Raw genomic sequence first — 57,671 nt, 5'->3', positions numbered from 1 at the left:
TGCCGAACACGACCGTGTGCTTGTCGATGGCGTCGACGTAGCGCTTCTGGTTGGCCGTCTTGGGGCGGATGGTCCGCCCCCTGGAGGACAGGATGTCGAGCGACAGCACCTCTGCGGGCCGCTCGGAGGTCATCTTCATCATCGCGATGCTCCGCTCGACGGCGTCGGGCGAGAGCTCGCCGCCGTTGCGCAGCACCTCGACCAGCTCCTCGAACAGGCGCACGACGGCGCCGCTCTCGTCGGGGGTCCCGGTGATGGTGATCTCGTTGCCCCGGACGTGGATGTCGGCCCGGAAGGCGCCCTCGATGACGCGCAGCAACTCGTCACGGGAGCCCAGGAGGCTGACCATCGGGTATTCGTCCGGGATCAGCACCTTGGCCTGAGTGCGCGAGGGAGGTGCCGTGCGTCGGGATTCGTGTAGTTCGGACATGGGTCAGGCCCTCGGGCCTGATGCCTCCCGGTCTTAATTCGGGTGTACTTCTCTGGCCCCATCGTAGCCGGGAGTGGCCCGCGCGCTCGCGTCAATATCAGCCGGGAGGCCAGGTCAGGTTGCGCCCCCCGAGAACATGCGCGTGCACGTGGAAGACGGTCTGCCCCGCACCGGCCCCGGTATTGAACACCACGCGGTACCCGGTTTCGGCCACCCCTTCCTGTACGGCGACCGCGTGGGCGGCCTTCAGCACGTCGTCGGCCAGCCCGTCGTCGGCCACGGCCAGCGCCGCGGCGTCGGAGTGGTGCTCCTTGGGAATCACGAGCACGTGCGTGGGCGCCTGCGGGTTGATGTCACGGAAGGCGAGCGTACGGTCACTCTCGTGGACGACGTCGGCCGGGATCTCCTTGGCCACGATCTTGCAGAAGAGGCAGTCGGTCACGGGAGTAGCCTAGCGAGGCGACCCGTTGCCAATCGGTAATCCTGCGTACCGTGCGCCGGAAGATCCACGCGGTTAGGGTGTGTGTGCGACACTTCAGCACAAAAGACGATTCAGGCTCGGGCGAGGCCACCTGGCGAGGACACGACTGGGTAATGCACCCCAAGGAACCGGGAAAACCTCAAGAACCGGAAGAGCGTAAACCCGCAGGGAAGGCCGAGCGTCCCATTGATGTGACCACCGAAACCCTTCTGGCCGACAGGTCGCTGGGGGCGGTGCCGGTCGGATGGGACGCCGACGTGGCCGTTACCGCGCTGTACAGTGCGCACTTCCGGTCATTGGTTCGTCTCGCCGTGTTGCTCGTGCGCGACATAGCAACAGCGGAGGAAGTCGTGCAGGATGCGTTCGTCGCCATCCATGGCGCCTGGCGCAGACTGCGTGACCCCGACAAGGCACTCGCCTACCTGCGGCAGTCTGTCGTCAACCGGTCCCGTTCCGTTCTGCGTCACCGAGCCGTCGTGGAGAAGTACGCACCCAAGGGCCTGCCAGACGCCCCGAGCGCCGAGAACGGCGCCATCGGCGAGCTGGAGCGCTCCGCGGTCATCGAGGCATTACGCGCGCTGCCGACCCGGCAGAGAGAGGCCCTTGTCCTTCGTTACTACGGGGATCTGTCCGAGGCTGAGATCGCCCATGCCATGGGCATCAGCAAGGGCGCGGTCAAGAGCCACACCGCCCGTGGCATGGCCGCCTTGCGATCCGTCCTGGAGAAGATGTCATGACCCAGCCGCCCGACGAGTACGGCGACATTCTGCGCCGCGTGCTCCGCGCGGAGGCGGACGCGGTCGTGCCGTCTCCGGAAGGTCTGGAGATCATCCGCGGCCGCATCGAGCGGCGGGGCGTGCGCAGCGTGTTGTGGTGGCGCATCGGCGCCGCCACGGTCAGTGCCGTACTGGTCGCGGGCACCGTCGTCATGGTGGTCCCCTCACTGCGGGACAGGGTCATCACGCCCACGGAGGTCGAGCACGTCCGCGAGACCGACGCCCCGCCGGACAACTCCTCCACCAACCGCCCTCAGGACAAGCCCAGCCCGAGCAGGTCGGAGCCGGCTATCCTGCCCGCCGATCCCACGCCCACGCCGACGTCGCCGGGGCAGGCCACCGAGTCGGCCAAGTCGACGGCGAAGCCGTCCCCGAGCGGCAGCGTCACCCCGACGCCGACGCCCTGCCCGTCCACTCCGGAGGAGGAGACCGCCGCGCGCGAGGACTGCCCCACGGCGTCCGCCAGTCCCACGCCCTCCGGCCCCACCGACACGCCCATCCCGTCCGGCAGCTGCCCGCCGGAGGAGTGCCCGCCGGACGACCAGCCGCCCGCGCCGCCCACCGACCTGACGACGCCGCTGACCTCCAACCAGGTGAGCTGAGGTCTCACCAGCGCCCGGTGCGCGCCATCAGCACCGCCGCCGCGGCCACTCCCGCGGTCGAGGTCCGCAGCACCGTAGACCCCATCAGCGCCGGTACGGCTCCCGCCGCGACGAACCCGGCCAGCTCGCCTTCCGAGATCCCGCCCTCGGGCCCGACCACGAGCACGATCTCCCCGTCGGCGGGCAGGCTCACCCGCGACAACGGCCGCGCCGCCTCCTCGTGCAGCACGAGCGCCAGCGCCGCCCGCCCGAGCAACGCCTCCACCTGAGCGGTGGAGGCCAGATCGGCCACCTCGGCCCCGTGGAAGCGCCGCGCCTGCTTGCCCGCCTCCCGCGCGGTGGCGCGCCACTTGCCGAGCGCCTTGGCGACCTTGTCGCCCTTCCACTGGGTGATGCTGCGCGCGGCCGCCCAGGGCACGATGCGGTCGACACCGGCCTCGGTCATCATCTCGACGGCCAGCTCGCCCCTGTCGCCCTTGGGCAGCCCCTGGACGACGACCACGCGCGGCGCCGGAGCCGGGACCTCGTAACGCTTGAGCACGTCGAGCAGCAGCCGGTCCTTGAGCGCCTCGCGCACGACGCACTCGGCCACCGCGCCGGCGCCGTCGGTGAGGTCGACCCGCTCACCCGCCCGCAGCCGCCTGACGGCCGCCGCGTGGCGGCCCTCCGGCCCGTCGAGCACCGCCTCATCGCCGCCGAACGTCTCGCGCCCGGCCAGGAACACCGGCACGCTCATGGCCGCCCCCGCTCGCCGTACAAGGAGGTCAGCGGCCGTTGAAGGCGTCTCGCAGGCGGGAGAAGAAGCCCTGCTGGCCCGGCGCGAACTTGCCGGGCGGGCGCTCCTCCCCGCGCAGCTTCGACAGCTCGCGCAGCAGTTCCTCCTGGGCCGGGTCGAGGCGGCCCGGCGTCTCCACGTTGACGTGGATGAGCAGGTCGCCGCGGCCGGAGTCGTTGAGGCGCTGCACGCCGCGGCCGTACATGGAGATCACCTGGCCGGACTGCGTGCCGGGGCGGACGTCGACCTCCTCGGCGCCGTCGAGCGTCTCCACCGTCAGCACGGTGCCGAGGGCGGCGGCGGTCATCGGGATCTGAACGGTGCAGTGGAGGTCGTCGCCGCGCCGCTCGAAGATCTCGTGCGGCCGCTCGACGATCTCCAGGAAGAGGTCTCCGGGCGGGCCGCCGCCGGGGCCGACCTCGCCCTCACCGGCCAGCTGGATGTGGGTGCCGTCCTCGACGCCCGCGGGGATGCGGACCTTGATGGTACGGCGGGTGCGCACCCGGCCGTCGCCCGCGCACTCCTGGCAGGGGTTGCGGATGATGGAGCCGAATCCCTGGCACTGGGGGCACGGCCGCGAGGTCATGACCTGGCCCAGGAAGGACCGGGTGACCTGGGAGACCTCGCCCCGGCCGCCGCACATGTCACAGGTGTCGGGGTGGGTGCCCGGCGCGGCGCCCGCGCCCTGGCAGACCTCACAGACGACGGCGGTGTCGACGACCAGTTCGCGCGTGGTGCCGAACGCCGTCTCGCGCAGGTCCAGCTCGACGCGGATGGTGGCGTTGCGGCCCCTCCTGGCCCGCGAGCGGGGGCCGCGCCCGCCGCCCGCCGTACCGAAGAAGGCGTCCATGATGTCGCTGAAGGGGAAACCCGCGCCGAAACCGGCCGCTCCGGCCCCTGCGCCGGCGGCGGCGAAGGGGTCGGCGCCAAGGTCGTACATCTGGCGCTTCTGCGGGTCCGACAGCACCTCGTACGCCTGCGTGATCTCCTTGAAACGCTCCTGCGTCGCGGGATCGGGGTTCACGTCCGGGTGCAGCTCACGGGCCAGCCGGCGATAGGCCTTCTTGACCTCGTCCTGACTGGCGTCACGGCGCACCCCGAGGGTGCTGTAGTAGTCGCTGTTTGCCACTTATCGACCTCTTAAGAAGCAGCCAGGATCTGGCTGACGTAGCGTGCCACTGCGCGCACGGCGCCCATGGTCACCGGGTAGTCCATCCTCGTGGGGCCGAGGACGCCCAGCCGGGCCAGTTGGTTGTCGCCAGAACCGTATCCGGTGGCGACGATGGACGTACCGTGGAGATAGGGGTTTTCCGCTCCGATGCGCACGGTGAGCGCGGTCGGGGTGTCCGTTGTCGTCTCGCCGAGCAGGCGCATGAGCACGACCTGCTCTTCCAGCGCTTCGAGGACGTCGCGCAGGCCGATGGTGAAGTCGGCGCCGGCCAGGTTGGCCGCACCGGCGAAAACGATCTTCTCGTCGTGCCGTTCGACGAGCGTCTCCAGCAGGACCGACAGAATCGTCGCGACAACCGGCCGGTCCTCCACCGGAAGCCGTTCCGGCAGGTCGGCCACCAGGTCGGGCACCTCGGCCAGCCCGCACCCGTCGAGACAGGCGTTGAGCACGGCGCGCAGGTGGGCGATCCGGGGGTCCTCGATGACCTCGGGCAGCTCGACGACGCGCTGCTCGACCCGGCCCGTGTTGGTGATCAGCACGAGCATGATCCGCCGCTCGCTCAGCGGCACGAGCTCGACGTGGCGCACGCTGGAGCGCGTCAGCGTCGGATACTGCACCACCGCGACCTGCCTGGTCAGCTGCGCCAGCAGCCGTACCGTGCGGGTCACCACGTCGTCGAGGTCGACCGCGCCGGCCAGGAAGGTCTCGATGGCCCTGCGCTCGGCCGTGGACAGCGGCTTGATCTGCGAGAGCCGGTCGACGAAGAGCCGGTAGCCCTTGTCCGTCGGCACCCGGCCCGCGCTGGTGTGCGGCTGGGTGATGTACCCCTCCTCCTCCAGCGCGGCCATGTCGTTGCGTACCGTGGCCGGGGAGACCTTGAGGTTGTGGCGCTCGGCCAGCGCCTTGGAGCCCACCGGTTCGTTGGTGGACACGTAGTCCTCGACAATCGCGCGGAGGACCGCGAGTTTCCTGTCGTCGAGCACGTGTGCACCTCCTACCTCTTCCCTTGGGAAACGCCAGGTCTGGCACTCGGTGTTCCCGAGTGCCAAGTGTACGGCTCTCACCCACAAGGTGCGATAACCCACGTGCTAGCGGACGGCAACCCGATACGTCCACACTTGCAGCTATGAGTGAAGATTTCCGGCAGGGTGGAGGATGGCAGCCTCCTCAGCAGCCTCCGTACGAGCCTCCGCCGCAGGGCGGACCCCCGTACGGCCCCCCGCCGCAGAGCGGCCCCCAGTACGGGCCTGCGGGCGGCCCGCCGTACGGCCAGCCGCCGTCGGGCCCCCCGCAGGGCCAGCCGCCCTCAGGCCCGCAGTACGGCCAGCCGCCCTCAGGTCCCCAGTACGGCCAGCCGCCGTCGGGCCCCCAGTACGGCCAGCAACCCCAGTACGGCCAGCCGCCCCTCGGCCAGCAACCCTTCGGTCAGCAGCCCCAGTTCGGCCAGCAGCAGTTCGGCCAGCCCCCGTACGGCGCCCCCCAGTTCCCCCCTCCGGTGGACGGCAAGCGGCTGCGCCCGCCCCTGTGGCAGATCGCCGTGGCCTGGGGCGTGGCCGTCGTGTTCGTGATCGCCGGCATCGCGCTGTTCGCGGGCGGCGTGACCAGTGGCGTGAGCGGCGCCGCCCCGGGCAAGACGTTCCAGCCCGGCCAGCCCGCCACGGTCACCATCGACCCGGCCGACCGGCCCGCGCTCTACCTGTCGCGCGGCACCCAGGTCAGCTGGGAGTGCCAGATCAACGGCAACGCCAAGCTCGTCACCACGCCCGTGAACCAGACCGTCGAGCTCAACGGCACGAGCTGGGAGCTGATCGCGCTGGTCAACGCCCCGGCCGCGGGTGACTACCAGATCAGCTGCACGATCGAACCCGACGCGCAGACCCGTTTCGGCGTCGGCAAGGACCTGACCGCCGCGGCCGGCGGCATCATGGGCGGCGTGGCCGCGCTGTTCATCCTGCCCGCGGTCGGCGTGCTCATCGCGGTGGTGTGGACGGTCGTCGTGCTGGTGCGCCGCAGCGGCCACCGCAAGCGCCTCGCGATGGGCGGGTGATTTGCTACGGTCCCCGTGTGTACGACGGTGATGTGCTCGCGGGGAACTGGCGGCGTCCGGGCAAGGGCAAGATCCCTCAGGTCCCGGCGGATCTCGACCTGGTCGTGGAGGACGCCGATAGCGGCTTCTGCGGCGCCGTGGTGGCCTGCGACAAGGAGGCCGTCACGCTGGAGGACCGATTCGGCAAGCGCCGCCTGTTCCCGCTCGCGCCGGCGGCGTTCCTGCTGGAGGGCAGGCCGGTGACGCTGGTGCGGCCGGTCGCCCCGGCGGCGGGCGGGACCCCGGCGGGCGGGACGGCGGCGGGCGGGAAGAGGCGCAGCGCGTCGGGCTCGATCGCCGTCGAGGGCCTGCGCGCCCGGGTGGCCCGCGAGAGCCGCATCTACGTCGAGGGCGTGCACGACGCCGCCCTCGTGGAGAAGATCTGGGGCCACGACCTGCGGGTCGAAGGCGTGGTCGTGGAGTACCTGGAGGGCGTGGACGACCTGCCCGCCATCGTCGCGGAGTTCGGCCCGTCCACCGGCAGGCGGCTCGGGGTCCTGGTGGACCACCTGGTGCCCGGTTCCAAGGAGAGCCGGATCGCCGCCCAGGTCAGCTCGCCCGACGTGCTGATCGTCGGGCACCCGTACATCGACATCTGGCAGGCGGTGAAGCCGTCCGTCCTGCGGATCCCCGGCTGGCCGGACGTGCCGCGCGGGGTGCCGTGGAAGGAGGGCGTGATCGCCGCCCTGGGCTGGCGCATGGAGCCCGCCGCGGCGTGGCGGCGCATCCTGGGCTCCGTCTCGACCTTTTCCGACCTCGAGCCCGAGCTTCTCGGCCGGGTCGAGGAGCTGATCGACTTCGTCACGGAGGCATCATGAGCCAGGACCACCCCCAGCCTGACGACGACTCCACCCGCCGCGTGGAGCGCTCCGACATTCCCGGCCACGGCCAGCCGCCCTCGGGAGGCTACGGTCAACAGCCCCCGAGCGGGTACGGCCAGCAGCCCCCAAGCGGATACGGTCAACAGCCGCCGAGCGGGTACGGCCAGCCGGGCGCGTACCCGGGAGGCTACGGCCAGCAGCCGTCAGGCGGGTACACCCAGCAGCCGCCCTCCGCCGACTACCCCTACGGGCAGCAGCCGTCGGGCCCCCAGGGCTACGGCCACCCGCAGCAGCCCCCGCCCGGCTACGGCTACGGCTACCCCGCGGCCCCCCAGCCCCACACCCCCGGCATGTACGGCCCGCGCCCCGGCACCGACGACACCACGATGGCCATGCTGTCCCACCTGCTGGGCCTGCTGGTCTCCTGGATCGGCCCGCTCATCATCTACCTGATGAAGAAGGACGAGTCCCCCTACGTCCGCGACCAGGCGGCCGAGGCGCTGAACTTCCAGATCACCATGTTCATCGGCTACATCGTCTCCTTCATCCTGACGATCGTCATCATCGGCTTCCTGCTGCTGCCGGTGGTCTGGATCGTCTCGCTGATCTTCCACATCCAGGCGGCCATCGCCACCAACAAGGGCGAGAACTACCGCTACCCGATCAGCATCCGCATGATCAAGTAATACGGAGAATCACGGTTCGATCACTCTCCGGAATGATCCCAGCTCCCCGGGTGACGATGGACGGGTCACTCACGGGGAGGTCATGGTGCACGAGCGCCTGCGCAACACCACCAGATACCTGGCAGCGGCCGCCTACCTGGATCCCGGCTTCCGCGACCGGGCGCTGTACGCGCTGATCGCGCGCCGCCACCACGCGGTGGCGCCGTCGGTCGGCGGGTTCGACCTGGGCCCGGTGCTGCGGCACTGCCTCTACTCGCGGTCGCTGCTGACCGTCAGGGAGGCCGCGGTCACGGTGATGCTGCTGCTCGCCCTGCTGTTCAACTTTCAGGCCACGATGCCGTGGCTCACGGTCCTGGGCGCGCTGGCGGCCTTCGCCTCCGGCGGGTTCGGCAGCCTGGGGCAGCGCAGGCGGCTGAGTCCCGTCCTCGTGGCCGGTCTGGTGATCGGCTTCTTCGCCCTGGTGGTCGTGCCCGCGCTGCTGCTGACCAGGTATCTCGGCGCGAGCGGCTCGGAGTTCGAGGAGGACAGCGGCTCCGGCTGGATGGCGCCCCTGATGCTCGTGGCCGCCATCGCCACCGTGCTGGCCTACCGGGTGCGCGTCTACCGGATCCTGTCGGAGCGGCTGCGGCCGGGCGCGGGCCGTACCGGAGCGGAGGCGGGCCCGCGGATGACGGAGGTCAAGCTCGCGCAGCACGGCAACCTGACGCTCTACTCCGGCGAGAACCCTTTCGTCGGCGCGGGCGAGCTCGTGCGGGCCTGGACGATCGCGGCCGAGCTCGACCGGCGCACCGGCGACGCGGGCCGGGCGCCGGCCATGGTGGACGCGGTGGACCTGCACGAGTTCGTGGGCGAGCGGCTCAGCCAGATGCGCACGGCCGCCGAGCCCGCCATGCCCGTCCACCTGGACATCCTCGACCACGTGATCGCGCAGGGCCGCCTCAACCAGCTCCACGGCGAGCATCCGCTGCTGCACGGCACCCGGCCCCGCTACCAGCTCAGCGACCGGGAGCTCCAGGCGGTGATCCGCAACCCGCAGTCGGGCGCCCGCCACTACCGGTGGATCGTGGTCGGCACCAGCGGCGAGGCCGTCACCGACGTCGACGGCGACGAGGTGCTGCCCGCCGAGGACCGCGACACCACCGTGTCGATCTTCATCCATCTGGCCGTCGAGGGCCGGATGCTCTACACCGAGTTCATCGTGACCGCGCTGCCGCCCGTGCGCGCCGCCTACCGGGTGGTGGACGAGCTGCCCAGGGAGGCCGGCGCGGCGCTCGTGCTGGCGGCGCTCAGCCGCGCCCCGCTCGCGCTGGCCCGCGACGTCGTCGGCGCGCCCGCCCGGCTGCTGCGGCGGATCTTCATGGCGATGCGGCTGCCCGAGGACCCGGACAAGTACGTGGTCTACGACTACGGAGCCAGGATCAGCCTGCGTGAGGCGGGGGCCGAGCCGCGCATCAACACCTTCCTCGAAGGGCTGGACGCGTTCAAGTACGCCAAGCTCGTGGAGGAGCGGCTGAACAACGCGGTGCTGGACTTCCTGGAGCAGCGCGGCGTGGACACCGCGGCGTACCGGCAGCAGATCGCCGCCGTCATCAACAACGGCACGGTGGTCAACGGCGGCACGTTCAACGGGACCAACATCGGCGGCCAGGGCGCCCAGTTCGCCGCGCCCGCCGGCAAGGGGGCCGCATGAGCACGCCCGACCCGTCGGCGCCCAACTACGGGACCGTCGTCAGCGGCGGCACGTTCACCGGCAGCAACATCGGCGGCCAGGGCTCGGTCTTCCAGCCCGGCCAGGAACGCTCCGTCCCGCGGGAGGAGCTGGAGCGGCTGCGGAGTCAGGTGGTGGCGCTCCTGGCCCTCGTGGAGGCGCACGCGGCCGAGCTGCCCCAGGCCCGGCAGGCCCGCCGTGACCTGGAGGAGGTGCTGGCCGAGGCCGAGGCCGAACCCGGCGAGCGCGACCCGGCCCGGGTCACCGCCGCCCTCGACCGCCTCGGCACCCGCCTGGCGCCCGTCACGGCCCTCGCCGCCGCACTGGGCCCGATCGCCGACCTGATCGCCACCTTCCTGTGACGGCGCCTTGTGTAACGTCGGTCAGAGTGTGAGGTCGCGGATGAGGGCGTCGGCGAGCAGGCGGCCGCGCAGGGTCAGCACCATGCGGCCCGCCTTGAACGCCTCCTGCTCCAGCAGCCCGTCCCCCACGGCCCTGGCCACGGCGAGCTTCGCGCCGGGCGCCACGTCGGCCAGCGGGTAGCCGGTGATCAGCCGCAGCTCCAGCATCAGCCGCTCCACCTCACGGTCGGCGTCCTCGAGCACCTCCCTGGCGTGCGCAGGGGAGACACCCTGGGCCAGCCGCTGCGCGTACGCGGCGGGGTGCTTGACGTTCCACCAGCGGGTGCCGCCCACGTGGCTGTGCGCCCCCGGCCCGACGGCCCACCAGTCGCCGCCGGTCCAGTAGAGCAGGTTGTGCCGGCACCGGCCGGCCTCGGAACTGGCCCAGTTCGACACCTCGTACCAGGAGTACCCGGCCTTCGCCAGCAGTTCGTCGGCGATCAGGTAGCGGTCGGCGGCCACGTCGTCGTCGGGCATCGGCAGCTCGCCGCGCCTGATGCGGGCCGCCAGCCGCGTGCCCTCCTCGACGATGAGCGAGTACGCGGAGACGTGGTCGGGCCCGGCGGCGATGGCCGCCTCCAGCGACGCCCGCCAGTCGTCGTCGCTCTCTCCGGGGGTGCTGTAGATGAGGTCGAGGTTGACGTGGGCGAACCCGGCCTGCCGAGCCTCCCGTACGGCTTGCGCCGCCCGCCCCGGCGTGTGGTGCCGGTCGAGCACCTTCAGCACGTGCTCCTTGGCCGACTGCATGCCGAAGCTGATCCGGTTGAAGCCGCCCGCGCGCAACTCGGCCAGATAGCCGGGGTCGACGGACTCGGGGTTGGCCTCGGTCGTGACCTCCGCGCCGGGGCGCAGGCCGAACTCCTCGTCGATCGCGGCCAGGATGCGGGCCAGGTCGCCGGCGGGCAGCAGGGTGGGCGTGCCGCCGCCGAAGAACACCGTCTCGACGGGCAGGTCGGCCGTGCCGAGCACGCGGCGCGCGAGCCGTACCTCGTCGATGGCGGTGTCGGCGTAGTCCCGGTGCGAAGCGCCGGGGCCCAGCTCGGCGGCGGTGTAGGTGTTGAAGTCGCAGTAGCCGCAGCGCGTCACGCAGAACGGGACGTGCACGTAGAAGCCGAACGGGCGCTCGCCGAGGCCGCGCAGGGCACTCTCGGGCAGCTCTCCGGACGGGGGCGCGGGATCGCCGTCGGGCAGGGTGGATGGCACCCCTCCAGTCTGCCTTCTGCCATTGACTGCCCGATCACACCGTCCTACTGTCAGGGCATCTTAAAGGAAAGTTTCCTATCAATTCAGGAGACGCCGCGTGAAGAAAGTCCTGCTCGCTCTCACCCTCTTACTCGGTATGACGGTGGTGTCGGCCCCGGCAGAGGCCAACCACGGATCCGGCTACAAGAGAGTCGCCTACTTCGTCCAGTGGGGCGTCTACGGTCGCAACTACCACGTCAAGGACATGGAGACCAGCGGGGCCGCCCGCAAACTCACCCACATCAACTACGCCTTCGGGTTCGTGAACCAGCAGGCCGAGTGCTACTCCGCCGACGCCTGGGCCGACTGGCAGCGTCCCGTGCCCGCCGAGCAGAGCGTGGACGGCGTGGCCGACGCGCCCGGCCAGGCACTCAACGGCAACCTCAACCAGCTCAAGAAGCTCAAGGCCAAGCACCCCAAGCTCAAGGTCCTGATCTCGCTGGGCGGCTGGACCGGCTCCAAGTACTTCTCCGACGCCGTCCTCACCGCCGAATCGCGGAGCAAGCTCGCCAAGTCCTGCATCGACCTGTGGCTGCGCGGCAACCTGCCCGGCCTGGCCGACGGCACGGGCGCCGGCGTCTTCGACGGCATCGACCTCGACTGGGAGTGGCCCGGCTACCCCGGAGCCCCCGGCAACGTCGTGCGTCCCGAGGACAAGCAGAACTTCACCGCCTTCGTCGCCGAGCTCAGGTCGCAGATGAACGCTTACAAGCGTTCCGCCCTGATCACGGCGTTCCTGCCCGCGGCCACCCGCGTCATCGACGCCGGCCTCGAGGTGCGCAAGGTCTTCCGCAACCTGGACTACGCCACCATCCAGGGCTACGACCTGCACGGCCCGTGGGACAAGATCACCGGTCACCACTCCAACCTCTTCAACGACCGACGCGACCCCAACGAGATCCGCGAGAGCCTCGACCAGACGATCAACTACTACCTGGAGCGCGGCGCGCCGATCCGCAAGCTCGTCGCCGGCGTGCCCGCCTATGGCAAGGGCTGGACCGGCGTGCCGGCGGGCCCGGCCGGAGACGGCGTCTACCAGCCCGCCACCGGCGCCGCCCCCGGCAAGTGGGAGGCGGGCTCCGAGGACTACAAGGACATCCTCGCCAAGCCCGGCAAGCGCTACCGCGACGTCAGGACCGGCGCCGTGTGGCTGTACGACGGCACCGAGTTCTGGACCTACGACGACCCGATCGTGATGCTGCAGAAGGCCGCCTACATCCGGCACAAGGGCCTGGGCGGCTACATGATGTGGTCCATCGACGGTGACGACGCCAAGGCCTCGCTCACCTCCGCCCTGTACAGGGTTCTGCGCTAGAAGTCGGACGGCGCACGGGCCGCACCAGCGGGGGGCTGCCCGTGCGCCGCTCCCCGCTCGCGGACCTTCAGCGCAGGAGGCGTTCGGCGCGGCGGTCCCAGTAGGAGCCGTGGCCGGGGAAGGCCAGGATGCGGGCCATGACGTCCTTGTCGCCGTGGTAGGCGAGCACGGACTCGGCGATCGTGACGCTCTCCTCCGGGCGGGCCACGATCTCGACCGGGTCGCCGACGCCCAGCTCGCCCGTCTCCACCACGCTCAGGTACGCGCCCACCCGGCCGGCGTCGGTGAAGCGCTTGAGCCAGCCCGGCTCGTCCATCCAGTTACGGAACACCACGCACGGAATGCGCGGCCCGCTCACCTCCAGCAACGCCGTGCCGACCCGCCAGCGCTCGCCCAGCACCGCCCCCGACACGTCCACCCCGGACGTGGTGAGGTTCTCGCCGAACTGGCCGTCGCGCAGCTCCCGCCCCAGCTCCCCCTCCCACCAGTCATAGTCCTCGCGGGCATAGGAGTAGACGGCCTGCGTGGGCGCGCCGTGGTTGGGCTGGTCGGCCCGCTCGTCGCCCTCCAGCCCGTTCTGCCGCACGCCGACGCGGCGCGTGACCGCCTTCTTGTCGATGGCGGTGCGCCCCAGCTTGCCCGCCCACTCCGCGTCGACCGCCCGCCCCACGTTCACTGAGATCAGCCGCATGGCTCCGACGGTAACCGACCCCGCGCGGCGGGGGCACACGCGGTCACCGGCTGAGCCTCAGGTCGGCCAGCTGTAACAACGTCGACAGCGCCGCCTCCCGCGCCTCCTCACCGTCGCCCTCCTCACCGAAGCACTCCGCGGCCACGTCGAGCACCGCCCGGACCACCGCCGCGTCCGGATAGGGCACCTCCACCCCCACCGTGCCGTCGGCGGCCACCTCGGCCGGGCGCAGATGCAGGCGGAGCAGCCGCCGCGTCTCCTCCGCGATCGCGACACCCAGCAGGGCCGCCCTCTCATACCGCTCAGCAGCGATCACAACACCCCTCCTATCGCACTCATGTTCGAGATTCGAAAGGCTAGAGTGCGGCACCGACAAAAATGCCGCGCCGGGTAGGGTCGAACGGTGTGCGATCCCCTCGTGACCACTGTCCGCCTGACCGTCGAACTCGGCGGCAATCCCATCCTCACCGGCCACGACCTGGTCGTACGACCAGGTGAGCTGGTCGCGGTCGTGGGCGAGAACGGGTCCGGCAAGTCCACGCTGCTGCGCTGCCTGGCCGGTCTCCAGCCGCCGACGAGCGGGGAGGTCACGGTCTTCGGTGCGCCTCCGGCCGACGTGGCGGCGTTCTGGCGGCGGGTGGCGGTGACGGGGGACGAACCGGCCTGGTATCCGGGTCTCACCGCGCGGGAGCACCTTGAGCTGGTGCTGGCCGTACACGATGGGCCGCGCATGAGCGTGGAGCGGGCGCTGGAGCTGTTCGACCTCGGTCCGCGCGCTGACGCCGTTCCGCTCAAGCTCTCCACGGGCCAGCGCCAGCGTCTCGCCCTGGCCGCGGCCCTGGTACGGCCCAGCAGCCTCCTTCTCCTCGACGAGCCGGAACGCGGCCTCGACACCGCCTTCCGCGAGCGCCTGGGCACCCTGCTGCTGGAGTACACGGCCGGCGGCGGCACCGTCATCATGGCCACCCACGACCCCGCCCTCGCCGCCCGCGCCCGCCACGTGTCCCTCGCGACCCCGGTGAGCGGACGATGACCGCGGTGCGCGAGATCAGGGCGCTCGTCCGGACCCGGTCCGGGCGGCAGCGGAGCCTGAGCGACCGGTACGCGACGCTGTTCGGGCTGGCGATGGGCGGCGCGATGCTGGCCCAGCCCGTCTCGGCCGCGTTCGAGTCCATGGCAGCGCCGCCTCCGCCGGAGCAGGTGGGCGCCGGGCTGGCGCTGGTGACGCTCGTGCTCGCGGGCTTCCTGTGGGCGGCGCGCGCGATCGGTCCCGTCGTGGTGTCGGCGGCGGACGCGGCCTGGCTGCTGCTGTCCCCGCTGGACCGGCGCGACGTGCTGGCACGCTCCGCGCGGACGCTGCTGCTGGTCAGCCTCGTGGTCGGCGCCGGTCTCGGGCTGGCGGCCCTGGCGGTGACCGGCGCGCCCGACCACCTCGTCTGGCGGCTGGTCGGCGCGCTCCTGGCGGGCGTCTCGGTGAGCGCGGGCGGGGTGGCGATGGCCGTGCTGGCCCAGACGTCCGATCCGTGGGACCTCGCGCTGCGCGCGGTGATCGCCGCGCTGGTGCTGGCCGCGGTCGTCCTGATGCTGGTGGGAGGCCGCCACGTGCCCGCGCCCGTCTGGTCGGCCGTTCCGGCTCTGGTCTCCGCCTTCCTGGTACGGCATGCCTGGTCGGCCTTTGCCCGCATCCCGTCCCGCCGCCTGCTGTCGTCGTCGGCCAGGGCCGGGCACCTGGCCAACGCCACCGTGAGCCTGGATCCGAGCCTGCTGAGCTGGCTCGCCGAGGACAACCACTGGCGTGGCGCCCGCCTGCGCAGCCGGTCGTGGCCCGGCCTGCCCGCGGTGTTCGCGCCCGCGTGGCAGGAGGTGCTGCGGCTGGTGCGGCGGCCGGGGCGGCTGGCCGTACTGGCGGGCTCGACGGCGGCGCCCGCCCTGCTGGCCCAGGCGACTGCCGACACGGGAGCGCTGGTGGCGGTGCTCGTCCTGGGCGGTGGGCTGGCCGCGGCGGCGTCCGCGGTGTCGGGGGCGCGGTGGGACGCCGACAACCCGGCGCTGGCCCGCCTGCTGGCGCTGCCGGGGCGTGGGCTGATGGCGGCACGGGCCGTGCTGCCCGCGCTGCTGGCGGCCGCGTGGATGGGAGCGGCGCTGGTGCTGTTGCCCGGGGCTGCGGGGTCGCTGTTGTGGTTCGTGCCGCTCGCGGCGCCCGCACTGGCCGCCGCCGCGTTGCGGATGGCGAGGCGGGCTCCGGTGAACCACGCGATGCCGATCCTCGACATGGGGGCGGGCGCGATTCCGACCGGGCCGCTGTTCTGGGGTCTGACCGGGCTCGATCTGGCGGTCATCGGCTGCTTTCCGATGGCGATCGCCCTGGTGACGGGGTTTTCCGGCGGGTTGCTTGTCCTGCAGGCCGTCCTGGGCGCGGCGGTGCTCGCGGGGTATCTGAGCCGACAGCATCGCTAGGCAATCGCTAGCGATCGCAGTACGATTGCGAGCATGGACGTCCCACGGGCGCAGGCCGCGCTCCGGCAGATCGCCAAAGGGTTCGAGGAGCTCGCCACCGCCCTGGGCGGTCCAGAGGAGCCCGACGAGCCGGAGCGAACCGCGCGTGTCATCGCCGAGTGGGGGCGCAGGGGGCTGACGAAGCAGGAGGCGTCGGCGCTGTTCAGAAAGCACGGCTTCGCCCCGCAGACCACCGGCGGCTGGGCCCGCGGCGACTGGATCGCGATCGGCGAGGACGGCCTGCGCTACCTCACCGGGCGATCGCACGACTGGCTGGAGGAACGGTCATGAGCTTCGCGGTACGCATCGCCGTACGCGGATATGAACTCGACACGCAGGGCCACGTGAACGGCGCGGTCTACCACCAGTACGGCGACCACGCCCGATGGGAGTGCCTGCGCGCGGCCGGGATCACCGTCGAGGACCTGCTCGCGTCGGGCGTGGGCCCGATCACGCTCGAGAACACCATCCGCTACCACCGCGAACTGCGCGGCGGCGACGAGGTCGAGGTGAGCTGCGGGTTCGAGTGGGGCGCGGGCAAGACGTTCAGGATCGTACAGGAGTACCGGCACCGGGACGGCGGTCTGGCGGCCGAGCTGACCAGCGTCGGCGGGCTCCTCGACCTGCGGGAGCGCCGCCTCGTGCCGGACCCGGCCGCGCACTGGCGGGCGCTGGCGTCAGAGCCCGCGCTGCTAGGGCTCTGAGCGCCGCTACTTCTTCGCCTTGTCCGCGGCGCTGGAGTCGGTCGACAGCGCGGCCACGAACGCCTCCTGCGGCACCTCGACCCGGCCGACCATCTTCATCCGCTTCTTGCCTTCCTTCTGCTTCTCCAGCAGCTTGCGCTTACGGCTGATGTCACCGCCGTAGCACTTGGCGAGGACGTCCTTGCGGATCGCGCGGATGTTCTCGCGGGCGATCACCCGGGCGCCGATGGCCGCCTGGATCGGCACCTCGAACTGCTGCCTCGGGATGAGCTCGCGCAGCTTCTTGGCCATGTCGACGCCGTAGGCGTAGGCCTTGTCCTTGTGCACGATAGCGCTGAAGGCGTCGACCGGCTCACCCTGCAGCAGGATGTCGACCTTGACCAGCTCCGCCTCCTGCTCGCCCGCGGGCTCGTAGTCGAGCGAGGCGTAGCCGCGGGTGCGGGACTTCAGCTGGTCGAAGAAGTCGAAGATGATCTCGCCGAGCGGCAGCGTGTAGCGGATCTCGACGCGGTCCTCCGACAGATAGTCCATGCCCAGCAGGTTGCCGCGCCGTCCCTGGCAGATCTCCATGATCGCGCCGATGAACTCGGCCGGGGCCAGGATCGTCGACTTCGTCACCGGCTCGAAGACCTTGTCGATCTTGCCGCCGGTCGGGAACTCCGACGGGTTGGTGACGGTCAGCTCCTTGCCGTCCTCCATCTCCACCCGGTAGACGACGTTGGGCGCCGTGGAGATCAGCGACAGGCCGAACTCGCGCTCCAGCCGCTCGCGGATGATCTCCATGTGGAGCAGGCCGAGGAAGCCGACACGGAAGCCGAAGCCCAGCGCGGCCGAGGTCTCCGGCTCGTAGATCAGGGAGGCGTCGTTGAGCTGCAGCTTGTCGAGCGCCTCGCGCAGTTCCGGGTACTCGTCGCCGTCGATCGGGTAGAGGCCGGAGAACACCATGGGCCGCGGGTGGTCGTAGCCGGCCAGCATCTCCTTCGCGCCGTGCACGGCCGAGGTGACGGTGTCGCCGACCCGTGACTGGCGCACGTCCTTCACGCCGGTGATCAGGTAGCCGACCTCGCCGACGCCGAGGCCCTTGTCGGCGACCTTCGGCTCGGGGGAGATGACGCCGATCTCCAGCGTCTCGTGGGTGGCCTGCGTGGACATCATGGTGATGCGCTCGCGCTTGCCGAGGTGGCCGTCGAAGACGCGTACGTAGGTGACGACGCCCCGGTAGGTGTCGTACACCGAGTCGAAGATCAGCGCGCGGGCGGGCGCGTCGGCGGCGCCCACGGGCGGCGGGACCGTCGCGACGACGTGGTCGAGCAGTTCGCGCACGCCCTCGCCGGTCTTGCCGGAGACCCGCAGCACGTCCGACGGGTCGCAGCCGATCAGGCCCGCGATCTCCTCGGCGAACTTCTCCGGCTGGGCGGCCGGAAGGTCGATCTTGTTGAGGACCGGGATGATGTCGAGGTCGTTGTTCATCGCGAGGTAGAGGTTCGCGAGCGTCTGCGCCTCGATGCCCTGAGCGGCGTCGACCAGCAGGATCGCGCCCTCGCACGCCTGCAGCGACCGGGACACCTCATACGTGAAGTCGACGTGGCCGGGCGTGTCGATCATGTTGAGCACGTGCCCGTCCCACGGCAGCCGCACCGCCTGGGACTTGATCGTGATGCCGCGCTCGCGCTCGATGTCCATCCTGTCGAGGTACTGAGCACGCATCGAACGGTCGTCGACCACACCGGTGATCTGCAGCATGCGATCGGCAAGCGTGGACTTGCCGTGGTCGATATGCGCGATGATGCAGAAGTTGCGGATCAACGCGGGGTCGGTCTGGCCAGGCTGATTGCGCACCGAAGTCCGTTTCGACAGGGTTGAGGTCAAGCGTCTTTCATGGTGACATGCCCGGGTGATTGCCCGAACCGTCATCCGCCGCGGCCTGCGCGTGCTCGCGCTTGCCTTGGCCATCGTGGTCGTGCTGGTCGGCGTGGTCGCCGCAGCGTTCCGAGTCCAGTTTACCGGCGAGCCCGCGGACTGGGCCAAGAGCACCGGTAACGACGCTCTGTGGATGGGCCACATGTGGGTGGACGGCCGCCGCACGGAGCAAGACGTCAAGAATCTGGCGGTACGGCTGCGCAGTACCGGCATCAAGGACCTTTACGTCCACAGCGGCCCCTTCAAACGCGACGGAACCCTCGACATGAGCGCCATCTCCACCGCTGAGAGCTTCGTGGCCTGGGCGCACGAACATCTGCCCGACGTCCGGGTCTCGGCCTGGCTCGGCCAGAAGGTGGACGGTTTCCTCGACCTCGACTCCCCCGCCACCAGGCAGAACATCCTCACCAGCGTCACCGCCATCATGGCCCTCGGCTACGACGGCATCCACTACAACTTCGAGCCCATCGGCTCCGACGACGGCGACTTCCTCGACCTGCTCGACCGGACCCGGCCGCTGACCGAACTCCTGTCGACGTCCACGCCGCAGATCGAGCCCTACCCCCTCATGCGGCCGGTGACCAGGGTCTTCCTGGACCACGACAAGTATTGGTCACAGGGTTACTTCGGCGAGGTGGCCCGGCGGGTCGACCAGGTGGCCGTCATGGCCTACGACTCGGGCATGCCCCTCACCTCCCTGTACGGCGGGCATGCCGTACGGCAGGCCAAGCTCGCACTCGACCTCGTACCCGAGACCAGGACCGTGCTGCTCGGCGCGCCCGCCTACCACGACCACGGCATACCCTGGGGCGACTCCGCCGAGAGCGTGGCCGACGCGGCGCTGGCCGCCCGCCTGGCCATCACCGACCGGGGACCGCGCGAACGATACGGGCTGGCCGTGTATGTAGACTTCGCGGCGACGGAGGAGGACTGGCGCGAGTACACCACGGAGTGGCTACGCTCGGAGTCGTTGATTTGAGCGGCGACCTGAGTTATTGGTAGCCTGTTCAACTGCGTGTGGCGCGCCCTCTCTCGAGCCCGCGCGCCCCATCCATCACCAGATTCTCACCGAGGCTTCTTCGTGGCGAACATCAAGTCCCAGATCAAGCGCAACAAGCAGAACGAGAAGGCTCGTCTGCGCAACAAGGCCGTCAAGTCGTCCCTGAAGACCGCGGTTCGCAAGTTCCGCGAGGCCGCCGAGCAGGGCAACGTCGAGGAGGCCGCGGCAGCTCAGCGTGTGGCTTCCCGTCAGCTCGACAAGGCAGTGAGCAAGGGCGTCATCCACAAGAACCAGGCCGCGAACCGCAAGTCGGCGATCGCCAAGCAGGCCGCCGCGCTGGCCGCCAAGTAGCCTGACGCTTTCCTGGACGCCGTGCCCCCGGGTAGGGGTGCGGCGTTTCCGTATACCCAAAAGCATCGTCTTTCACTGTCGCGCGCTTCGCGCGTCCGGGTTCCAGGCGTTCTTCCAGTCGAGCCACGGGCTCGACCCCTGGTCGGCCTCGCTTCGCTCGGGCTGCCTTTCTGAAGACCCACCCCTTACCCAGCCAAGTGGTCAGCCAGCTGGATCCCACCCTCGCTTCGCCCCCGGAAAGCAGCTGGGCCAGGCTGTTGGTTCGGCAGGGGCCATCCAACCCAGGTCCTCAACGCGAGCTAAGTGCCCTGTGCGCCACGACAGATGATCGACAGCCGGGTCAGCCGATGTGCGGAGATCCGCCGGCAAGCCCGCAGTCGATCCGCAGGCGGATCGCGGGATGGATGCTGTACCCGGCGAGCCTCTCCGGCGTCACCCATTGCACCTCCTGCGCCTCCGCCGGCTCCGGCCGGATCTCCCCTCCGACGACATGGGCCCGCAGGCACACATTGATCGGCTGACGCACCTCGTCAACCTTGCCGCCCTTCATGTAGACGATCACATGATCCGGCGTGGAGAACACGCCGACCAGACCGACGATCTCGATCTCGAGGCCCGTCTCTTCCCTGCACTCGCGAACGCCCGCCTCCGCGACCGTCTCCCCCTTCTTCACCCCGCCGGTGGGGATCGTCCACAGGCCGTTGTCCGTGCGACGGAGCATGAGCACCCGCCCCTGATCGCCCTTGACGAACACGCTCGCGGACGCCTTGCGACTGGTCGGCTTCGGCGCTTCGGGATCCTGCCAGTAGTCGATGCGTCTGATCTCTTTCACAGCACAGTTCCCCTGTCCCAGGGCCGGGCTGACGCCCACACCCGCTCATAGGACTCCAGATAGGTGTTGAACCATGCCCCGTCCACCCGGCGCAGACGCAGGGTTGGCGTGAAAGCAGCCAGCAAGCCGTACACGTGGACGTTGACCAGCATTTCATCATCAAAGCGATAGATGGAGTTGTAGAGCGGGGTGTCGTGCAACCGGATCTGCACGGTAGGCGGCATCCGCTGCCCGTAGTGGGCCAGCACCGCGGCGACCCGGCCGGCGACCCCGCCTCCTATCTGATGCTCGGCATCCCGTGCGGCGAGCTGCCAGCCGTCGGGATCGCCAAAGAGCAGGCGTACGCGCACGCCTGCCTCCACCTTGGCCGCCAGCGTGGGGATCCAGTCAGGATGTTCCTCGGCCAGGAACAGACCGGCGGACGCGATGAGGTCGACGTTCCGCTTGGCCCCTCGCAGGATCTCCGTCCAGAGGTGCCGGGGGACATCGTTGCGGCGAGGGTAACCGGCGACGAGTTCGGCTCCGGCGAGCCCGGTTCTGTCGGTGGCATCCGGCCAGAGGTATGACTCATCCTCCTGGAGGATGGCGGCGACCCGGTAGCGGGTCTTGGGATACGGCACGGACGTGCCGTGCAACCAGCGTTCCACGGTTTTGACACATACCTCGGCGCGCGCTGCCAACCCCTCCGGGTCGATACCGGCGTGGAGCATCGTCCGGCGGAGCCGTTCGTTCACCATGACGGCAATCCTGTCGAAGGACATCGTTCATGATCTGGCTGACTCAGAGATGTCCTCAGATGTCTGGCGGTGTCGGAGCGCTGTCTTGTCTCCGCATCGCATGATGCCGTCATGACCCCAGGCCCAGGCGGACAAGCCGGCCGGCCTACGGACCGCGTTCCCTGCGTGGACGTTCTCACGCGGGTTGGAGGAGCAGCGGCGGTACGCAGTTGGAACACATGGTTTCCCATGGGCTGGGTCTCACCCGGCCCACACAGCCCCGTCTTGTCAGGAGGACCCGTGAGCACGGCACCACCCGCCCTGGACTTCTTCTGGGCAGAGATCACCGGCAAATGTCAGCTTGCCTGCACCCACTGCTACGCCGGCTCCGGACCGGACGGCACCCACGGCGCCATGACCGCGACCGAATGGGCCGCCGCCATCACGCAGGCCCGCGCGCTCGGCGCCCGCATGGTGCAGTTCATCGGAGGCGAACCCACCCTGCACCCCGACCTGCCCACGCTCATCGCGCACGCGCTGGGTGACGGCCTACAGGTCGAGGTGTACACGAACCTCGTCCACGTCACCCCATCGTTGTGGGACGTCTTTGCACAGCCCAAGGTCATGCTCGCGACCTCCTACTACACCGACGACCCCGACCAGCACCAGCAGATCACCCAACGCAGGACCCACCACCGCACCCACGCCAACATCGGCCGCGCCATCGCCCTGGGCATCCCCATCCGCGCCGGCATCATCGACATCCACGACGGCCAGCACGTCGAACAGGCCAAGCAGCAGCTCGCGCGACTCGGCGTCACCGACATCAGCGTCGATCGGATGCGGCTCCTCGGCCGGCCCGCGCGGCAACCGTGCGACGTCTCCCAGCTATGCGGCCGATGTGGCGACGGCATCGCCGCGATCCTGCCCGACGGCACCGTCACCCCGTGCCCGCTCTCGCGCTGGCTTTCCGCTGGCAACATCCGCGAGACCGGTCTAACGTCCCTCGTAGAAGCCGCGTACCAGCTCTCACACGAGCAGATCCTGCCCGCGGTCACCGCCGCCGGAGCGTGGCCGTGCGAACCGAACTGCAACCCGGGCTGCGCTCCCGGCATGCAGAAGCCGGACAACTGCCACCCGAAGGGCAGCTGCAACCCCACCAAGCCACCCGACCCCCAGTGCACCCCCACGTTCAAATGCGCGCCTACGAAGAAGAAATAGGAGCGGCCCGTGCCCAGAAACATCATGCACGCCACCCACGCGCAGGCGCTCTCCCGCTACCTCCTGGACGCCGGTGTCCTCAGCCTGGCCGACCATGGCGACAAAGCGTGGCTCCACGCGGTAGAGCAGCTGCCTCGCTGTGCGTTCGTGCCCGACCGGGCCTGGGCCACACCTCAAGATGACCGCCCCGAGCACCTCATCGACCAGCAGGCGGACCCAGACGCCTGGTGGGAGGCCGTCTACACCAACACCGCCATCATCACCCAGCGCGGCGACGGAGACGCGGAGATCAGCGACACCAGCGCCCCGCCCACATCCTCGCTGTCGAGCCCGCACGTGGCGGTCGAGTTTCTCCGGCTGCTCGACCTCGCCTCCCATCATCGGGTACTGGAGATCGGTACCGGCACCGGCTGGACGGCCGCGATGCTCGCCGCCCGGGTCGGCGACCATCACGTCACCACCGTCGAGGTCGACCAGACGGTGGCCGCCGTCGCCAGTGCCAACCTCGACGAGGCCGGCCACGCGCCCTTCGTCCTCGTCGGCGACGGTGCGCTCGGCTGCGCCGACCGAGCCCCCTATGACCGCGTCCACGTCACCTGCGGCGTCCGCGAGGTCCCCTACGCCTGGGTGGAGCAGACCCGGCCGGGCGGCGGCATCGTCCTCCCCTGGATGCCACCGTCCGGGATCTGGGGTCACCAGCTGTATCTCGACGTTGTCGATGACGGCACCGCCCTCGGCACGCTGGGTGTCGAGGCGTCGTACATGCTCATGCGAGATCAGGTACGTCATGGCGCACCCGCCGTACGCCCGATCGATGTGACAGTGACGTCGAGCCGCCTTGACCCCGCGGCCGTCGTCGACGCCCTGTCCAGGGGGTTCCAGATCTACCTGGCCGGCGCGGCACCTGAGCTGACCGTGCACGGTCAAGGGTGGGATCATCCCGGCGGCGATGGTGCCTCCACGTTCACCGCCCATGCCGAAACCCTGGAGGGCGAGAGCTGGGCCACGGCCGTGGCGACCTACAGTGAGGCGGACGTCGAGGTCAGGCAGGCAGGCGCGCGGCGCGTCTGGGACGAGGTGGAGCGTGCCTACATGGGATGGCTTCGGGCCGGGCGCCCGGCGCCGAACAGGTTCGGCATCACCGTGACCCCGGCTGGTCAGCACATGTGGATCGACGACCCTTGGCAGATGGTCGAACCGGTCGGCCTTTGAGAGGCAGCGGTCACTTCCGCCGGGAAACGCTCCGCCGGCTCGTGCGACGGTACCCGGAAACCGCGAGACGGGCGCTCGACCAGCAGGGGCTCTAGGCGGCCCGCCCCCCGCAGGTCTGCGGGGGGGCGGGTGCGGGGCGCTCAGTGTGGGGCGGATCCGATCAGGTCGTGGAGGTGCTGAGCTTCGGGGTCGTGTGGGCGGGCGGCGAAGGCTATGCGCAGCCAGCCGTCGGCGTCGATCTGGAGGAGGTCGTCGCGGATGGACGGGTCGGCGCCGCGTTCCAGGAGCAGGCGGATCACGGGGAGCCGGGCGCCTGGGATGGCCCAGTGGAGGCCGGTGCGTCCGAGGTAGGGTGCCACGTCCGGATGGACGCCGTGGTCGAGGAACCAGCGTACGACCTCGATCCGGCCGTGCTGGCAGGCGTGGACGAACGCCTCTCCCACGATCTCCTCCGGATCATCGGTCGGCGGCAGGCGGGAGGGGAAGCCGGCGCCGGTGTCGGCGAGGTCAGGGCGTGCCGGCGCGGCGTGCGGGCGGAGCATGCCGTCCGGGTCGAAGCAGGTCCGTACCAGGTCCAGCCTGCCGCAGGCGGCGTACATCCAGAGCGCCTGCGGGGCGATCGTGTGTACGGCGAGCAGGTCGGCTACATCCGTGTTGCCGTGGTAGACGGCGTTCTCCAGTGGGGTGACGCCCAGGGTCCGGGTGCCTGGGTTGGCGCCGGCTTCGAGTAGCAGGCGTACGTAGCCGACGCGGTTGAAGCGGGCGGCCCAGGTGAGCGGGAGGTCCAGGTCGGTGGCCTTGCCGAGCAGGACGGTGACCGCGGCGCGGGGTACACCGAGCTCTTTGCCTGGCCGGACACCGGGGATCGGCTCGGGGCCCGCGAGCATGTGCAACAGGGTGTCGGCCTGCTCGGCGGTCAGGTGGGCCAGCCGGGTGGTGTCGCCGGCCAGCAGGGCTTCGGCCTCGCGGTGCAGCCGCTGCCGTCGGCGGCGGTGCTCGCCGAGGTCGTGCCGGGACTTCTCGGTGAACGACAGGAGTTCCTGCCAGGTCGGGAAGCCGAGCTCCCGCGCGATGATCAGCCGCGCGTCGCGGAGCCCGGCGGTCGCGCCGGAGGTGGCGGTGGCGTGGCGGGGCACGTAGGCCCGTAGTCGTCGCAGGGCGGCGGGAGTGTCGCGGCGCAACTCCGTGAGAAGGGTGTCGGCCATCGAGGCGTAGATCCCGGGACTTACTCCCATGAGGCGGGAGACCGGCCGTTCTTCGGTGATGCCGCGGCCTTCGATGTGGGCGCGGAATTCGGGCCAGGTCCGGAAGCCGTGTTCCTGGGCGAGTACGAACTGGGCGTCGCTGAGCAGGAATCGTTCTTCGGCTCGATCGCCCAGCACCTCGGCGACCCGGGCTCCGGCCGCCGCATCGCCCGCGGCGTACGCGTGATGCAGGTGTTTGGCCTGTTTGCGGTAGTACTCGGCGTTTGGATGAGCCGGCAGCTCGAAATGTCGATCAGACATCGCAACCTCCATCGTCGCCGAGGTCCGCTTGCCCGGCCGGAAAGAGGTTGGTCGTGTCCAGTGCTTTGACGTGCTGTTCGAGGTGGGAAAATCCCTGCCCGCGGACTGGCGGCGCCCTCGCACGCTCGCTTCAGGGTAGTTACCGGCTCCGCGCGGAGGCAACCGCCGAAAACCGTTTGTTCTCGCCTGCGGCATTCCGCACAATCAGGTCGTGATCTTTCAAGGCCGTACCCCGCCGGATTTCCTGCTGCCTGCCGTTAAGGATCACTGCCTTGAACCACATTCTCCGTGACTACGCCCGCGCCGACGAGTCCTCCTGGCTGCGCTGCCGGGTTCTGGCCTTTCTGCGCACCGCCTACTTCGACGACGTCGCCCCGGCCAAACCTGTCGTCGCGGCCCCGGGCTTCGAACTGGTCGCCGCCGACCGGCACGGCACCGTCCGGGGCGAGCTGGCGACCATCGAGACCGTCGCGGTCCACCCTGACCACCAGCACGCCGGCATCGGCCGCGCGCTGCTCGAACAGGCCATGACCCGCGTCCGCACCATGCCCACGGTGACCGCCCTCGACGCCTGGACCCGGGACGACCCGGACGCCCTGCGCTGGTACCGGGCGATGGGTTTCCGCGAGAGCGACCACTACCTGCACGTCTACGCGACGGCCGGCGAGCCGGAACGCGCGCTCACCGGCGCCCGGCCGGGCCTGTTCCCGGTGTCGGTGTTCCTCCACGCCGGCCTCGCCGAGGAGGAGCGGCTGCGTCGCGAGTTCGCCCGGGTTCACGTCTGCCGGCGCTTCTCCATCACACTCTGACCCGCTTCCAGTTCCGCCGCCCGGCGGAGGTCCTTGGGGCGGCCGATGGCGCGGCGCATCCGGATCAGGTCCTCTCGGCAGGCGTAGTGAACCTCCAGCCCGCCCGGGTCGGCCGCGGTGATCGCGCGGTCGAGGAACTCCGCCACGCGAAGACCGCCCCAGGGCAGCGCCGGCGTGCAGCAGTCGCCACCCGCTCCGGGCGAGGTGAACTCCACCTTGGGACGGAGAAAGGACTCCGGGCGAAGGGGTACGGAGTCGTCCGCCAGCCGGGCGTGGACGGCGGTGAAGGCGGCGGCCAAAGCGGGGGCGTGCGCCGGTAGGCCGTCCCAGAGCAGGTCCAGGTCGCCGGTCAGTTCGGTGGATCCGTGCATGATGCCGGCGACCTGCCCGATCACCACGGCCCGGACGCCGTGGTGGTGAAGGGCTTCGAGCAGCGGGAACGGGTCGAAGCCGAGGGCGCCGTCCGTGCCGATCGTGCCGACGTCGTCGTCGGCGTCCTGGTGGCCCAGGCCGGTGCCCGCCCGGTTCAGGGCCAGCTCACGGGTACGCCGGGCGGCGGCGCGAAGACGCTCCAAGGGCTCGTTGATCATTCGGGCATCCAACACCTGGCCCCGCTCACGACGCACGCGAATTTCAGTGAATGTCACGATTTCCGCATCACATGGGAATCTCGGCTGGATCACCATTGAGCCCGCCGCCATTGCCCGCCCACAACGCTCCCCTGATGGTGGACCCATGCGGGGGCTGTTTGTCATCAGGCGGGCGTTCAGCGAGCCTCTGCTGTTGCTTGCGGCCTTCTTCTCCATCCTCCTGGCCACCGCGACCCTGGTGGCCCTGACGATGTACGCCTCCACGATCACCGAGGCGGGCGTGCGCCGTACCATGGCCACCGCCGCGATCCCGGACAAGGCGGCGGTCCTGTCCGCACCGGTGACGAAGGAGAACTTCCGCCAGATCGACGCCATGGTGCGCGACCAGGTCAAGCGTGCCTACCAGGGCCTGCCCGCAGCGGTCACGGCCACGGCCAGATCGGCCACGTACGTGGCGCCAGGGCAGCTCGGCCGCAAGACGCCGGAGCTGTTCACCTTCGGCCTGTACGAGGGTCTGGGCGAACACGCCAAGCTGGTCGCCGGGTCCTGGCCACGGCGGGGGAACGTGGTGGAGGCGGCGCTCTCGCAGCCGGTCGCGACCGCGCTCGGGCTGGCTCCCGGCCGGACGTTCACCACCCGGGGGCGGGTGGACAAGGCGCCGGCCACCGTCCGCGTCTCCGGGATCTTCCAGCTCGACGACCCGTTCGGGGAGCGGTGGTTCGCCGAGCCGCTGCTGGTGCGCGGGGCCGAGGTGGGCAACTACACCACGTACGGCCCGCTGGTGGTGGCACCCGAGACGTTCCTGGAGCGGTTCGCCGACCATGTCACCGTCACCTGGCTGGCGGTGCCGGACCTGCGCGAGCTCCAGCCGGACCGGCTCGGCGCGTTCGCGGCCGACGTGGCCGGGACGAAGGAACGCCTGGCCCAGGCGGGCTGCGTCAACTGCGGCGCCACCTCCCGCCTGCCCGAGGTCATCGCCCAGCTCGACACCGCCGCGCTGGTGGCGCGTTCGACCATGCTGATCCCGGTGCTCCAGCTCGTCCTGCTGGCGGGTTACGCGCTGATGCTGACCGCCCGGCTGCTGGCCGACCACCGGCGCATGGAGGCGGCGCTGCTGCGGGCGCGGGGTGCGGGCGGCGTGCGGCTGGCGGTGCTCACGGGCGCGGAGGCGTTGCTGGTGGCGGTCCCGTGCGCGGGGGCGGCGCCGTTCCTCGCGCCGATACTCCTCGAAGCGGCGAGCGCGGGGGCGGGGGCGGGGGCGGGGGCGTCGGAGGTTCGCGCAGGGCTGGGGGCCTTTGTGGTGGCGGCGCTCGTCGCGGGCGCCTGTGCGGTACTGCTGGCGCTGCCCGCCCTGGCCGGGGCCCGCCGTACCTATGTCGAGACGCAGACCGCGCGCGCCCGCAGAGGGCTGGTGCAGCGGGCCGGGGCCGACCTGGTGCTGGTGGGGGTGGCGGCGCTGGCGATCTGGCAGCTCCGGCACTACGGGGCGCCGGTGACGGCCACCGCGGCGGGCGGGCTGGGGGTCGATCCGCTGATCGTCTCCGGCCCGGCGCTGGCGTTGCTGACCGGAGGGCTGGTGAGCCTGCGGCTGGTGCCGCTGGTCTCCGGGCTCGCGGAACGGCTCGCCACCAGACAGACGGGCCTGGCCCCCGCCCTGGGCGCGATGCAGGTGAGCAGGCGGCCGCTGCGGTACGCGGGCCCGGCCCTGCTGCTGACCATGGCCGTGGCGATCGGCGGCCTGTCGCTGGCCACCGCGGCCACCTGGCGAACCTCCCAGAACGACCAGGCCGCCCACCAGACCGGCGCGGACCTGCGCGTCTCCGACCCGCCCGAGAACCACGAGCTCGGCGTCCTCGGCCGCGGCGGCACGTTCGCCGCGCTGCCGGGCGTGCAAGCGATCAGCCCGGTCTACCGGGGCAGCGCGGACGTCGGCGGCACGGACGTCACGATGCTCGGCGTGGACGCGGCCAAGATCGGCGGCATCATGCGGCTGCGCGCCGACCTGTCGGCCGACCGGGTGCCGGACATGGCGAAACGGCTGCTCGCCGGACGTCCCGGCATCCCGGTGATCCCGTTGACGGGTGACCGGCTCCGGCTCGGTGTCCGGCTGGAGGCGCGGGAGCCGGTACCGGTCAAGGTCAGCGTCGTGGACGGGCTCGGCGTCTGGCGGGAGCTCGCCCTCGGGCCGCTGGAGCCGGGCGCGCGCACGCTGGAGGTCGACCTGCGCCCGCTCTACGGCCGCACGGGCACGGCAGGCGCCTTGTTCCTGCGCGGACTGACGTTCGATCTGCCGGTCCCGGCCAGGGGCACGGCGACCAGGATCACCGTAACCGGCCTGAACGCCCCAGAAGGCGCCCCGTGGACCCACGCCATCCAGCGCCCCGGCCGCCTGCACGGCGGCGAGCTCACGCCGACCCCCGGCGGCTTCACCATCGAGGTACCGGCCCCCGAACCCGCCGAAGCCCCCGCGGACCCACAGCCACTGGTCGTCACCCTGGGCAAGGGCCACCTGACGGCCTCGCCGAGCGATCGGCGCCACCCGCTGCCCGTGGTCGTCTCGCAAGACCTGGCCGCCATCATGAAGGCGCGCGTCGGCCAGGTCACCGCGGTGGCGATCGAGGGCCGCAACACCGCGGTGCGCGTGGCGGGCATCGTGGACGCGCTGCCTTCGACGGCCGCCGGGCGGCCCGCCGTACTCCTGGATCTGCCCACGGCGCAGGCCCGTGACCAGGCGTGGGCGCTGCCGCCGAAGCCCGTCACCGAGTGGTGGGCCGCGGCGCGCGGCGGCGACACCGCGCCCGCGGTGGAGAGGTTACGGCGCACGCCCGCGTGGGGCGCGAGCGTGGTGGATCTGCCGTCGCAGGCGGCGAAGCTGCGTGACGACCCGCTGGCGGCGGGGCTGGAGGGGGCGCTGACGCTCGGGTTCGCGGCGGCGCTGGCGTTCGCGGTGCTCGGGTTCCTGGTGAGCGCGGCGGTGGCGGCGCGCGAGCGGGCCGGTGAGCTGGCGATTCTGCGGGCGCTGGGGATGAGCGGGCGGCAGATGTTCTGGTTGCTGGCGGTGGAGCAGGCGTTCGTGATCGGGCTGGCGATGGGGGCGGGGATCGGGCTGGCGGTGGTGGTGGGGTATCTGGTGGTGCCGCACATCGTGCTGACCGGGCAGGCGGCGGCCGTGGTGCCCGCCGTGGCGCCGGTCTTCCCGTGGGCGGCCACGCTGGCGATGGCGCTGGCGGTCTGCGTGGTGTTGTTCGGCGTGGTCGCGGGGCTGGCGGGCAGCCTGCGCCGCCGGGCGCCGCTGGTCAGGGAGGACCTGTGAACCCGCTGCGCCTGGCCAGGACGCACGCCGGGGCGCTGGCCGTGCTCGCCGCCCTGGTGGCCGCGGCGGCGCTGCTGGTGGCGGCGCTGCCGAAGACGATGGAGGCGGCCTACGACCGGGCGTTCGCGCACTCGGTGGGCTCCGCGTCCGCCGACCGGACCGACCTGACGGTCGAGTACACCACCCAGGACGACCCGCCCGAGCACCGCACCGCCGCGGACTTCGCGCGCCGCGACGCGCGGCTGCGCGAGATCCTGCCGCCGGTCCTGCACCGGACGGTGGGCCCCGGGCATCAGCGTGCCTCCACGTTCAACCTGCCCGTGATGAAGGGGCCGGCGGCGGACGGCCCGCTGTTCGTGGACCCGACCTGGGTCTCCGGCGTCGAGCAGCGCGTCCGCTACGTGGCAGGGAGGCCTCCGGGCCCGTCGGACGGCAGGCGCTTCGAGCTCGCGATCGTCAGGCCGGCCGCCGAGGCGATGAACATCCGGGTCGGCACCCGGCTCCAGCTCGGCACCGTCGGCGTCATCGACGCGACCGTCACCGGCCTGTTCGACGTCGTGGACCCCGGCGACCGCTTCTGGGACCACAACCGGGCCGTGCGCGCGATCAACCGCGTGCCGATCCCCGGCTCCGACATCTACGAACTGCACGTCGACGCGCTCATCTCACCGGAGAGCCTGCCGGTGCTCGGCGGCGGGCAGCGGCAGATCCACTACTCCTGGGTGATCCCCGTCGACACCGCCAAGGTCACCGCACGTGAGGCGCCCGCGCTGCCCGCGGCGATCGCCGAGTACGACCGGCTGGCCGGCGTCGAGGCCGCCGACCCGTGGAACCGCTTCGTCCTCATCACCCGGCTGCCGGAACTGCTCGGCAGGTTCCTGGGCGAACTGGCCACCGCGCAGACCGTGATGACCGTGGTGCTGGGCGGGCTGCTGGCGGTCTCGCTGTGCGTGGTGCTGCTGGCCGTACAGCTGATGGTGGAGCGGACGGACCGGGCGCTGGCGCTCGCGCGGGCGCGCGGCGGGTCGCTGCGGCAGGTCGCCGGCGCGGGGACGGGCCTGGTGGCGCTGGCCGCGCTGCCCGCCGCACTGGCCGGGTACGGGCTGTCCTACGCCGTGCCGGGCCCGCTCACTCCGATCGTGCACGCCGGTCCCGCGCTGATCGCCACCGCCGTGGCGGCGGGCGCGGCGGCGCTGCTCGCGGTCCGGCACCGCGCACCCCTGCACGAGCGGCGCGCCGACGTCGTGGCGGCCCGGCTGTCACCGGCGCGGATCACCGTGGAGGCCGCGGTGGTGGCGCTGGCGCTCGGCGGCGCGTTCCTGCTGCGCCTGCGCGGGCTGGCGGTCGGGGACCCGTTCCTGGTGCTGGTGCCGTTCGGGCTGGCGGTGGCGGTCGCGGTGATCACCGTGCGCTGCTATCCCTTCCCCCTCCGCCTCCTGGTACGGCTGGCCGCGCGCCGTCGCCGGGCGGTGCCGTTCCTGGGCCTGACGCTGGCGGCCAGGGCCCGCTCGTTCTCGGTGCTGCCGGTGCTGGTGCTGCTGCCCGCGCTGGCCGTGTCGGTCTTCTCCGCGGTGGTCGCCTCGGGCATCTCGACGGCACAGGAGCACGTGGCGTGGAACGAGGTCGGCGCCCACGCCCGCCTGCAGGCCTCCGGCGTGTTCTCCCCGGAGGCGGTCGAGCGGGTGCGCCGGGTCCCGGGGGTGAAGCGGGTGGTTCCCGCGCAGATCGCCACCGTACGGATCGCCGAGCGCCATCCCACCCTGGTGGCCATCGATCTGGAGGCCTACCGCGCGATCGTGGCCGGCACGCCGCTCAGGCCGCCGGGCCCGCTGCGCGACGGTCCGGGGATTCCCGCCCTGGTGCCGCCCGACCAGGTGGGCGCCGAGCTCACGGTGACGTGGAACCAGCAGGTGAAGCTGCGGCCCCAGGGCTCGGTGACCTCGTTTCCCGGGCTGGGCGACCTGCGGGAGTTCGTGGTGACGCCGCTGGACGTGCGGGCGCGGATGCGCCGCGAGGTGGAGATCACGACGTTGTTCGTGGAGGGCGACGGCGTGGCGGCGGCGGATCTGGCGGAGGCGGCGGGCGCGGGCGTGCGGGTGCGCACCTTCGGCGACGCGCTGCGGGCGATCGAGGACGAGCCGCTGACGGCGACGGTCCAGGTGGTCTTCCGCGTGGTGACGCTGGCGCTGGGCGGCTACGCGCTGGCGGCGGTGGTGCTGGCGCTGGTGGTGGGCGCGCGGGAGCGGGCGCGGGCGCTGTCGTTCCTGCGTACGCTCGGGTTGTCGGCGGGGCAGGCGCGGCGGCTGACGGTGCTGGAGGTCACGCCGATGATCCTGCTGACGGCGCTGGCCGGTCTGGGGCTGGGTCTCGGGCTGGAGCCCGCGCTGGGTCCGGCGATCGACCTGTCGGCGTACGCGGGCGGGGCCGCGGTGGCGGGGACCGAGGTGTGGTGGCCGCTGTTACTGGCGGCGACCCTGGCCCTGGTGTCGGTTCTGGGCGTTTACGTCCACATTTGGCTTGGCCGCCGGGCAGCCGTGGGCGCGATACTTCGCGTGAATGAGTAATAGAGTCCAGGTCCTGTGCGATTTGTGTCACAGTTTCGATATCACATGCGCATCGCCGCAGCGTATCGGGTGCGCATCCCTTACGAAGATCACCTTGCCCTCGACTCCGCCGATCCTCAAAAGTTCACTAAACGGGTGAAGGGGGTCATATGCGGGGGCCGTTGATCGTCAAGCGGGCGTTCAGTGAACCGCTCCTTCTCCTCGCCGCCCTCGGCTCCATCCTGCTGGCCACCACCACGCTCGTGGCCCTGACCATGTACGCCTCCTCCATCGCCGACGTCGGCGTCCGGCGCACCATGGAGACGGCCTCCTTCGGCAACACCGCCGTCACGGTGACCGTTCCGGTCAAGGGCGAGACCTTCCCGAAGCTGGACCAGGTCATCCGCGAGCAGGTGGGCAAGCTCTTCACCGGGGTGCCGACGGCGATCGGCGCCAGCTTCCACTCCGACTCCTTCGCCATGCCCGGCCAGGAGCGCAAGGAGCGCCCGGAACTGCTCAGGTTCGGCAGCTACGACGGCCTCGACCGGCAGGCCAAACTCGTCTCCGGCGTCTGGCCGCGCGACGGCGCGCAGCCGCTGGAGGCCGTCGTCTCGCAGCCCGCCGCCTCGGCCACCTCGTTCAAGGTCGGCCAGGTCATCACCACCCAGGGCCGCGTGGACAAGAAGACCCGCCAGGTGAAGATCGTCGGCATCTTCCAGCTCGACGACCCCTTCGGCGACCGCTGGAGCGGCGAACCCCTGCTCAGCCGCGGCGTCGAGACCGGCTCCTACACCACCTACGGCCCGCTCATGGTCGGCCGGGACACCTTCCTCACCCACTTCGCCACCACCGTCAGCACCACCTGGACCGCGCTGCCCGACCTGCGCCAGGTCTCCCCCGAGCAACTGCGCCCGCTGGCCGACGGCGTCAGCGGCCTGCGCGAACGGCTCCGCTCGAACGGCTGCTCCGAGTGCACCGCCATCAGCCGGCTCAACGGCGTGCTCACCCAGCTCGACACCGCCGCCCTTGTCTCGCGCTCGACCATGCTCATCCCGGTCCTGCAACTGCTGCTCCTGGCCGCGTACGCGCTCATGCTCACCGCCCGCCTGCTGGCCGACCACCGGCGTATGGAGGTCGCGCTCCTGCGCTCGCGCGGCGCCGGCACCTGGCGCCTGGCCTCCCTGGCCGGCGGCGAGGCGCTGCTGGTGGCCGTCCCGTGCGCGGTCATCGCGCCGTTCCTCGGCCCGCCGCTGCTGGCCGCGGTCAACACGCTGCCGTGGATCCAGGCCTCGGGTGTACGGCTGGCGCCCGTCGCCGACCTCGGCACCTTCCTGGTCTCCACCTCCGTGGCGCTCGTGTCGGCGGTGCTCCTGGCGCTGCCCGCCCTCGCCGGGGCCCGCCGTACCTATGTGGAGGAACAGTCGGCACGCGGCCGCAGCGGCGCCCGCGGCCTGATCGAGCGCGCGGGCGCCGACCTGGCGCTGCTGGTCGTGGCCGGGCTGGCGATCTGGCAGCTGCAGCACTACGGCGCGCCGGTGACCTCGACCACCACCGGCGAACTGGGCATCGACCCGCTGATCATCTCCGGCCCCGCCCTGGCGTTGCTCACCGGCGGCATGCTCGGCCTGCGCCTGGTCCCCCGCATCTCCAAGATCGCCGAACGGTTCACCACCAAGCGGGCCAGTCTCGCGCCCGCGCTGGGCGCCTGGCAGGTGGCCAGGCGGCCGCTGCGCTACTCGGGACCGGCGCTGCTGCTGACCATGGCGATCGCCATCGGCATCGTCTCGATGGCCACCGCCTCCACCTGGCGCGCCTCGCAGAGCGACCAGGCCCGCCACCAGGCGGGCGCGGACCTGCGGCTGACCGGCCCGCCGGACGGCGGTGAGCTCGGCACCCTCGGCAGGGGCACCGCCTTCAGCACGCTGCCCGGCGTACGGGCCGCCGCCCCCGCCTACCGGGGACGCGCCGACGTCGACAACGCGTTCGTCAGCCTGATCGCCATCGACGCCGCCAAGCTCGGCCAGGTCTTCCAGCTGCGCTCCGACCTGTCCGCCCAGACGGTCGCCGAGCTCGGCGCCGGGCTGACCGCCGGCCGGCCCAAGACCGCTCCGGTCACGCTGCCCGGCACCCCGCGCACACTGACCGTGGACGTACAGGCGCCCTTCGGAGCCGTCCCCTTGCAGGTCGTGCTCTCCGACGCGCTCGGCGTACGCCACGCGCTGCCCGTCGAGGCGGTCGCCAAGACCGTACGGCAGGCCACCCTCGACCTCACCGCCCTGACCGGCCGCGGCGGGAAGGTCAGCTACCCGCTGGCCGTCGAGGGCTTCATCTCCGGAGTCAGCGAGACCGACCGCGAGGCCCGCGTGCTCGCGCTGCGCGCCGACGGCCGGGAGGTGAGCGTGCCCGGCGGCCTGCGCTGGGCGGGCGCGGACCCGGCCGGCCGAGAAGGGCTGTTCACCATCGAGTCCGGCCGCGAGGGCGCGGTCGTGATGCCGGCGCCCCCGGGCGTGGACCCGGACAAGATGCTCCTGCCTCCGCGCGCGGCCGGCGCCACGGTCAACGCGCCGCTGCCCGTCGTGCTCACCGCGGACCTGGCCGCCGCGCTCAAGCTGAACGTCGGCCAGGTCGCGCCGATCACCTTCGAGCGGCAGGTCATCGAGGTCAAGCTGACCGGCGTGGTGGAGCGCATGCCCACGACCACGCCGGAGCAACCGGCCGTACTCGTGGATCTGAAGACGCTGCAGGACCGCACGCTCAGCGCGGGCGAGATCCCGCTGCCGGCGACCGAATGGTGGCTGAACACCGGCGGCTCGTCCACCGCCGCGTACGAGAAGATCAGGACCAACCCCGTCTGGAACGTCACCGCGCTCGACCAGCGGCGGCTGGCGACGGAGCTGCGTGACGACCCGCTGGGCAGCGGCCTGCAGGGGGCGCTGATCCTCGGCTTCCTGGCGGCGCTGGTCTTCGCGGCGCTCGGCTTCCTGGTCAACGCGGCGGTGGCGGCGCGCGAGCGGATGTCGGAGTTCACCATCCTGCGGGCGCTCGGCGTGAGCTTCCGTCAGGTGTTCGGGCTGCTGGCCATCGAGCAGACGTTCGTCATCGGGCTGTCGCTGGCGGCGGGGACCGGGCTGGCGGTCGCCGTCGGATACCTGGTGGTGCCGCACATCGTGCTCACCGGCCAGGCCGCGGCGGTCACGCCGGACGTGCGGCTCGACATCCCGTGGCCGGCCACGGCGGCCATGCTCGTGGTGGTGGCCGTGGTGTTGTTCGCCATCGTCGCCGGGCTGGCCCGCAGCATGCGGCGGCAGGGTCTCGGTCAAGTGCTGCGCATCGGGGAGGACCAATGAAGACCCTGCGGCTGGCTCGGGTGCATCCCGGCGCCCTCGCCATGCTCGCCGTCCTCACCCTGAGCGCCTGCCTGCTCATCGCGGGCATGCCACGCATGATGCAGGGGGCCTTCAACCGGGCGATGGCGCAGGATCTCGACGCCGCCCCCGCGCAGCAGGCCGACCTGACCGCGCTCGCCTCCTCCAACGGGATCCGGCAGGACATCGGCTCCGTCGAGCAGTTCGAGCGCTGGGACGTGGAGCTGCGCAAGCTGGTCCCGGCCGGGCTGCGGACCGTCGTGCGCCCTCCCGGCGCGGGCACCTCGCACATGAGCGCCAAGACCTCGCGCACCCCGGTGCACAACACCGGCGGCATGAGGTACATCAACCTGGCCTGGCTGTCCGACGCCGACCGGCGCGTGCGGTGGACCGAGGGACGGGCGCCCGGCAAACCCTCGACCACGCGCTTCGAGAACAACGACATCCCCCTGTTCGAGGTCGGCGTCGTCGCCGACGCGGCCAAGAAGATGGGGCTCACGATCGGCGCCCGGCAGATCATCGGCGAGAGCGACTACGCCGCGATCAAGGTGGTCGGCATCTTCAAGGCGGTCGACCCCGGCGACCGCTGGTGGAGCCACAACGGCGACGCGCTCAACGTCAACGAGGTGCAGCCGCCGGGCAAGCTGGACCTCGAGAAGTCCGTCACCGCGCTCATCCCCCCCGCCGCGCTGGCCGTGCTGAGCGGCCAGGCCCGCCAGCTCGACTACCGCTGGGTCCTGTCCGTCGACACCGCCGCCCTCGCCAAACTCGACCCCGTCGCGGTGCAGACCGCCATCAGGGAGTACGACAAGGCGCTCGCGCTCAACGCCAAGGGCGACTTCGCCCACCGCCTCGACACCCAGCTCGCCAACCTCATCGCCGCCTTCCTCACCAAGCTGGCCACCGCGCAGACGATCATGTACCTGGCGCTGGGCGGGCTGCTCATGGTCGCGCTCGGCGTCATCGTGCTCGGCGTGCAGCTCGTGCTCGACCGCATCGACCAGGCGCTCGGCCTGATGCGGGCGCGCGGCGGCGCGCTGCGCCAGATCATCGCGACCGCGGGCGGGCTCACCGCCGCAGCCCTGTTGCCGGCCGTCCTCGCCGGGTACGGCCTGGCCTACCTCGTACCGGGACCCGCCGTCGCGCTCGTGCACGTCGGCCCCGCGCTGCTGCTGCTCACCGGCATCGGCTACGCCTGCGCCCGAGCCGCCCTGGAACATCGCGCGCCCCTGAACGAGCGGCGCGGCGACGTGGCCACCGCCAAGCCGACGGCCAAGCGGATCACGCTGGAAGTCCTGGTCATCGGGCTCGCCCTGGTCGGCGCGTACCTGATCCGCACCCGCGGCCTCACCACCGACGTGGCCACGCAGGGGCAGGACCCGTTCCTGCTGTTCGTCCCGATCGCGCTGACGCTGGCCGCCGCGCTGATCACCCTGCGCTGCTATCCCTATCCCCTGCGCCTCATCGTACGGCTGGCGGCACGGGCCCGGCCCGCCGTACCCTTCCTGGGCCTGACCAGGGCGGCCCGCGCCCGCTCCTTCAGCGTGCTGCCGGTCCTGATCCTGCTGCCCGCGCTGGCCGTGTCGGTGTTCGCCTCGCTGATCTCCAGCGGCATCGTCCGCACGCAGGAGGTCGCCGTGTGGCAGAAGGCCGGCGCGCCGATCCGCGTCGAGTACTCCGGCATCTTCACCGACGAGGCCATCGCCCAGATCGGCAGGACACCCGGCGTCGACCAGGTCGTCCCCGCACAGCTGGGGAAGGTACAGATCGGGTTCACCGCCGAGCGGGCCGACATCCTCGCCGTCGACCTGGCCGCGTGGAGCAAGCTCATCGCCGACACCCCGATCACCCTGCCAGCCCAGCCCGGCGGAGACGGCATCCCCGCGCTCGTCTCGCCCGCCATGAAGGGCCGCGGCACCATCGACGTCGGCTGGCAGAGCCGGATGAAGGTTCGCGAGGCGGGCGTCATCGAGAAGGTGCCCGGGTTCTTCAGCCAGGGCCGCTTCCTCGTCGTGCCACTGGACACCAACCAGCGGGCCGGCACCCGCGTCAACGTCAACACCCTGCTCATCAGCGGCAGCGCCTCCCCGGCCCAGGTGCGGGCTGAGGCCGTCAGAGCCGTCGGCGACAGCGCCAAGCTGATCTCCGTATCCGGTGCCGCCGAGGCCCGCGCGGCCATCACCGGTGACGCGCTGACCGGCACCGTTCTGGCCATCTTGCGGATCGTGACCGTGGCGCTGGCGGCGTACGCGCTGGTCGCGGTCGTGGTGACCCTCGTGATCAGCGCGGCGGAGCGGGCCGCGGCCCTGTCGTTCCTGCGTACGCTGGGGTTGTCGGCACGCCAGGCACAGGGGCTGACCGTCCTGGAGATCTCCCCGATGATCGTGCTGACCTCGCTGGCCGGGCTCGCGCTCGGCCTCGTCCTGCCCGCCGCGCTCGGCCCCGGCGTCGACCTGTCGGCCTACACCGGCGACCTCGACGTCCAGAGCTACGACCTCGACCTGCTGACACCTACACTCCTGGCCGCCGGGCTGACCGGCGTCGCCGTACTGGGCGCCTACGCGCACACCGCCATCAGCCGTCGCCGCAGCCTCGGCTCCGTACTCCGAGTGGGTGAGTGAACGTGAACCCGACCCTGTCCGAGCTGGAAGCCCAGGCGAGCCAGGAGAAGGCCGCCTTCGGCGGTGACGCGCACATCGTCTGTGACAACCTCGTCCGCATCTACAAGACCGAGGGTGTCGAGGTCGTCGCCCTGCAGGGCCTGGACCTGCTGGTGCAGAAGGGCGAGCTGGTCGCCATCGTCGGCGCCTCCGGCTCCGGCAAGTCGACGCTGCTGAACGTGCTGTCCGGCCTCGACGTCCCCACGGCCGGCCTGGCCAAGGTGGCCGGCACCGACCTGCTGTCCATGGCCGCCAAGGACCGGCTGCGCTACCGGCGCGAGGTCGTCGGCTTCATCTGGCAGCAGACGGCGCGCAACCTGCTGCCGTACCTGACCGCACGGGAGAACGTCGAGCTGCCCATGAAGCTGGCCGGCAAGGCACGCAGGGGCCGGGCCGCCGAGCTGCTGACGCTGCTCGGGGTCGACTACTGCGCCGACCGCAGGCCGTCCGAGATGTCCGGCGGCGAGCAGCAGCGCGTCGCCATCGCCGTGGCGCTGGCCAACTCCCCGCAGCTGATCCTCGCCGACGAGCCCACCGGCGAGCTCGACAGCGACACCTCCGAGGAGGTCTTCCACGCGCTGCGCAAGGCCAACCGCGAACTCGGCGTCACCGTCGTCATCGTCACCCACGACCCGCTCGTCTCCGAGCAGGTGGACCGCACGATCGGCATCCGCGACGGCCGCACCTCCAGCGAGACGCTGCGCCGCGAGGGCGCCGAGGGTCAGATCGTCGCCGAGGAGTACGCCGTCCTCGACCGCGTCGGCCGCCTCCAACTGCCCCGCGACTTCATGAACGCCCTGGAGCTGGAGCGGCGCGTACGGCTCGAACTCGAGTCCGACCACATCGGCGTATGGCCCGCGCGAGAGGAGAGCAACGGTGAGTGAGCCCCTGGTCGTCGTCGACGGGCTGCGCAAGGTCTACCGGACGGGCCCCAAGGAGGTCGTGGCCCTGCGCGAGGTGTCCTTCCAGGCCTTCCCCGGCGAGCTGATCGCCATCCGCGGCCGGTCGGGCTCCGGCAAGACCACGCTCCTGAACCAGATCGGCGGCCTGGACCGTCCCGACGCCGGCCGGGTCATCGTGGCGGGCGAGGAGGTCACCGCGATGAGCGAGGACTCCCTGCTGGCGCTGCGGCGCGACACCGTCGGCTTCGTCTTCCAGTCCTTCGGCCTCATCCCGGTGCTGTCGGCGGCCGAGAACGTCGGCGTGCCCATGCGCCTCGCGCGCACGCCCGTGGAAGAGCGCGAGAAGCGGGTACGCATGCTGCTGGCCCTCGTCGGCCTCGAACAACACGTCAACCAGCGCCCCTACGAACTGTCCGGCGGCCAGCGCCAGCGCGTCGCGATCGCGCGTTCCCTGGCCAACCGGCCGAGGCTGCTCATCGCCGACGAGCCGACCGGCCAGCTCGACTCCCAGACCGGCCGCCAGATCATGCAGCTCATCCGGGCGCTGGTACGCAGCGAGGGCGTGACCGCGCTGGTCGCCACCCACGACCCGAGCCTGATCACGCTGGCCGACCGGGTGCTGGAGATCAGCGACGGTGTGGTTCAGGAAGCGGCGCTGCTGCAGGAGTCCTGACCAGGGCGGCGAGGTTGGCCGCCACCACCAGCACCCCCGCCGTCAGCAGCAGCCCCGTGCCGCCGGTCACCCCGGCCAGCGGCACCGCCACGGCCAGCCCGAACGGCCGCGAGGCGAACGAGATCAGCTGGTCGAACGACCGCACCCGCCCCAGCGCCGCCTGCGGGATCTCCCCGGCCACCACCGTCTCCCACAGCGGGCTCAGCAGGCCCAGCCCGAACATCGCCACCAGATAGGCCCCCGCCAGCACCCAGACCGGGGCGGCGAACGCCAGCGCGGCCATCGGCAGCACGTACAGGGCCGCGCTCACCTGGACCACCACCAGCGGGCGGCGGATGGGCAGCCTGGGGGCGGCGAACACGCCCGCGACCAGGCCGACGGTGCCGCACTGCACGATCAGCACCCAACCGGCCTCACCGGCCGTGCCCGTGACGGCCAGCGGGCCCAGGGTCAGGAAGAGGCCAGCGGCGAAGTGCCAGACGCCGTGGCCGAGCACGCTGGTCAGGAACCAGGGGCGCCGCCTGACCTCCTGCCAGCCCTCGCGCAGGTCGGCGCCGAAGGTGCGGCGGTGGGCGGGGTGGGGCGGGCTTGCCGTACGGACTGAGCCGAGGGTGAGTGCCGAGCACGCGAACAGCAGCCCGGTCAGCAGCGCCGCCCAGCCGGGACCCGCCACGAGCACCACCCCGCCCGCGAGCGCTGGCGCCACCACCGCCGACAGGCTCGTCGCCACTCCGATGCGCGCGTTGACGCGCAACCGGTCCCGCTCGGGCACGACCGCCGCCACCAGCCGGGGTACGGCCGGCATCCCGAACGCGATCGCCACCCCCGCCGCGGCCGAGAGGACGGCCAGATCGAGGATCCGGTTCACGCCGAGCAGCAGTTCCACGCCGATGCCGACCTGAGTGAGGCACCGGGCCAGATCCGCGGCCAGCGCCACCCGCTCCGGCCTCATGCGGTCGGCGAGCACCCCGCCGATCGGCAGGAACAGCAGCAGGGGGACGAGTTCGGCGGCCAGCACCAGCCCGAGGTCGGCGCCGGAGCCGGTGGTGCGCAGGACGGCGAGGGTGAGGGTGGTGGGGATCAAGGCGGTGGCGAGGGCGGACAGCGCGCGCCCGGCCAGCAGGCGGTTCGTCATGGCCTCGGATGGTATTTCGCTGGCGAATGTTTCGTCAACAAAATACTTAGTGGCGTATGATCCAATCGTGGAAGACTCCGTCGACCGTCACCTGGCCCGCTGGCGCGGCAAGGCCCCCTACGACGAGCTCGTCGAGGGGGTGGTGACCCGGATGCAGATGCTGGTCAAGCACCTCCACCAGACGAAGGCGGCGGCGCTGGCCGAGGTGGGGATGCAGGACTTCGAGTTCGAGACGCTGCACCGGCTGGCCGCGCACTCGGGGAGCGCCACGCCCTCCGTGCTGGCGGCGGAGCTGCTGCTGTCACCGGCGGGGATGACGGGACGGCTCGACACGCTCGAACGCTCGGGGCTGATCCGGAGGGTGCGGAGCAGTGATGACCGGCGGCGGGTGGATGTGGAGCTGACCGGGCGGGGGCGTGACTTGTGGACCGAGGCGATGGAGATCCGGGCTGAGGTGGAGTCGGGGATGATCTCGGCGCTTTCGCTTGAGGATCGGGTGATGCTGGACGCGCTGCTGAAGCAACTCCTCCACAACGTCGAATCCCCCCACTAACCTCCACCCCCCACGGCCGTTCACCCCCACCAGCCCTCGCGCCCCACGCGTGTTCGCGCCCCCACGGGCCTTCGCCTCCACCTGCCTTCGGCCCTCACCGGCGTTCGCCTCCACCAGCCTTCGGCCCTCACCGGCGTTCGCCTCCCACCGCCCTTCGCCCGCCCGCGCATGCCCGCCCTGCCACGGCACGCGGGGCCCGCGCTCGCCCCCGACCACACCAGCCCATTGGCCCGCCAGCCTCACGGCCTCCTTGGCCCGCAAACCCTCTGGGCCCCTCCCACGGCCCCGAGCCTTGTGGCCCGCATCGCCCCAGCAAGCCCTTAAGGCCCCCTCCTGGCCCGCTAACCCGTGTGGCGGGTTGGCGGGTTGTCCACAGCCCCCGCCTTATCCCCAGAACCCCGTTCGCCCGATCCCCCTCACCCCGCCCCGCCGTACCGTCACTGCCGTGCGCTCCCCCGATCCCACCAGCGAGCAGGCCATAGCCGAGGCGAGGCTGCGATCGATCACCCATCCAGGGACAGGCGAGCGCACCCCCAACCTCCCTCCCACCTTCGAGGCCTTCCGCGCAGCAGTAGCCGCCCAAGCCCCCACCCGCACAGGCGTACGCGTCCTCATAGCCGTAGGCGCCCTGGCGGCAGCGGTAGCCGCGTTCACCTTCTGGCGCTCGGCCCCCACCCCCGCCCCACTCCCACCACCACCCCCAGCGGCGACCACCCCACGCCCGACCGCCTCGGTAACCATCCACGTCACCGGCAAAGTACGCACCCCAGGCGTCTACCGCCTCCCCACCGGCTCCCGCGTCACCGACGCCCTGACCGCCGCCGGAGGCCTGCGAAGAGGCACTGACCCAAGCCCCCTCAACCTCGCCCGCCGCCTGATAGACGGCGAACAGATAGCCGTAGGCACCCCCGAGGCGGCGGCAGCCCTGGCCTCAGACCCCACAACGTCGATCGTCGACCTCAACACCGCCACCCCCATCCAACTGGAGCAGTTACCAGGCGTAGGCGAGGTCCTGGCCACCCGCATAGCCGAGTTCCGCGACACACACGGCGGTTTCACCAGCGTCGACCAGCTCAAGGAGGTGACAGGCATAGGCCCGCGCAAGTATGAAGAGCTCAAGGACCGAGTCCGCGTATAGCCCCACCGTCTTCCCCGCCCTGGCCGCCTGGGCCACCGCCCTGATCCTCTTGGGCGCTCCGGCAGAGGTCAGCTTCATCTGCGCGGCAGTAGCCGCACTGGCCACCGCAACGCTCTACGCCACACCCCCGTGGCGAGGCACCGCAGTGTCCATAGCCGCCTGCACCGCGGCGGCAGCCGCCACAGTGGCCTTCCACACCCACGCGGTATCCACAGGCCCCATCCCAGACCTGGCCAGAAAAGGCATAACCGCAACAGCCGAGGTAGTCCTCACCAACGACCCCCGAACCCGAAGGAACCCCCGCTTCCCCGGCGAAAGCGTAGTAGCCGAAGCCCGCCTAGAACTCCTGCAAACCCCCACCACCCACCTAACCCTGAGCACCCCGGTAACCCTCTTCGCCACAGGCCCACACTGGCGAACCCTCCTCCCCAGCCAACGCCTGAAGATCACCGCCAAACTGGCCCCCGCCGACCCGTCCGACCTGACCGCCGCCCTCCTACTGGTAAAGGGCACCCCCCAACCGCTGGGCACCCCCTCATGGATCCAAACCGCCGCCGGAGCCCTGCGCTCCGGCCTGAGAGCAGCCGCCGACCCCTTCCCCGAAGACCAACGCGGCCTGCTCCCCGCCCTGGTAGTGGGCGACACCTCCCGCATGGACCCCCAGGTAACCGCCGACTTCAAAGAAGCAGGCCTAACGCACCTGACCGCCGTATCCGGCGCCAACCTCGCCATCATCGCCGGCGCGGCCCTGGCCCTGTCCCGCCTAACCGGCCTCCCCCTACCGGTAAGAGCAATCCTGGCCGCAACCGCCATGATCGCCTTCGCGGTAGTGGCCCGCCCCTCCCCCAGCGTCCTAAGAGCCCTGGCAATGGGACTGGCAGCCGCCTTGGCCCTGGCCACCGGCCGCCCCCGCCACGGCATGGCCGCCCTGTCAATCTCCGTCCTCTTCCTCATCCTCTTCTCCCCAGACCTGGCCCGCTCCTACGGCTTCGCCCTCTCCGTAACCGCCACCGCCGGCATCCTCCTCCTGGCCCCCAAATGGCGCGACCACCTATCCCAACCCCAACCCACCCCACCAAACCCCCACCCCCAGACCCGCCCCAAGCCCACCCCCGCCAATCTCCAGCTCACCCTCACCCCCAGCGAACCCCGCACCACCACAGAGCCCCTGACGACAGGGCCCCTCACCACAGGGCTCCCCGCCACACAACCCCCCACCACAGGACCCGCCGCCACAGAACCAGTCACCACCGCACAACCCCCCACTACAAGGCCAGCCGCCACAGAACCGATCACCACCGCACAACCCCTCACCGCACGTCCGGCCGCGTCCCTCGCCCTCATCACGGAAGCCCCTCAGACCCGAAGCACACGCAAGCGACACCACCCACGCCCAAGATCATCCGTCGCCCAGGCGGCAACAAGCCTCCTCAGGCCGCGGCGGGCCCTGCCCAGGTGGCTGGCGGAGGCGATCGCGGTACCGGCCGCCGCGCAGTTCGCCGTGACACCCGTGCTGGTCCTGATGTCCGGCCAGGTCACCCCGGTCGCGGTGATCGCCAATCTCCTGGCCGGCCCCGCAGTGGCCCCGGCGACGCTCCTGGGGTTCGCCGCATCCGTCGTGGCCCCGATCAGCGTCGAGGCGGCGCGGATTCTGCTGATTCCGGCCGGATACGCCGTGGGCTGGATCATCACCGTCGCACAGTGGGCGGCGGGCCTGCCGTTCGCCACCATCCCGTGGCCAGGCGGCCTGCTCGGCTTGGCACTCCTGGCGGTGGCGGTGGCAGTCGCCGTACCCCTGCTCCGTCATCCCCGATGCCGAGCCGTCACCCTGGCTGTGCTGGCGGGCATCTTGATCGCCGCCATGGTCCTCCCACCCGCCCTGTCCCCGTGGCCGCCACGCAGATGGCTCATGGTGATGTGCGACGTAGGTCAGGGCGACGGCATGGCCATCGCCGCAGGCCCAGGCAGGGCAGTCGTAGTAGACACCGGCCCCGACCCAACCCCCATGGATCGCTGCCTACGCGACCTGGGCATCCGCGAGATCCCGTTGATCATCCTGACCCACCCCCACGCCGACCACATCGGCGGCCTGACCGGAGCCCTGAAGAACCGCCGCATAGGCGCCGCCCTACTGACCAACCACCCCGCCACCCCAGCCCCCATCACCCGGACTTTCGCAACCCACCACATCCCCCAATGGACAGCCACCCCCGGCGCCCAATGGACCTTCGGCCCCTCCGAACTCACCGTCCTGGCCCCACCCGCGACACCCCCGACAGCACACACCGGAACCGAGGGCAGCGAGATCAACAACACCAGCGTCGTACTCCGCGTCCGCTGGCACGCAGGCTCCATCCTCCTGAGCGGCGACATAGAAACCGAAGCCCAATCCGACCTCCTGCGAACCACCTCCCCGGCAGCCGACATCCTGAAGGTCCCCCACCACGGCTCCGCCCGCCAGGACCCCGCCTTCTTCTCCGCGGTCGGCGCCCGAGCAGCCCTGATCAGCGTCGGCTCCGACAACACCTACGGCCACCCCGCACCGGCAACGCTGGCCCTCCTCCACCGCTCCGGCACCCGCGTCTACCGCACCGACCAGTCCGGCGACCTAGCCATAACCGACCACAACGCCACCCTGTCCATCACCCCCCGCAACTAGCCCATACCGCCCAGCAAACCCCCCAACCCCCCAACCCGCCCACTCCCGCATCCCCGCGCCTCTCCAGCACGCACCACCCCACTCTCCGTCGCCCCACTCTCCGTCGCCCCACGCGTTAACCACCTCACCGCCCACCCCTCACTCCTTCCAGCCCGCCTACTTGGCGGTTCGGCTCGGCAGGCAGTTCGTTCATGGACAGCGACTCCACGGCGGTCTTGGACCTCGAGCGTCTCTTCCTTGATCATCAGATCGGCCGTTAGTTTTACAGTCCCGGCGGTTTCGGGTGCCGTGGGGGTGTCCTCGGGCTTGGCTGTGGGTGGGGGTGGCGGGTCGATCTGGTGGGTGGTGGATTGAGTTCCGGGTTGTCGTTGGGACGTGGCATGCTGCTCGACATGGCCGCAACCGATCCACCACTCGTGACCCTGGTCGTAGGCGACGAGGAGCTGCTGGCTGAGCGGGCCGTTGGCGAGGTTGTCGCCATCGCGCGTGCTGCCGATGCCGGGGCGGAGGTGCACGATCTGGTCGGGTCCAAGGTGGCTCAGGGGGAGCTGACGCAGTTGGCCTCACCGTCCTTGTTCGGGGACCGGTCGGTGGTGGTGATCCGGTCGGCGCAGGATCTCGGCAAGGATGTGATCGCCGAGGTTCTGGCCTATGCGGGGCGGCCTTCCGATGACACGGTGCTGGTGCTGATGCATCCGGGTGGGGTCAAGGGGAAGGCACTGGTCGACGGGCTGAAGAAGGCTCGGGTGAACGTTGTCACCGTCAGCAAGCTCACCAAGCCCGCCGAACGGCTCGACTTCATCAAGACCGAGGTGAAGCGGGCGAAGCGCGCCATCGCCGGTGATGCGGCGCAGGCGCTCCTCGAAGCCGTAGGCAATGATCTTCGTGAACTGGCTGCCGCGTGTAGTCAGCTGGCGTTCGACACGCAGGAGAAGACCATCACCCTGGCGGCGGTCGCGCGCTATCACAAGGGGCGGGCGGAGGTCACGGGGTTCAATGTGGCGGACTCGGCCGTGGAGGGGCGGCTGGGGGACGCGCTGGAGCAGTTGCGCTGGGCGCTGGGCACGGGCGTGGCGCCGGTGCTGCTGGTCAGCGCGATGGCGGGCGGCCTGCGGTCGCTGGCCAAGGTGGGCGGGGCGCCCCGCAACCTTCGCGGTGGTCAGCTGGCCGGTCACCTGGGGATGCCGCCGTGGAAGGTCGATCGGGTACGCCGCCAGCTCAACGGCTGGGGGCCGGAGGGGTTGTCACGGGCGCTCCAGGCGGTGGCGGTGGCCGACGAGCAGGTCAAGGGTGGTGGCGCCGACCCGGGCTACGCACTCGAACGCGCCGTCCAGACCATCGTGGCCAACCGCACGGGACGCTGACACCCCCAGAGCCGCCGCCTGTCGCGCAGAGAGGTTGACGCCCAAGAACCCACCGCTGACGCGCAGGGGTGTTGACGCCCAAGAACCAGGCATCCCGATGGGGGGATCGCTCTCCTGACCAGCCACGGGGTGGGCGCCAGGGACAGGCAGAGAGCCGAACGCAGGCCGGATCGCCGCTGAAGGGCAGAAAGCGCGGCCCACAACGGCACCCGGGCAGACGGGCCGCGGGCAAAGGCACAGGGACAGACGGGTCGCGGGCCAGGGGCACCAAGACAGACACGTCGCGGGCCAGGGCGCTGGGGCGACAGACGGGCCGCGGGCCGTGGGCGCAGGGGGCAGACGGGTCGCGGGCCAGGGCACCGAGGCGGACAGGTTGTGGGCGCCAGGGTGCTGGGACGGCGGACGGGGCGTGGGGCCAGGGTGGTTAGGCGGGGGTTAGGGTGATGCCGAGCATGCCGGGGCCTACGTGGGCACCCACGACGGCGCCCACCTCGACCAAGGTGAGTTCGCGCAGTCCCGGCAGGCGTTTGCGGAGGCGGTCGGCCAATGCGTGGGCGCGGTCCGGGGCGGACAAGTGTTGGACTGCCAGGTCTACCGGTGACGAGGAGGCAGCCTCCACTGCGAGGTCTTCCATGCGGGCCACCGCCCGGGTAGCCGTGCGGACCTTTTCCAGGGGCTGGATGGTGCCGTCCTTGATGTGGAGCAGGGGTTTGATCATGAGGGCGGAGCCGAACAGGGTGGCGGCGGCGCTGACCCGGCCGCTGCGGTGGAGTTGGTCGAGGGTGTCGACGTAGAAGAACGTACGGGTGGCGGCGGCGCTGGTGCGGGCGGCTTCGGCCACCGTGGCGAGCGGGGCGCCCTGGGCGGCGGCGCGGGCGGCGGCCAGGACCGGGTATCCGAGGCCCATGGCGAGCGACCGGCTGTCCACGACCTCGACCGGTAATCCGGCATTCGAGGCGGCCAGTTCGGCGGCGCCGACGGTTCCGGACAGTTCGGCGGACAGGTGGATGGAGACGATCGCGGTATGGCCGGCCGCCGCGAGCGTGCGGTAGCAGGCGGCGAACCGTGCAGGTGACGGCTGCGAGGTCGTGACCGTGGCGAGGTCGCCGGTGAAGCCGGGTTCGTCGTGGGCCGTTCCGCCGGCGAGTACCGAAAGGGGGACGACCGTGACACCTTCGACGGCGGGCAGGTAGGCGGTGGAGTCCGTGACAACGGCGACCGAAGGCGGCATACCCCGAGATTAACTACTGAACGGGGGTGCCACCCCGCCAGACGCGGCGCGGCTTGAGTCCGAAGGACCAGGCGAAGGCGCCTTCGTGGTCGGCGTCCCACTGGACGATGTCGGCCAGGCGGCCGGGAGCGAGCACGCCGCGGTCGGGCGCGCCCAGGACGGTGGCGCCACCGAGCGTCGCGGCGCGCAGGGCGTCGTTGACGCTCATGCCGAAGGCGGCGACGGCCATCGCGATGACCTGGGACATCGAGGTGATGCCGCAGTAGCCGGGGTTGTGGTCGCTGCCGAGGGCGACGATCACGCCGTGCTTGATCATCTTGCGCACCGGCGGGAGGTTGCCACGCTGGAGCGCGGTGGCCGGGCAGACGACGGCGGGCACGCCGTACCGGGAGAGGATGGCGAGGTCCTCGTCGGAGGTGTGGTGGAGGCCGTCGGCGGAGGCGCAGCCGAGTTCGGCGGCCAGCTGGACGGCGCCGCGGCGGCTGAACAGGCCGGCGTGGATGCGCGGCAGCAGGCCGACGTTGCGGCCGGAGGCGAGGACCCAGCGGGATTCCTCGGTGGTGAAGTGGCCTTCGTCGCAGTAGACGTCGACGCTGTCGGCTCCGGCGGCGGCCGCGTCGGCGCACCAGGCGCCCACGGCCTCGACGTACTCGCGCTGGCGGCCGAAGTACTCGGGCGGGACCACGTGGGCCGCGAGGAAGGTGACGTGCACCCGCGGCATCATCGGCTCCTTCTCCAGCTCGCGCAGGAGCCGCACGTCGGCGAGTTCGCCGTCGCGCGTCAGGTGGTAGCCGGTCTTGGCCTCGACGGTGGTCGTGCCGCTGAGCAGCCAGGCGCGAAGACGTTCGCGCACGCCGTTGCAGAGGGTCCACGGGTCGGTGCCGCGGGTCACGGTGACGGTGGAGCCCACGCCGCCGCCCGCGGCGGTGATCGCCGAGGAGGTGGAGCCGCCGGTGCGGATGGCCAGTTCGGCGTAGCGGTTGCCGGCGTAGACGGGGTGGGTGTGCGCGTCGATGAGGCCGGGAGTGACGAGGGCGCCGCCGAGGTTCTCCACGTGGTCGACGTCGACGATGTCGTCGACGACGCCGGGCACGCTCTGCGGCAGGTCCGGCGCGCGGCCGACCCAGGCGATGCGGTCGTTGTGCACGAGGATGGCCGCGTTGCTCAGGACCTCGTTGCCGGTCCAGAGGCGGCCGATGTTGGTCAGCAGGCGAACGGTCACCGCATCACCGCCACGCACGGACGCGAAACAGAGCGCACGGCTCCCGCCGCGCCCACTGAGTCCAGTCCGGGTCCGGACGACATGGGGTCTCCTGCTCTCATCCGCCAATGATGTGCGGTGACCGTATCGCCGGACGCATGATCCGGCGATTTCAGTTCAGTTACGTTATTTCACAGGTCGGCCGACTGTACAGGGTTATTCGGAAGAAATCACAATCGTCACAGCGCCCCCTGCATGCGTCTCGTCCCGCAGCAGCCATCATCCGCAACCCGTGCCCTTTGCTGTCCTGAGGCTTGGCCAATGGTAGCAATCCCAGGCACATCAAGGCCACTGTCGCATTTGTCAGGATTTAAGATGTACGGCTACCGCCATACGCTGGGCATTCACCCAATCGAGATAGCGATAGCCGTACAGATGAAAATGGAGATCAGACCCGTTCGACCGGCTTGGCGACCTTCTCCAGCTCGTGGAAGAGGCTCGACAGCACCCAGGCGTGCAGGATCGTGCCGTCCTCGACGTGCTCGACGGAGACGACCTCGCCCTCCTCGTGGGCCCGCGAGACCAGGTCTCCCCTGTCATAGGGGACCAGCAGGCGCACCTCGTGGTCCAGGCGGGGCAGCTGCCGTTCGATGAGCTCCATGAGCTCGGGCAGGCCCGCGCCGGTCCGCGCGGAGACGACGATGCTGTTGCGCTCGCGCCGCATGATGCGGTCGATCACTTCCTGGTCGGCGGCGTCGGCCTTGTTGATCACCACGACCTCGGCCACGTCGAGCGCGCCCTCGATGGTGGAGAAGACCTCGCGAACCGCCGCGATCTGCCCCTCGGGGTCGGGATGCGAGCCGTCCACCACATGGAGGATCAGGTCAGCGTCGGCGACCTCCTCCAGCGTGGACCGGAACGCCTCCACCAGCTGGTGCGGCAGGTGGCGCACGAACCCGACGGTGTCGGCGATCGTGAACAGCCGCCCGTCCGGCGTGCGCGACTTGCGCACGGTCGGGTCCAGGGTGGCGAACAGCGCGTCCTCGACCAGTACGCCCGCACCGGTGATGCGGTTGAGCAGCGAGGACTTGCCCGCGTTGGTGTAGCCGGCGATGGCCACGGCCGGCACCTCGCGGCGCTGGCGCTGGTGGCGCATGACCTCGCGCGAGGTGGACATGCCGGAGATCTGCTTGCGCAGCTTCGACATCCGCTCGCGGATGCGCCGCCGGTCGAGCTCGATCTTCGTCTCACCGGGTCCGCGACCGCCGACGCCGACGCCGTTGGAGGAACGGCCGCCGACCTGACGGGACAGGTTGCCACCCCAGCCGCGCAGGCGCGGCATGAGGTACTGCAGCTGGGCGAGCTCGACCTGGGCCTTGCCCTCCCGGCTCTGCGCGTGCTGGGCGAAGATGTCGAGGATCAGCATCGTCCGGTCGACGACCTTCACCTTGACGACCTCTTCGAGCTCGCGCAGCTGGGCCGGGGTCAGCTCGCCGTCGCAGATCACCGTGTCCGCGCCGGTGGCGTCGACGATGTCGCGCAGCTCCAGCGCCTTGCCGGAGCCGATGTAGGTCGCCGGGTCCGGCTTCTGCCGCCGCTGGATGAGGCCCTCGAGCACCTCGGATCCCGCGGTTTCGGCCAGAAGCTTGAGCTCCAGCAGGGAGTTTTCGGCATCGCTCGATGTACCAGAGGTCCAGACGCCCACGAGGACCACCCGCTCGAGACGGAGCTGGCGGTATTCGACCTCGGTGACGTCCTGGAGTTCGGTGGAAAGGCCCGCTACGCGGCGGAGCGCGTGGCGCTCTTCGAGGTCCATCTCGCCGGTCTCGATCTGGTCGAGCGTGGAGTATTTCTGCATTCGTGTCATCTCTATTAGGGAACGTCCGGACACCGTGGTGTCTTCCCCAGATGGTGGCACGACATCCCCACGGCCATCACCTGGTTATCCGGGTACGACGTTGATGTTCCCCGATCCGGCGTCGATGGTCACGCGGTTGGCGGCGTTCGGGTCGTTGGTGACCTCGACCTTGGAGTCTCCGGAGTCGGCGTTGGCTTTGACGTTGTAGGAGCCGCCGGGCAGGGTCAGCGTGACGTCGCCGGAACCGGCTTCGAGGGTGACGTCGGCGGGCGCGCTGGCGTACTTGAGGTCGATGCTGCCGGAACCCGCGTCGGCGAGGACCTTCTTGCCGCCGAGGGAGGAGGCTTCGATGTCGCCGGAACCGGCGGAGGCCTCGAGCTCTCCGGTGAGGTTGCGCAGCGTGATGGTGCCGGAGCCGGCGTCGGCCTTGACCTTCAGGCCCTTGGGCACTTCGATCTTGTAGCTGACGCTGCAGGAGCCGAAGCCGCCCTTGCAGTCGTACGTGACGCGGAGCGTGTCGCCCTCGACCTTGTGCTCGGCCTGCGGCTTGTTGTTGCGCCACTGGAGGGTCTCCGTGACGCGGATGCCCGACCGTTCACTCTCGGTGATGACGATGTCGCCGGATCCCGAGTTGACATCCAGGAGCGCGACCTTGTCGTTGACGTCGTAGTTGACGACGCTCTCCTCGGTGGGCCCCCCAATGCTCGCCAGCCCGCAGCCGGTGAGGACGGCCGTGGAGGCCAGCAGGGCCCCCGCGAACACGATTGTTTTCATATCTCGAATCTTCCCGGCCTGGGCCCGGACCCGCATCCGGGATGCCCCCTAGCCGACCCCCGTCTTTGACCCTCGACCCCTCATGAAGTAGCTTCGCTTCCATAATCCAGAACAGGTTTTCCACGGCATGGAAAGGGGTTTCGGCCCATGGAGATCACCGGCCCGATGCTCGACCGGTTCGACGAGGTTCTTACCCCGGAGGCGCTCGACTTCGTGGCAGCGCTCCATCGGCGTTTCGACGCCCGCCGCCTGGAACTCCTGGAGGCCAGGCAGACGCGGCAGGCCGAGCTGTCGGCGGGCGGCACGCTCGACTTCCTGCCCGAGACGAAGGCGATCAGGGAGGGCGAGTGGCAGGTTTCCGCGCCCGCCCCCGGCCTTGAGGACCGCCGCGTCGAGATCACCGGCCCGGTCGACCAGAAGATGACCATCAACGCGCTCAACTCCGGCGCAAAGGTCTGGCTGGCCGACTTCGAGGACGCCAACGCGCCGCTGTGGGACAACTGCGTCGCCGGCCAGCTCAACCTGCGCAACGCCCTCGACCGCGCCATCGACTTCGAGACCGGCGGCAAGAGTTACTCGCTCAGGCCCGACGACGAGCTCGCCACGATCGTGGTCCGCCCGCGCGGCTGGCATCTCAACGAGAAGCACGCCCTGGTCGACGGCCAGGAGGTCGCCGCCTCGCTCTTCGACTTCGGCCTCTACTTCTTCCACTGCGCGCGGCGCCAGCTCGCCAAGGGCAAGGGCCCGTACTTCTACCTGCCGAAGATGGAGTCCCACCTTGAGGCGCGCCTGTGGAACGACGTCTTCGTCCACGCCCAGGACACGCTCGGCATCCCCCAGGGCACGATCCGGGCGACCGTCCTGATCGAGACGTACCCGGCCGCGTTCGAGATGGAGGAGATCCTGTACGAGCTGCGCGAGCACTCGGCCGGTCTCAACGCGGGCCGCTGGGACTACCTCTTCAGCGTGATCAAGAAGTTCCGCACGCGTGGCCGCGAGTTCCTGCTGCCCGAGCGCAACGCGGTGACGATGACCGCCCCATTCATGCGCGCGTACACCGAACTGCTGGTGCGCACCTGCCACAAGCGCGGCGCGCACGCGATCGGCGGCATGGCCGCGTTCATCCCGAGCCGCCGCGACCCCGAGGTCAACGCGGTCGCGCTGGAGAAGGTGCGCGCGGACAAGACCCGCGAGTCCGGCGACGGCTTCGACGGCTCGTGGGTGGCCCACCCCGACCTGGTGCCGATCTGCCGTGAGGTCTTCGACGGCGTGCTCGGCGAGCGTCCCAACCAGCTCGACCGCACCCGCGAGGACGTGCGGGTCAGCGCCGAGGACCTGCTCAGCGTCTCGGCCACCCCCGGCGGCATCACCGAGACCGGGCTGCGCAACAACGTGGACGTCGCCCTGCGCTACCTGGCCGCCTGGATGGGCGGGCTCGGCGCGGTCGCGATCCACAACCTCATGGAGGACGCCGCCACCGCCGAGATCTCCCGTTCGCAGATCTGGCAGTGGATCCACAACGGCATCGCGCTGGCCGACACCGGCGAGACGGTCACGAAGGAGCTGGTCGAGCGGATCATCGCCGACGAACTCGCCAAGATCGCGAAGGAGCCCGGCTACGACGCCGAGCGCTACGCCCAGGCCGAGGCGCTCTTCAAGGAGGTCGCGCTCGACGATGATTTCGCGGAGTTCCTCACACTTCCGGCTTATGCTCGCATGCCATGACCCCTTTGGCGGAGTTCATCACGGCGCTGCACGGGGTGGCCTCGGGTGAGGGCGAGGTCATCACCGACCCGGTACGCCTGCGCACCTACGAGTGCGACGGCCTGACCTACCACCGGGCCACCCCCGGCGTCGTGGTGCTCGCCGAGTCCGCCGAGCAGATCGCCGCGATCGTCAAACTCTGCAACAGGTACGGCGTGCCGTTCGTCGCCCGGGGATCGGGCACGGGCCTGTCCGGCGGCGCGCTGCCCAGGACCGACGGCGTGCTCATCGTCACCTCGAAGATGCGGCGCATCCTGGAGATCGACCTGCCCAACCGGCGCGCGGTCGTCGAGCCGGGCGTCACCAACCTGGCGATCACCGAGGCGGTGCGCGAGCAGGGCTACTACTACGCCCCCGACCCCTCCAGCCAGCAGATCTGCTCCATCGGCGGCAACGTGGCCGAGAACTCCGGCGGCGCCCACTGCCTGAAGTACGGCTTCACCGTCAACCACGTCGAGGCCTGCGAGATCGTCACCCCCGACGGGGACATCGTGGTGCTTGACCGGATGGATCCGGGTTACGACCTGCTCGGGGCCTTCGTGGGCTCGGAGGGCACGCTGGGCATCGCCACCAAGGTGACGGTGCGGCTCAGCCGTACACCTGAGGCGGTGACGACGGTGCTGGCCGCCTTCGCGAGCATCGAGCAGGGCGGCCAGGCCGTGTCGGCGATCATCTCGGCGGGGATCGTCCCGGCGGCCATCGAGATGATGGACGCGCTGTCGATCGAGGCGGCCGAGGCGGCGGTGGCCTGCGCCTATCCCGAGGGGGCGGGCGCGGTGCTGATCGTGGAGCTGGACGGTCCCGCCGAGGCGGTCGAGCGGCAGTTCGCGCAGCTCACGGAGATCTGCGCGCAGGCGTTCGAGCTGCGGGTGGCGGCCGATCCGGCCGAGCGGGCGGCGATCTGGAAGGGGCGCAAGTCGGCGTTCGCGGCGGTGGGGCGGATCAGCCCGGCGTACATCGTGCAGGACGGCGTGGTGCCACGGACGAGCCTGCCCGCGGTGCTGGCGAGCATCGACCGGCTGTCCGCCGAATACGGGATCAAGGTGGCGAACGTCTTCCACGCCGGGGACGGGAACCTGCATCCGCTGGTGCTGTTCGACGACGCGGAGCCGGGGGCGGGCGAGCGCGCCGAGACGGTGTCGGGCAAGATCCTCGATCTGTGCATCGAGAACGGCGGATCGATCACGGGTGAGCACGGGGTCGGGGTGGACAAGTCCCGATATATGCCGAGGATGTTCTCCGACGACGATCTCGACACCATGCAACTCGTCCGCTGCGCCTTCGACCCGGGGAACCTGTCGAACCCCGGCAAGGTCTTCCCCACGCCGCGGCTCTGCGGCGAGGTGCCAGGCGTGCGGAAGGGCGTGCATCCCCTGGTCGAGTCGGGGAAGGCGGAGCAGTTCTGATGACGGAGAAGGCACTCGAGAAGAGCGGCGTCACCCTGCGCGAGGCCGGTCCGCTCGACGCCGTCGGCGACGTGACGCCCGCCTACGTCGCGCTGCCGGAGTCCGTGGAGGAGATCTCCGCGCTGCTGAGCGCCTGCGCCGAGGCCGACCTCGCCGCCGTGCCCGTCGGCGGCGGCACCAAGCTCGACTGGGGCGCGCCGCCCGAGCGCTGCGACGTGCTGATCGACACCTGCTGCATGAACCAGATCATCGAACACGCCGCCGGCGACCTCGTCGTCCGCGCGCAGGCCGGGGTGACGCTGGAGGCGCTCGCCGACCGGCTCGCGGCGCAGGGCCAGGAGCTCGTCTACGACGGCCCCTTCCGCGACGAGGCCACCGTCGGCGGGCTGCTCGCCGCCGGGACCGCCGGCCCCCGCTCCTTCCGGTACGGCACGCCGCGCGACCTCCTGATCGGCATCACCGTCGTCCTGGCCGACGGCACGATCGCCAGGTCCGGCGGCAAGGTCGTCAAGAACGTCGCCGGCTACGACCTCGGCAAGCTCTTCACCGGCTCGTTCGGGACGCTCGGGGTGATCGCCGAGGCCACCTTCCGCCTGCATCCGCTGCCCGCCGAGCGCGCGTGGGTCCAGGCGCGCGTGGCCCCGTCGCAGGTCCAGGAGGCCGCGGTACGGCTGGCCGCCGCGCAGGCCGAGCCCGCGGCGGTCGAACTCGACTGGCCGGACCCTTCCGGACCGGTCACGCTGGCCGCCCTGGTCGAAGGCGCCTCCGCCGCCCCGCGCGCACGGACACTTCTGGAGGAGGTCACCTCCTCGATGCCCGGCTGGTGGGGTACGGCCGGCGAGGGCGAGTCGCTGGCCGAGGTGCGTTGCCTGCCCGATCGGGTCGGTGGCGTTCTGGACGTTTTGGCGGGAACGGGGCTGGCGCTGCGCGGGTCTCCCGTCTCCGGCCGGTTCTTTCTCTGGGGGGACGGGGCCGGGTTCGGGCCCGCCGTCGCCGGGCTGCGGGAGGCGGGGGCGCGGGTCGGCGTGCTGGCTTCGCCGTACCGGATGGACCGGTGGGGTGAGGTGTCCGCGCTGCCGCTGATGCGGCGGGTGAAGGAGCGGTTCGATCCCGGGCGCAGGATGTCCCCCGGCCGGTTCGTGGGAGGGATCTAGCATGGACCCGAAGCTGATCAAGGACTGCGTGCACTGCGGGTTCTGCCTGCCGACCTGCCCGACCTACGTGTTGTGGGGCGAGGAGATGGATTCTCCGCGCGGGCGGATCCACCTCATGAAGCAGCACACCGACGGCACACCGGTCACACCCGAGATGGCCGGGCATTTCGACGCGTGCCTCGGGTGCATGGCGTGTGTGACCGCGTGCCCGTCCGGGGTGAAGTACGACCGGCTGATCGAGCAGACGCGCGCCGAGGTCGAACGCGTGCACGTGCGCGACCCGCGCGAGCGTGCGGTGCGGGGGATCGTCTTCAGCCTGTTCCCCTATCCGCGGCGGTTGCGGCTGTTGCGTCCTGGTATCGGGCTGGCTGAGCGGATGGCGCCCTTCCTGGAGCGTGTGCACCCCAGCCTCGGCGCCATGGCCGCCCTCGCGCCCCGGGTCACCCGCCGCCAGCGCCTGCCGCGCCGTGTCCGTGCCCGGGGGCCGCGCCGGGCCGTCGTCGGCATGCTCACCGGGTGCGTACAGGGTGAGTTCTTCCCGCAGGTGAACGCGGCGACCGCGCGCGTGCTCGCGCTGGAGGGCTGCGAGGTCGTGATCCCGCCCGGCCAGGGCTGCTGCGGGGCCCTCAGCGTGCACTCCGGCCGCGAAGACCAGGCCCGCCGCTTCGCCAGACGCACCATCCGCACCTTCGAACGCGCCGGCGTCACCACCGTCGTCGTCAACGCCGCCGGCTGCGGCTCCTCCATGAAGGAGTACGGCGAACTGCTCGCCGACCGGCCCGACTGGGCGGCCAGGGCCCGCGCCATCAGGACCGTCGACCTGGCCGAATGGCTCGCCGAACTGGGCCCCGCCGCCACCCGCCACCCCCTGCCCCTGACCATCGCCTACCACGACGCCTGCCACCTCGCCCACGCCCAGGGCATCCGGGCCGAGCCGCGCGCGCTCCTGTCGGCCATCCCCGGCCTGTCGGTGCGCGAGGTGCCGGACGCGGCGATCTGCTGCGGCTCGGCGGGCACGTACAACATCTTCCAGCCCGAAGCCGCCCGCGACCTGGGCGACCGCAAGGCCAAGTCGGTGGCGTCGACCGGGGCCGAGGTGCTGGTGTCGGCCAATCCGGGATGCACGATGCAGATCGCCTCGGCGATGACGCGGGCGGGGGGCTCGATCCGCGTCGCCCACACGGCCGAGGTTCTCGACGCGTCCCTACGCGGCGTCCCCCTGTGAGCCCGCCATGCCTGCCGTACCGGGGCCGGGTTGGTCTGGAGGTGGGTGGAACGGGAGTAAGTTGCCCGGGGAGCCGGGTGGGGAGCGAGTCGGGGGTGAGCGGGTGAGCGTGCAGTCGGTCGATCGGGCGCTCGACGTGCTGGAGGCGCTGGCCGAGCACGGCGGCGAAGCCGGTCTGTCGGAGATCGCGGCCAGGACGGGCCTGCCGTACG

Annotated in this window: 49 protein-coding genes and 1 pseudogene (2 of these 50 running past the window's edge); 32 read left to right on the top strand and 18 right to left on the bottom strand. The window is 71.1% G+C overall.

Going from position 1 to position 57,671, the window contains the following annotated elements:
* Positions 1-430, bottom strand: a pseudogene (locus ACFWY5_RS23165) (PhoH family protein); its annotated part reaches 275 nt to the left of the window's first position; the annotation flags it as partial.
* 97 nt (positions 431-527) lie between these two features.
* Positions 528-872 carry a histidine triad nucleotide-binding protein gene (locus ACFWY5_RS23160; RefSeq protein ID WP_379616635.1) on the bottom strand — a complete coding sequence of 115 codons (345 nt, stop codon included), beginning with the start codon at positions 870-872 and terminating at the stop codon, positions 528-530.
* Positions 873-1,102: 230 nt separating this feature from the next.
* Here ACFWY5_RS23160 and ACFWY5_RS23155 point away from each other — a divergent pair, with 230 nt between their 5' ends.
* Together ACFWY5_RS23155 and ACFWY5_RS23150 are read left to right on the top strand one after the other, a co-directional pair.
* The gene (locus ACFWY5_RS23155; RefSeq protein WP_184967323.1) at positions 1,103-1,648 is read left to right on the top strand and encodes a SigE family RNA polymerase sigma factor; all 546 of its coding nucleotides are present in this window, start codon (positions 1,103-1,105) and stop codon (positions 1,646-1,648) included.
* Positions 1,645-2,289, top strand: coding sequence for a hypothetical protein (locus ACFWY5_RS23150; RefSeq protein WP_379616633.1), 645 nt, complete (start codon positions 1,645-1,647; stop codon positions 2,287-2,289). The genes ACFWY5_RS23155 and ACFWY5_RS23150 overlap by 4 nt, the downstream gene beginning before the upstream one ends.
* Before the next feature lie 4 nt (positions 2,290-2,293).
* Here ACFWY5_RS23150 and ACFWY5_RS23145 read toward each other — a convergent pair whose 3' ends face one another.
* From ACFWY5_RS23145 to hrcA, 3 genes are read right to left on the bottom strand one after another with little or no spacing between them, the layout of a single operon-like run.
* Positions 2,294-3,025: a 16S rRNA (uracil(1498)-N(3))-methyltransferase gene (locus ACFWY5_RS23145; RefSeq protein ID WP_379616631.1), complete on the bottom strand. Its 732-nt coding sequence runs from the start codon at positions 3,023-3,025 to the stop codon at positions 2,294-2,296.
* Positions 3,026-3,053: 28 nt separating this feature from the next.
* Positions 3,054-4,193, bottom strand: coding sequence for a molecular chaperone DnaJ (gene dnaJ, locus ACFWY5_RS23140; RefSeq protein WP_379616629.1), 1,140 nt, complete (start codon positions 4,191-4,193; stop codon positions 3,054-3,056).
* 11 nt (positions 4,194-4,204) lie between these two features.
* The gene (gene hrcA / locus ACFWY5_RS23135) at positions 4,205-5,218 is read right to left on the bottom strand and encodes a heat-inducible transcriptional repressor HrcA (protein ID WP_379616627.1); all 1,014 of its coding nucleotides are present in this window, start codon (positions 5,216-5,218) and stop codon (positions 4,205-4,207) included.
* Between the two features lie 143 nt (positions 5,219-5,361).
* Here hrcA and ACFWY5_RS23130 point away from each other — a divergent pair, with 143 nt between their 5' ends.
* From ACFWY5_RS23130 to ACFWY5_RS23110, 5 genes are all read left to right on the top strand, one after another.
* A complete protein-coding gene (locus tag ACFWY5_RS23130; protein WP_379616625.1) occupies positions 5,362-6,282 on the top strand; it encodes a hypothetical protein in 921 nt (306 codons plus the stop codon).
* A gap of 17 nt (positions 6,283-6,299) precedes the next feature.
* Positions 6,300-7,139, top strand: a complete 840-nt coding sequence (locus tag ACFWY5_RS23125; protein ID WP_379634191.1) for a DUF3097 domain-containing protein — start codon at positions 6,300-6,302, stop codon at positions 7,137-7,139.
* On the top strand, positions 7,136-7,828 hold the full coding sequence (locus ACFWY5_RS23120; RefSeq protein ID WP_379616621.1) for a DUF4870 domain-containing protein: 693 nt from the start codon (positions 7,136-7,138) through the stop codon (positions 7,826-7,828). The genes ACFWY5_RS23125 and ACFWY5_RS23120 overlap by 4 nt, the downstream gene beginning before the upstream one ends.
* A gap of 82 nt (positions 7,829-7,910) precedes the next feature.
* A complete protein-coding gene (locus tag ACFWY5_RS23115) occupies positions 7,911-9,518 on the top strand; it encodes a hypothetical protein (protein ID WP_379634190.1) in 1,608 nt (535 codons plus the stop codon).
* Entirely contained in the window at positions 9,515-9,898 is a 384-nt protein-coding gene (locus ACFWY5_RS23110) for a hypothetical protein (protein WP_379634188.1), read from the top strand. The genes ACFWY5_RS23115 and ACFWY5_RS23110 overlap by 4 nt, the downstream gene beginning before the upstream one ends.
* A gap of 21 nt (positions 9,899-9,919) precedes the next feature.
* On the opposite strand, the gene hemW is transcribed toward ACFWY5_RS23110, so the two are convergent.
* Positions 9,920-11,140 (bottom strand): radical SAM family heme chaperone HemW, encoded by a 1,221-nt coding sequence (hemW, locus tag ACFWY5_RS23105; protein WP_379616615.1) that lies wholly within the window; start codon positions 11,138-11,140, stop codon positions 9,920-9,922.
* 97 nt (positions 11,141-11,237) lie between these two features.
* Here hemW and ACFWY5_RS23100 point away from each other — a divergent pair, with 97 nt between their 5' ends.
* A complete protein-coding gene (locus ACFWY5_RS23100; protein ID WP_379616613.1) occupies positions 11,238-12,494 on the top strand; it encodes a glycoside hydrolase family 18 protein in 1,257 nt (418 codons plus the stop codon).
* 67 nt (positions 12,495-12,561) lie between these two features.
* Here the strand turns inward: ACFWY5_RS23100 and ACFWY5_RS23095 are convergent, their stop codons facing one another.
* On the bottom strand, positions 12,562-13,185 hold the full coding sequence (locus tag ACFWY5_RS23095; RefSeq protein WP_379616611.1) for an MOSC domain-containing protein: 624 nt from the start codon (positions 13,183-13,185) through the stop codon (positions 12,562-12,564).
* A gap of 43 nt (positions 13,186-13,228) precedes the next feature.
* On the bottom strand, positions 13,229-13,501 hold the full coding sequence (locus ACFWY5_RS23090) for a hypothetical protein (protein WP_379634186.1): 273 nt from the start codon (positions 13,499-13,501) through the stop codon (positions 13,229-13,231).
* A gap of 102 nt (positions 13,502-13,603) precedes the next feature.
* On the opposite strand from ACFWY5_RS23090, the gene ccmA reads away from it, so the two are divergent.
* The 4 genes from ccmA to ACFWY5_RS23070 are packed head-to-tail and all read left to right on the top strand — an operon-like array spanning position 13,604 to position 16,385.
* The gene (gene ccmA, locus ACFWY5_RS23085; RefSeq protein ID WP_379634184.1) at positions 13,604-14,218 is read left to right on the top strand and encodes a heme ABC exporter ATP-binding protein CcmA; all 615 of its coding nucleotides are present in this window, start codon (positions 13,604-13,606) and stop codon (positions 14,216-14,218) included.
* Positions 14,215-15,642 carry a DUF6297 family protein gene (locus tag ACFWY5_RS23080; protein WP_379634182.1) on the top strand — a complete coding sequence of 476 codons (1,428 nt, stop codon included), beginning with the start codon at positions 14,215-14,217 and terminating at the stop codon, positions 15,640-15,642. The genes ccmA and ACFWY5_RS23080 overlap by 4 nt, the downstream gene beginning before the upstream one ends.
* Positions 15,643-15,675: 33 nt before the next feature.
* Positions 15,676-15,972, top strand: coding sequence for a hypothetical protein (locus ACFWY5_RS23075; protein WP_379616603.1), 297 nt, complete (start codon positions 15,676-15,678; stop codon positions 15,970-15,972).
* Entirely contained in the window at positions 15,969-16,385 is a 417-nt protein-coding gene (locus tag ACFWY5_RS23070; RefSeq protein WP_379616601.1) for an acyl-CoA thioesterase, read from the top strand. The genes ACFWY5_RS23075 and ACFWY5_RS23070 overlap by 4 nt, the downstream gene beginning before the upstream one ends.
* Positions 16,386-16,391: 6 nt before the next feature.
* Here the strand turns inward: ACFWY5_RS23070 and lepA are convergent, their stop codons facing one another.
* Positions 16,392-18,224: a translation elongation factor 4 gene (gene lepA / locus ACFWY5_RS23065; RefSeq protein ID WP_379616599.1), complete on the bottom strand. Its 1,833-nt coding sequence runs from the start codon at positions 18,222-18,224 to the stop codon at positions 16,392-16,394.
* Between the two features lie 55 nt (positions 18,225-18,279).
* Between lepA and ACFWY5_RS23060 the strand changes: the two genes are divergently transcribed.
* A complete protein-coding gene (locus tag ACFWY5_RS23060; protein WP_379634180.1) occupies positions 18,280-19,284 on the top strand; it encodes a hypothetical protein in 1,005 nt (334 codons plus the stop codon).
* A gap of 102 nt (positions 19,285-19,386) precedes the next feature.
* Positions 19,387-19,656 carry a 30S ribosomal protein S20 gene (gene rpsT / locus ACFWY5_RS23055; protein WP_184966628.1) on the top strand — a complete coding sequence of 90 codons (270 nt, stop codon included), beginning with the start codon at positions 19,387-19,389 and terminating at the stop codon, positions 19,654-19,656.
* A gap of 340 nt (positions 19,657-19,996) precedes the next feature.
* Here rpsT and ACFWY5_RS23050 read toward each other — a convergent pair whose 3' ends face one another.
* Positions 19,997-20,488, bottom strand: coding sequence for an NUDIX domain-containing protein (locus tag ACFWY5_RS23050; RefSeq protein WP_379634178.1), 492 nt, complete (start codon positions 20,486-20,488; stop codon positions 19,997-19,999).
* Positions 20,485-21,225 carry an XRE family transcriptional regulator gene (locus ACFWY5_RS23045; RefSeq protein WP_379634176.1) on the bottom strand — a complete coding sequence of 247 codons (741 nt, stop codon included), beginning with the start codon at positions 21,223-21,225 and terminating at the stop codon, positions 20,485-20,487. Before ACFWY5_RS23045 ends, ACFWY5_RS23050 begins: the two co-directional genes overlap by 4 nt.
* A 279-nt stretch (positions 21,226-21,504) precedes the next feature.
* Here ACFWY5_RS23045 and ACFWY5_RS23040 point away from each other — a divergent pair, with 279 nt between their 5' ends.
* Entirely contained in the window at positions 21,505-22,425 is a 921-nt protein-coding gene (locus tag ACFWY5_RS23040; protein WP_379634174.1) for a radical SAM/SPASM domain-containing protein, read from the top strand.
* A gap of 9 nt (positions 22,426-22,434) precedes the next feature.
* A complete protein-coding gene (locus tag ACFWY5_RS23035) occupies positions 22,435-23,637 on the top strand; it encodes a methyltransferase domain-containing protein (RefSeq protein WP_379634172.1) in 1,203 nt (400 codons plus the stop codon).
* 140 nt (positions 23,638-23,777) lie between these two features.
* On the opposite strand, the gene ACFWY5_RS23030 is transcribed toward ACFWY5_RS23035, so the two are convergent.
* On the bottom strand, positions 23,778-25,142 hold the full coding sequence (locus ACFWY5_RS23030) for an ankyrin repeat domain-containing protein (RefSeq protein ID WP_379634170.1): 1,365 nt from the start codon (positions 25,140-25,142) through the stop codon (positions 23,778-23,780).
* Positions 25,143-25,414: 272 nt separating this feature from the next.
* On the opposite strand from ACFWY5_RS23030, the gene ACFWY5_RS23025 reads away from it, so the two are divergent.
* Complete coding sequence (locus ACFWY5_RS23025; protein ID WP_379634168.1) at positions 25,415-25,951, top strand: GNAT family N-acetyltransferase; 537 nt, start codon at positions 25,415-25,417, stop codon at positions 25,949-25,951.
* Here ACFWY5_RS23025 and ACFWY5_RS23020 read toward each other — a convergent pair.
* The gene (locus ACFWY5_RS23020; protein ID WP_379634166.1) at positions 25,918-26,541 is read right to left on the bottom strand and encodes a hypothetical protein; all 624 of its coding nucleotides are present in this window, start codon (positions 26,539-26,541) and stop codon (positions 25,918-25,920) included. The two genes, ACFWY5_RS23025 and ACFWY5_RS23020, sit on opposite strands and share 34 nt — an antisense overlap.
* Positions 26,542-26,686: 145 nt before the next feature.
* On the opposite strand from ACFWY5_RS23020, the gene ACFWY5_RS23015 reads away from it, so the two are divergent.
* From ACFWY5_RS23015 to ACFWY5_RS22990, 6 genes are all read left to right on the top strand, one after another.
* Positions 26,687-29,854 (top strand): FtsX-like permease family protein, encoded by a 3,168-nt coding sequence (locus ACFWY5_RS23015; protein WP_379634164.1) that lies wholly within the window; start codon positions 26,687-26,689, stop codon positions 29,852-29,854.
* Complete coding sequence (locus ACFWY5_RS23010) at positions 29,851-32,418, top strand: FtsX-like permease family protein (RefSeq protein ID WP_379634162.1); 2,568 nt, start codon at positions 29,851-29,853, stop codon at positions 32,416-32,418. Before ACFWY5_RS23015 ends, ACFWY5_RS23010 begins: the two co-directional genes overlap by 4 nt.
* A 149-nt stretch (positions 32,419-32,567) precedes the next feature.
* A complete protein-coding gene (locus tag ACFWY5_RS23005) occupies positions 32,568-35,744 on the top strand; it encodes an ABC transporter permease (protein ID WP_379634160.1) in 3,177 nt (1,058 codons plus the stop codon).
* On the top strand, positions 35,741-38,383 hold the full coding sequence (locus ACFWY5_RS23000; protein ID WP_379634158.1) for a hypothetical protein: 2,643 nt from the start codon (positions 35,741-35,743) through the stop codon (positions 38,381-38,383). The genes ACFWY5_RS23005 and ACFWY5_RS23000 overlap by 4 nt, the downstream gene beginning before the upstream one ends.
* Before the next feature lie 2 nt (positions 38,384-38,385).
* Entirely contained in the window at positions 38,386-39,306 is a 921-nt protein-coding gene (locus tag ACFWY5_RS22995; RefSeq protein WP_379616572.1) for an ABC transporter ATP-binding protein, read from the top strand.
* Positions 39,299-39,997, top strand: a complete 699-nt coding sequence (locus tag ACFWY5_RS22990) for an ABC transporter ATP-binding protein (RefSeq protein WP_379634156.1) — start codon at positions 39,299-39,301, stop codon at positions 39,995-39,997. The genes ACFWY5_RS22995 and ACFWY5_RS22990 overlap by 8 nt, the downstream gene beginning before the upstream one ends.
* Here the strand turns inward: ACFWY5_RS22990 and ACFWY5_RS22985 are convergent.
* Positions 39,951-41,132, bottom strand: coding sequence for an MFS transporter (locus tag ACFWY5_RS22985; RefSeq protein WP_379634154.1), 1,182 nt, complete (start codon positions 41,130-41,132; stop codon positions 39,951-39,953). The genes ACFWY5_RS22990 and ACFWY5_RS22985 overlap by 47 nt on opposite strands.
* Before the next feature lie 67 nt (positions 41,133-41,199).
* Between ACFWY5_RS22985 and ACFWY5_RS22980 the strand changes: the two genes are divergently transcribed.
* From ACFWY5_RS22980 to holA, 4 genes are all read left to right on the top strand, one after another.
* Positions 41,200-41,685, top strand: coding sequence for a MarR family winged helix-turn-helix transcriptional regulator (locus ACFWY5_RS22980; protein WP_379616566.1), 486 nt, complete (start codon positions 41,200-41,202; stop codon positions 41,683-41,685).
* A 445-nt stretch (positions 41,686-42,130) separates the two neighbouring features.
* Positions 42,131-42,823, top strand: coding sequence for a helix-hairpin-helix domain-containing protein (locus ACFWY5_RS22975; RefSeq protein WP_379634152.1), 693 nt, complete (start codon positions 42,131-42,133; stop codon positions 42,821-42,823).
* A complete protein-coding gene (locus tag ACFWY5_RS22970; RefSeq protein WP_379634150.1) occupies positions 42,792-45,482 on the top strand; it encodes a ComEC/Rec2 family competence protein in 2,691 nt (896 codons plus the stop codon). Before ACFWY5_RS22975 ends, ACFWY5_RS22970 begins: the two co-directional genes overlap by 32 nt.
* A gap of 380 nt (positions 45,483-45,862) precedes the next feature.
* Complete coding sequence (gene holA, locus ACFWY5_RS22965; RefSeq protein ID WP_379634148.1) at positions 45,863-46,846, top strand: DNA polymerase III subunit delta; 984 nt, start codon at positions 45,863-45,865, stop codon at positions 46,844-46,846.
* A gap of 424 nt (positions 46,847-47,270) precedes the next feature.
* Here the strand turns inward: holA and ACFWY5_RS22960 are convergent, their stop codons facing one another.
* From ACFWY5_RS22960 to ACFWY5_RS22945, 4 genes are all read right to left on the bottom strand, one after another.
* Positions 47,271-48,077, bottom strand: a complete 807-nt coding sequence (locus tag ACFWY5_RS22960; RefSeq protein WP_379616557.1) for a DegV family protein — start codon at positions 48,075-48,077, stop codon at positions 47,271-47,273.
* Between the two features lie 13 nt (positions 48,078-48,090).
* Positions 48,091-49,299 carry an imidazolonepropionase gene (hutI, locus tag ACFWY5_RS22955; protein ID WP_379616555.1) on the bottom strand — a complete coding sequence of 403 codons (1,209 nt, stop codon included), beginning with the start codon at positions 49,297-49,299 and terminating at the stop codon, positions 48,091-48,093.
* A 427-nt stretch (positions 49,300-49,726) separates the two neighbouring features.
* Positions 49,727-51,145: a GTPase HflX gene (hflX, locus tag ACFWY5_RS22950; RefSeq protein ID WP_379616553.1), complete on the bottom strand. Its 1,419-nt coding sequence runs from the start codon at positions 51,143-51,145 to the stop codon at positions 49,727-49,729.
* 75 nt (positions 51,146-51,220) lie between these two features.
* Positions 51,221-51,910 carry a DUF4097 family beta strand repeat-containing protein gene (locus ACFWY5_RS22945; RefSeq protein ID WP_379634146.1) on the bottom strand — a complete coding sequence of 230 codons (690 nt, stop codon included), beginning with the start codon at positions 51,908-51,910 and terminating at the stop codon, positions 51,221-51,223.
* A gap of 147 nt (positions 51,911-52,057) precedes the next feature.
* On the opposite strand from ACFWY5_RS22945, the gene aceB reads away from it, so the two are divergent.
* The 5 genes from aceB to ACFWY5_RS22920 form a co-directional block, all read left to right on the top strand.
* On the top strand, positions 52,058-53,635 hold the full coding sequence (gene aceB / locus ACFWY5_RS22940) for a malate synthase A (protein WP_379634144.1): 1,578 nt from the start codon (positions 52,058-52,060) through the stop codon (positions 53,633-53,635).
* Complete coding sequence (locus tag ACFWY5_RS22935) at positions 53,632-55,080, top strand: FAD-binding oxidoreductase (RefSeq protein ID WP_379634142.1); 1,449 nt, start codon at positions 53,632-53,634, stop codon at positions 55,078-55,080. The genes aceB and ACFWY5_RS22935 overlap by 4 nt, the downstream gene beginning before the upstream one ends.
* On the top strand, positions 55,080-56,234 hold the full coding sequence (locus tag ACFWY5_RS22930; RefSeq protein ID WP_379634141.1) for an FAD-binding oxidoreductase: 1,155 nt from the start codon (positions 55,080-55,082) through the stop codon (positions 56,232-56,234). The genes ACFWY5_RS22935 and ACFWY5_RS22930 overlap by 1 nt, the downstream gene beginning before the upstream one ends.
* 1 nt (position 56,235) lies before the next feature.
* On the top strand, positions 56,236-57,459 hold the full coding sequence (locus ACFWY5_RS22925) for a (Fe-S)-binding protein (protein WP_379616543.1): 1,224 nt from the start codon (positions 56,236-56,238) through the stop codon (positions 57,457-57,459).
* A gap of 109 nt (positions 57,460-57,568) precedes the next feature.
* Positions 57,569-57,671 carry the start of an IclR family transcriptional regulator gene (locus tag ACFWY5_RS22920; RefSeq protein ID WP_379616739.1) on the top strand. The gene runs 635 nt beyond the window's last position, so 103 of the gene's 738 nt are visible here — the first part of the coding sequence; the start codon lies at positions 57,569-57,571; its stop codon lies off the right edge, out of view.

Source organism: Nonomuraea sp. NPDC059007, assembly GCF_042740555.1.
Lineage (GTDB): Bacteria > Actinomycetota > Actinomycetes > Streptosporangiales > Streptosporangiaceae > Nonomuraea.
Note: the sequence above shows the minus strand (reverse complement) of the source record. Positions and strands in the feature narration are given on the sequence as shown.

What these genes read in the sequence shown, in the direction of transcription:
- ACFWY5_RS23150 (WP_379616633.1), top strand. Translation starts at nt 1,645, where the DNA reads ATGACCCAGCCGCCCGACGAGTACGGCGACATTCTGCGCCGCGTGCTC.
- ACFWY5_RS23145 (WP_379616631.1), bottom strand. Translation starts at nt 3,025, where the DNA reads ATGAGCGTGCCGGTGTTCCTGGCCGGGCGCGAGACGTTCGGCGGCGAT.
- ACFWY5_RS23130 (WP_379616625.1), top strand. Translation starts at nt 5,362, where the DNA reads ATGAGTGAAGATTTCCGGCAGGGTGGAGGATGGCAGCCTCCTCAGCAG.
- ACFWY5_RS23120 (WP_379616621.1), top strand. Translation starts at nt 7,136, where the DNA reads ATGAGCCAGGACCACCCCCAGCCTGACGACGACTCCACCCGCCGCGTG.
- ACFWY5_RS23115 (WP_379634190.1), top strand. Translation starts at nt 7,911, where the DNA reads ATGGTGCACGAGCGCCTGCGCAACACCACCAGATACCTGGCAGCGGCC.
- ACFWY5_RS23110 (WP_379634188.1), top strand. Translation starts at nt 9,515, where the DNA reads ATGAGCACGCCCGACCCGTCGGCGCCCAACTACGGGACCGTCGTCAGC.
- ACFWY5_RS23095 (WP_379616611.1), bottom strand. Translation starts at nt 13,185, where the DNA reads ATGCGGCTGATCTCAGTGAACGTGGGGCGGGCGGTCGACGCGGAGTGG.
- ACFWY5_RS23080 (WP_379634182.1), top strand. Translation starts at nt 14,215, where the DNA reads ATGACCGCGGTGCGCGAGATCAGGGCGCTCGTCCGGACCCGGTCCGGG.
- ACFWY5_RS23075 (WP_379616603.1), top strand. Translation starts at nt 15,676, where the DNA reads ATGGACGTCCCACGGGCGCAGGCCGCGCTCCGGCAGATCGCCAAAGGG.
- ACFWY5_RS23070 (WP_379616601.1), top strand. Translation starts at nt 15,969, where the DNA reads ATGAGCTTCGCGGTACGCATCGCCGTACGCGGATATGAACTCGACACG.
- ACFWY5_RS23045 (WP_379634176.1), bottom strand. Translation starts at nt 21,225, where the DNA reads ATGGTGAACGAACGGCTCCGCCGGACGATGCTCCACGCCGGTATCGAC.
- ACFWY5_RS23030 (WP_379634170.1), bottom strand. Translation starts at nt 25,142, where the DNA reads ATGTCTGATCGACATTTCGAGCTGCCGGCTCATCCAAACGCCGAGTAC.
- ACFWY5_RS23020 (WP_379634166.1), bottom strand. Translation starts at nt 26,541, where the DNA reads ATGATCAACGAGCCCTTGGAGCGTCTTCGCGCCGCCGCCCGGCGTACC.
- ACFWY5_RS23015 (WP_379634164.1), top strand. Translation starts at nt 26,687, where the DNA reads ATGCGGGGGCTGTTTGTCATCAGGCGGGCGTTCAGCGAGCCTCTGCTG.
- ACFWY5_RS23005 (WP_379634160.1), top strand. Translation starts at nt 32,568, where the DNA reads ATGCGGGGGCCGTTGATCGTCAAGCGGGCGTTCAGTGAACCGCTCCTT.
- ACFWY5_RS23000 (WP_379634158.1), top strand. Translation starts at nt 35,741, where the DNA reads ATGAAGACCCTGCGGCTGGCTCGGGTGCATCCCGGCGCCCTCGCCATG.
- ACFWY5_RS22985 (WP_379634154.1), bottom strand. Translation starts at nt 41,132, where the DNA reads ATGACGAACCGCCTGCTGGCCGGGCGCGCGCTGTCCGCCCTCGCCACC.
- ACFWY5_RS22970 (WP_379634150.1), top strand. Translation starts at nt 42,792, where the DNA reads ATGAAGAGCTCAAGGACCGAGTCCGCGTATAGCCCCACCGTCTTCCCC.
- holA (WP_379634148.1), top strand. Translation starts at nt 45,863, where the DNA reads ATGCTGCTCGACATGGCCGCAACCGATCCACCACTCGTGACCCTGGTC.
- ACFWY5_RS22960 (WP_379616557.1), bottom strand. Translation starts at nt 48,077, where the DNA reads ATGCCGCCTTCGGTCGCCGTTGTCACGGACTCCACCGCCTACCTGCCC.
- hflX (WP_379616553.1), bottom strand. Translation starts at nt 51,145, where the DNA reads ATGACACGAATGCAGAAATACTCCACGCTCGACCAGATCGAGACCGGC.
- ACFWY5_RS22945 (WP_379634146.1), bottom strand. Translation starts at nt 51,910, where the DNA reads ATGAAAACAATCGTGTTCGCGGGGGCCCTGCTGGCCTCCACGGCCGTC.
- aceB (WP_379634144.1), top strand. Translation starts at nt 52,058, where the DNA reads ATGGAGATCACCGGCCCGATGCTCGACCGGTTCGACGAGGTTCTTACC.
- ACFWY5_RS22935 (WP_379634142.1), top strand. Translation starts at nt 53,632, where the DNA reads ATGACCCCTTTGGCGGAGTTCATCACGGCGCTGCACGGGGTGGCCTCG.
- ACFWY5_RS22930 (WP_379634141.1), top strand. Translation starts at nt 55,080, where the DNA reads ATGACGGAGAAGGCACTCGAGAAGAGCGGCGTCACCCTGCGCGAGGCC.
- ACFWY5_RS22925 (WP_379616543.1), top strand. Translation starts at nt 56,236, where the DNA reads ATGGACCCGAAGCTGATCAAGGACTGCGTGCACTGCGGGTTCTGCCTG.